This is a genomic window from Paraburkholderia bannensis (assembly GCF_014200455.1).
Classification (GTDB): Bacteria; Pseudomonadota; Gammaproteobacteria; order Burkholderiales; family Burkholderiaceae; genus Paraburkholderia; species Paraburkholderia bannensis_A.
Genome location: NZ_JACHBW010000001.1, coordinates 566,201 through 623,871, shown reverse-complemented (window position 1 = coordinate 623,871; position 57,671 = coordinate 566,201). Strand labels below are relative to the sequence as shown.

Here is a 57,671-nt window from a genome sequence, read left to right as displayed (position 1 = left end):
GCGCGGCGAGCGCCGCAGCCGGCTCATCCAGCCGCGCGAAATCGAAGTCGCTAAACACATCCCCGGCGACAGCAAGAAACACGCACGGCGCGCCAGCGCGCTCAAGTAACGGCAGCGCCTGCGCAATACCTCCAGCCGTCTCCAGCGCATCGCGCTCGGCAGAGTAAAGCAGCCGCACACCATATCGCTCGCCATCACCCAGCGCCGCCTCAATCCGATCCCCCAGCCACGCATGGTTAATGACAATGCGCCTATAGCCCGCCGCAGCCAGCCGCTCGATCTGCCAGACGATCAGGGGTTTGCCGCCCGCTTCGAGCATCGGCTTGGGACAGGTATCGGTGAGCGGGCGCATGCGCTCGCCGCGTCCGGCGGCGAAGATCATCGCCGTGCGGGCGTGCGTCATGGGTTCGTCCTCGTCATGAATTGAAAACGCTCAGAAGGTATAGCCGGTTTCGGTCTGCGTGCCACGCAGCTCGTCGAGAAAACGCGCAAACGGCGCAAGCGGACGATAACGGTGCGAAACCTTGCTCGCGTAATCCAGAAAGCGCGGCAGGTCCGCCATGTAGTGCGGCTTGTTATCGCGATAGTTGATGCGGCAAAACAGCCCCAGCACCTTGATGTGCCGCTGAAGCCCCATCCATTCGAGCTGGCGGTAGAACTCGCCGAAATCCGGATCGACCGGCAAGCCGGCCTTCTTCGCTCGCTCCCAGTAGCTTACGAAGCAGTCGAGCTCGAACTCCTCGTCCCAGCTCAGGAAGGCGTCGCGCATCAGCGAGGCGATGTCGTAGGTGATCGGTCCGTACACGGCGTCCTGGAAGTCGAGCACGCCCGGGTTGGGCGTCGCGATCATCAGGTTGCGCGGCATGTAATCGCGCAGCATGAACACCTGCGGCTGCGATCGCGCGCTGGCGATCAGCAGCGCGAAGGTGCGGTCGAGCATCGCACGGGTGGCGTCGTCGATCTTGCGGCCCAGATGCCGTTCCAGATACCACTCCGGCATCAGCTCCATCTCGCGGCGCAGGAAGGCTTCGTCGAAGGGCGGCAGCACGCCTTCGCGCGAGCTTGCCTGGAAGCGGATCAGCGCGTCGATGGCGTCGCGCATCAGCTCGCGCGAGCGCGGCCCGGGGCCGGCTTCGACGAGCGCCGGGAGATAGGGCGCGGTGCCCAGATCGGTCACCAGCATGAAACCGGCGTCCAGATCGACTTCGAGCACGCGCGGCACATGCACGCCCGCAGCGTCGAGCAGACCGGCGACTTCGACGAATTCGCGGCACTTTTCCGGCGGCGGGGCGTCCACGGCGATCAGCGTCGCGCCGTGCCCGCCTGCGCTTGCGAGGCGGAAGTAGCGCCGGAAGCTCGCGTCGGCGGAGGCCGGGGCGAGCGTGGCAAGGTCCAGGGCGTAGGTGGCGGCGTGGCCGGCAAGCCAGGCGGCGAGCTGGTCGCGGCGGGCGTCGGCAGGGGAGGACGGCACGGAGAAGGTCATGTAAACCAGAGGCAAAATCAGTGGATCAACGTCTTGCCATATAATACCCCACGACTTTTTTGACGCGACTCGCGCCAAAGCCTGCATGACGGTTCGCCTGCCGCACTTATCTTCAGTCCATCGTTCGATGAATTGTAAATAAATGCGCGCAACCTTGCCCTGATCGACGCGGCTCCGGTTTCTCGCCCGGAGCGCGCCGGACGCCGGCGGGGCAGGCCTCATGGGCAGCCGGCCGGGCCGATACGCCAAAACCATACATGCCGCCCAGACAGTTTTTCCAGACGATCTCCAACAGTGACGACGGCGTGCCGGGCAAGCGGCGGCTCATCGCGGCACTCGTGGCCGTGCCGGGCTTCATGCCCGCGTTCGCGCACGCCCAGCTCTCGGGCGCAGCCGCGCAGGCCGAGCGGCTGGATGACGCGTGGAGCCTGCGCTTGGCTCCCCAGTTAGTCGACACGCCCAACGCGCCGGGCCAGCATCCGGCAACCTTCGTACTCGGCGATTCGACCACCGGCACGTCGGGCACCGACGCCGCCGTCAAGGGCGCGGCCGAGCTGCGCCAGGGCACCAACATCGTCAAGGGCGATGCACTCCACTACGACGAAGACACCGACATGGCCGATGCTTACGGCCAGGTGGTGGTGGTGCAGAACGGCGCGAGTTTCGCCGGCCCCGAAGCGCACCTGAAAGTCGAAGCCAACGAAGGCTTCATGACCACGCCGAAGTATCACTTCGCGGTCACGGGCGGCTCGGGCAGCGCCGAGCGCGCGGACATGCTCGACAACGAGCGCTCGGTGCTCACCAACGGCACCTACACGGCCTGCCAGTGCTCGACCGACCCGGCGTGGTACATCAAAGGCACCGAGTTCGACTTCGATACCGGCGCCGACGAAGGCGTCGCACACAACAGCGTGCTGTTCTTCCAGGGCATGCCGATCTTCGCCAGCCCGTGGATTTCGTTCCCGCTGTCGGGCGACCGCCGCAGCGGCCTGTTGCCGCCGACGTTCTCGGTGAGCTCGACCAACGGCTACGAAATTTCGCTGCCGTATTACTTCAACATCGCGCCGAACCGCGACTTCACGTTCACGCCCGAGCTGATCTCGAAGCGCGGCGTGTTCCTGCAAGGCACCTACCGGTATCTGTCGACCAATTACTCGGGCTCGATCACCGGCACGTTCCTGCCCGACGACGCGATCACGAAGACCAACCGCTACGCGCTGTTCATCCAGCACAACCAGAACTTCGGCAACGGGTTCGGCGGTTACATCTACTACAACAAGGTCTCGGACAACACCTATCCGGAAGACCTCGCTTCGCCCGCCAACCAGTTCCTGAACGGCACGCAGATGCTGTATCAGCAGGAAGCGGGCGTCACGTACAACAACGGTCCGTGGTCCGTGCTCGGACGCTGGCAGCACTGGCAGACGCTTGCACCGTCGATCGCGCCGTATGGCCGCGAGCCCGAACTGAACGTGAAGTACGCGAAGTTCAACGTCGATGGCTTCGACTACGGCGCGGAAGCCGACTACTCGCGCTTTCGCATCACCACGGCCGACGCGACCGAAGGCGACCGCGTTGTCTTCAATCCGTATCTGTCGTACTCGCTCACGGGGCCGGGTTACTTCGTCACGCCAAAGGTGCAATGGCACTTCGCGTCGTACAACCTGAGCAACATCGGCGCGTCCGGCACGACCTTCGGTTCGCCCGCAGGCACGCCCAAGAGCTTCACTGAGTCGATTCCGACCTTCAGCTTCGATACGGGGCTGGTGTTCGACCGCTCGGTGCGCATTTTCGGCACGGATTACATCCAGACCCTGGAGCCGCGCCTGTACTACGTGTACACGCCGTATCGCAACCAGGTGGACGCACCGTTGTTCGATACAGCGGAAGCCGACTTCGGGCTCGCGGAAATCTTCACGCCGAATACCTTCGTCGGCGACGACCGTATCGCGGACGCGAACCGCATCACCGCCGCCCTGACGACGCGCTTTATCGACGCGGCCTCGGGCGACGAGCGCGCGCGCTTCGTGCTGGCGCAGCAGTACTACTTCCGCGACCAGCGCGTGACGCTGACGGGGGACCCGTCGACCACGGGCGCGGCGCATTCCGACCTGATCGCCGGCATGTCGCTGAAGATCGGGGGCGGTTTCGCGTCGGAAACTGCGTTCCAATATAATGCGGACGATAACCGGCTGGAGAAAGCGAGCGTCGGTTTCGGCTATAGCCCGGGGCCGAGCCGCGTGCTGAATGTCGCGTACCGCTACACGCGCGAGAACAGCAGTACGCTGGACAACCAGCCGATCAACCAGATTCTGATTTCGGCTCAATGGCCGTTCTCGCATCGGGTGTTCGCGGTGGGGCGTTTCAACTACGATCTGAACGGACACAAGATCGTCGACGGTCTGCTCGGCATGCAGTACGACGCCGATTGCTGGGCGCTGGGCATCGGTATCCAGCGCTACGCGAACGGGATCAATACGACAGGCGGCAACAACTCGGCAACGCGTTTCCTTGCGCAGCTCACGCTCAAGGGCCTGTCGAACGTGGACAACGGTCTGGTTGCAGCCTTCCGTGCCGGCGTGCCGGGTTACACGCAGCTGCCCGGCCAGCCGCCGGCGCCGTCGCGATTCACGGATTATCAATAACGCGTGATCCGGCTGATGCGGCTTTTCGACAGTTCGAATCGCCGCAAGCCGGTGCAGCGCGGGTCGGTGCTTAGAGACGGGCGAAGCTGCCCGCCAACTTTGGAGTATCTGTGGGAATCATGAAAAAGCTTCGCCTGGCAGCGTACGCTGCGAGTCTCTTCGCCGTCGCAGGCATGATGCCGGCAGCCCCGGCCTACGCGCAGCAGCTTTCGACGAGCGGCAGCGGCCAGACGGTCGATCTGATCGCCGCCGTCGTCAACGACGGCGTGATCACGCAGCGTGAGCTCGACGAGCGCGTTGCGCTCATCTCGCGCCGCCTGACGCAGCAAAACGCACCGATCCCGCCGTCGGACCAGTTGCGCGCCCAGGTGCTCAACCAGATGGTGCTCGAACGCATCCAGCTCCAGAAAGCCAGGGAAGACGGCATCACCGTCGACGACGCGGCGGTCAACCGCACGCTCGAGCGCCTCGCGCAATCCAACGGCATGGATCTGAATACCTACCGCACGCGCATCGAAGCTGCCGGTGTGCCGTGGGCGACCTTCACGAAGGACGCGCGCACGGAACTCACGCTCTCGAAGCTGCGCGAGAAGGAAGTGGACAGCAAGATCTCGGTGTCTGACGCCGAAGTCGCGAACTACATCGCCAGCCAGCGCGGCCCGAACGCCGGTCAGCAAAGCGACCTGCACTTCGAGCACATCTTCATCAAGGCGCCGCTGAACGCGTCGGAAACCGACATCGAAGCCGCGCAGAAGAAGGCCAATGCGCTGCTCAAGGAAGCGCAGTCGGGCAGCAAATTCTCTAGCCTCGCGAAGTCGAATTCGCAAGCCGCCGACGCGAGCAAGGGCGGCGACATGGGCTTCCTGTCGCCGTCGAAGCTGCCGCCCGAATGGGTGACGGCGGCTTCCACGCTGCGTCCGGGCGAAGTGAATCCGGCCGTGATTCGCACCAACGACGGCTTTGAAATCGTCCGTCTGGTTGAGCGCCGTCAGGGCCAGGGCACGAGCGCCGCTGCGCCGCAGCTCACGCAGACGCACGTGCGCCACATCCTGCTGCGCGTGGGCGACGGCATGTCGGAACCGCAGGCACGCCAGAAGCTGCTGGAAATCCGTCGCGAAGTGGCGGCGGGCGGCGACTTCGCCAAGTTCGCGCGGACCTACTCGCAGGACGGTTCGGCCTCGCAGGGCGGCGACCTCGGCTGGATCAGCCCGGGCGAAACGGTGCCTGAATTCGAGCGCGCCATGAACACGCTGCAGGACGGCCAGTTGAGCGAGCCGGTGCGCACCGAATACGGCTACCACCTGATCCAGGTGCTGGGCCGCCGCGAAGCGGAAGGCTCGGTTGCGCAGCAGATGGATCTCGCGCGCCAGGCCATCGGCCAGCGCAAGGCCGAACAGGCTTACGCCGACTGGCTGCGCCAGCTTCGCGACACGGCCTATGTCGACTACAAGATCAGCGGCATGACGCCGCCGCAGCAACACTGATCCGCCTGAAAGGAACCGCGCCGTGAATGTCCCCGCATCTTCGTCTTCAGCGCCGCGGGGACCGCGGCCGATCCGCATTGCCATCACCACTGGCGAGCCGGCCGGTGTCGGCCCCGAGCTGACGCTGGCGGCGCTGGCAGGTGCTTCGGCGCACTGGCCGGATGCCGAATTCGTCGTACTCGGCGACCGCGCGTTGCTTGAGGCGCGCGCTGGCGCAGTGGGCGTCGATCTGACCGCCTTGCAGACGCCCCAGAAGGTGAGCATCGAACATCTGGCGCTTGCCGCGCCCGCCAGGGCCGGTAAGCTCGACGCCGCCAACGGTCCTTACGTGCTCGCACTGCTCGACCGTGCGATCGACGGCGCCGTGGCTCAGGAATTCGACGCCATCGTCACCGCGCCGCTGCAAAAGAGCACGATCAACGACGCTGGCGTGCCCTTTACCGGCCACACCGAATATCTCGCCGAGCGCACCCACACGCCGCGCGTGGTGATGATGCTGGCGGGCACGGGTGCCCGGCCCTTGCGCGTCGCGCTGGCGACCACGCATCTGCCGCTCAAGGACGTCTGCGCCGCCATCACCGTCGACGGCCTGCTGGAGACGTTGCGCATCGTCAATCGCGATCTGCGTCAGCACTTCGGCGTGCCCACGCCGCGCATCCTGGTGACCGGCCTGAACCCGCACGCGGGCGAAAACGGTTATCTGGGCCGCGAGGAAATCGACACCATCTCGCCGGCGCTCGCCAAAGCCGCGGCAGAAGGCATCGATGCGCGCGGCCCGTATCCCGCCGACACGCTGTTCCAGCCGCGTTATCTCAACGAGGCCGACTGCGTGCTGGCGATGTTCCACGACCAGGGCCTGCCGGTCCTGAAATACGCGACGTTCGGCGAAGGCATCAACGTGACCTTGGGCCTGCCGATCGTGCGCACCTCGGTCGATCATGGCACCGCGCTCGACCTCGCCGGTACGGGCCGTGCGGACGCGGGCAGCCTGATCGCCGCCATCGACACCGCAGTTTCGATGGCGCGCCACCGTCGCGCCATTCAATAGAAGATCAAGATGTCCAATAGCAGCAAAGCAAGCAGCAAGCAGCACCAGGGCCACTTCGCGCGCAAGCGCTTTGGCCAGAACTTTCTCGTCGATACGCATATTATCGACTCGATTGTCGACATCATTCGCCCGCAACGCGGCGAACGCATGGTCGAGATCGGCCCGGGTCTGGGCGCGCTCACCGAGCCGCTGATCGGGCGCCTGTCGACGCCAGAAGCGCCGCTGCATGCGGTGGAACTGGACCGCGATCTGATCGGGCGACTCACGAAGAAGTTCGGGCCGCTGCTCGAACTGCATGCAGGCGACGCGCTCGCGTTCGATTTCGGTTCGCTGGCGGCTCCGGGCGACAAGCCGTCGCTGCGCATCGTCGGCAACCTGCCGTACAACATTTCCAGCCCGCTGCTGTTCCACCTCGCTTCCTTCGCGGAGCGCGTGATCGACCAGCATTTCATGCTGCAAAACGAAGTGGTCGAGCGCATGATCGCGGAGCCGGGCACCAAGGCATTCAGCCGTCTGACGGTGATGCTCCAGTACCGCTACGTGATGGACAAGGTGCTGGACGTGCCGCCCGAGTCGTTCCAGCCGCCGCCGAAGGTGGATTCGGCGATCGTGCGCATGATTCCGTTTGCGCCGCATGAACTGCCCAAGGTGGATGCCGCGATTCTGGGCGAGATGGTGACGGCGGCGTTCTCGCAGCGTCGCAAGATGCTGCGCAATACGCTCGCTGATTACCGCGAGCGCGTGGATTTCGACGCGCTGGGCTTCGATCTGCAGCGCCGCGCGGAAGACGTGCCGGTGGAAGAGTACGTGCGCGTGGCGCAAGCGCTGGAACAAGCGGCGCCGGAATAAAGCGCCGCTTTGCCTCAGGCAAGGTTTAAGCGCGCTGCGCCTCGTAAGCCTTGAGTTGGCTGTAGACGATGCGCAGCACCGACAGCTCGCCCGACGCGCGTTGCGCCGCGCCGCCGCGGCGGATCAGATCGCCGAGGATGTGGTCCGCCTCGATGCGCGAACCGTTCTGTACGTCGCGCAGCATGGAGGCAGTCAGCGTCGAACCGGTCGCGAACAGCATCGAGCGCGAGCGTTCGAGAAAACTGTCGCGCACCGCATGGCCGTGCTCAGCGGCCACCGCGCGGCATTCCGAGAAAAGGCGCTCGACCGTCGCTGCACCATCGGGCGTGGCGACGATGACGCCCACCGGCGCGCGAAACAGGCAGGTGCTGCCCGCAAGCGACGCCAGAAACACCCACTTCTCCCACATCTCCTGCAGGATGCGCTCGCTCGCCTTCAGGTTGAAACCCGCGTTGCTGAACGCCGCGCTGATGGCTTCCACGCGCGCCGAGATGCCGCCGCCGAGCTCGCCGAAGGTGATCGCATGGGCGTCGTTCAGATGGACGATCTCGCGCTTCTCATTGAGCGTCGAGGCGATCAGGCAGACGCCGCCGAGCACCGCCTGGGTGCCGAAGCGTGCCTGCAGGATATCCAGATGGCGCATGCCGTTGAGCAAGGGCAGGATCACCGTTTCAGGACCCACGGCGGCGGCGAAGGACTCGATCGCGTCGTCGAGGTCGTACGCCTTGCAGCTCAGCAGCACGAGATCGTAGGGCTGTGCGCCGGATGCGGCGAGCGTCTCGCGCGTGAGCGTCTGCGGATCGCGCAGCGTCAGATCGCCGCCGGCGGGACTGCGGATCACGAGACCGTTCGCGCGTAACTGCGCTGCGCGTGCCTCGCGTACCAGAAACGTCACATCGCGCCCGGCGGCAGCGAGTCGCCCGCCGAAGTAGCCGCCCGTCGCGCCTGCACCCACTACCAGAATCCGCATGTCCACTCCTATGTTTTCTGTCGTCGTTCGCGAAACCGGCCGCACGGCGTTCCTTGTTGCGTCGCGGCGCACACGGCCATTTCAGGATGGCGATCATCCTAGAGCAAATCGTGCAGGTTTGCCGGGCGAGGCCCAGACCGGGCGCCGGTCGGCTTCGGCAGGGCGGGAAAGATTTTGGTAGAGTCGCGGTTTTGACGATGGCAAAACACTGGAGTCCCCCATGCGCCTTTTGCACACGATGATCCGGGTCGGCGACCTGGACCGCTCGATCAAGTTCTATACCGAACTGCTCGGCATGAAACTGCTGCGCCGCGAAGACTATCCCGATGGCAAGTTCACGCTGGCGTTTGTGGGCTACACCGATGAGCGCGACGGCGCGGTGATCGAACTCACGCATAACTGGGATACGCCGTCGTACGACCTCGGCACGGGCTTCGGCCATCTGGCCGTGGAAGTGGAAGACGCCTATGCCGCCTGCGCGAAGATCAAGGAGCAGGGCGGCACGGTGGTGCGCGAAGCCGGCCCGATGAAGCACGGCACGACGGTGATCGCATTTGTGACCGACCCGGATGGGTACAAGATCGAGTTTATTCAGAAGAAGTAAGCGATTCTTCCAAGGCGATATTGGAATTTTCTGATGTCGCCCGGGAAATTATCGGAAGTCAACGAAGTACCGCAAATCGCCCGCGAATAGAATGATAATTAAAGCGCGATTTATACAAATTTAATAATTCGTATTTTAAATTTAATTGACGATTCGATGGCGATATCGAACTCGTTATATTGCGCTGCTTGAGCACGCGCATGTGCCACTCCAGAAGCAATCCGCTTATTTACGCTTTGAATCATTTTTTACAAATGATTTGGAATGCATAATTTTAGATTGATGGCTATTCGACGTCCCTTGATTGTTGGACATTGCGGCAATTTACAGGATAAGAGGGTGAGCACGTGCGACATAGGCGTTCATAGATTTCGGACTGCTCCTATATCGCCTCGCAGGCGTATCGCCCAGACTGCAGGTTCGCTCCATAGGTAGAAACTAGCTCGTCCTTGCGAATCGATTGACGAGCGGCGTTGCGCGAGCCGGTTACTGGAAGGGCAGAGCATGCCGGTCCGGCGGAGCCCGCACGAAACTTATCCCCGGTGAAGAAGAATCTATGCATTCGACCACACATGTTAATGCTTCGGTCCCGATTCGGAATGGCGGCATGCTCGCGCGCCTGTCCGATTCAGTGGCGATCGCAGGGGGGGCTCTTATAACGGCTCGCGCACCAGGTGTTACGGATGGCATGGGCTACAACAGTGCGCTGGTTGCATTCGCGATGCTGATGGTACTTATGCTTTTCCCGTCGTGGGGAATGTATCGCGTTACGCGCACGCATCTATTTTGGCGTTGCGTTTGTGCACCCGTTTTCGGGTGGTTGTTCGCTCTTACTGCTTCCTGTCTGCTGGTCTTCGCGCTGCATCGCACGTACCGGCCTTCCGGTGAATGGCTTCGCGAGTGGGCAGCATTTTCTGCGGCTGGAATCGTGTTTAGCCGGCTTGCTGCTCACGCTATCTGCCTGAGTCTCGCGCGTCACGATATCCGCGTGCGTGCAGTCGCCGTCGTGGGAACGGCCGCACATTGCCGCGAATTAATACGCAAGCTCGGAACGACTTCAGACTCCGTGTATCGTGTAACTGCGGTCTTTGATGCGGCAGATCAACCTCACGCCATACCGCTTGGCTTGCCAACTTTTAGCGATCGTGATGCGTTTGCCGCTTACGTCCGTCATTCGCGTATCGATGAGCTTTGGTTGGCCGTTCCGCTATCGGAAGGAAAGACGATTGTTCCCTTCGTCGAACTGTTTCGCAACGACCTGATCAACACTCGGTTCATTCCGGATGTAAGCGGTCTTTCGGTCTTCGGTGCGGGTATGGCGAATATCGAAGGCACATCGGCAATCAATCTGATCGCCTCGCCGATTGCATCCTATTCGCTCATCGGCAAGGAAATTTTTGACCGTGTATTCGCGCTATTCGCATTGCTGGTACTGGCGCCAGTCCTGATTGCCATCGCGGGTGCGGTCAAGTGTTCTTCGGCAGGTCCTGTATTTTTCAAGCAGCGGCGCAAGGGCGCGAACGGCAAGGTTTTCAGCATTTACAAATTTCGCAGTATGCGCGCGCATGCGGAACGCACTGGGCTGGTGAAACAGGCCACGCGCAATGATCCTCGCGTGACTCGCGTCGGCGCATTCTTACGGCGTACCAGTCTGGACGAGCTCCCGCAGTTTTTCAACGTCCTGCGTGGGGATATGTCTGTTGTCGGGCCGCGACCGCACGCCATCGAGCATGACGTGATTTATCAGGACATTGTTGATGGCTATATCCATCGCTATCGGATAAAGCCGGGCATTACCGGCTGGGCCCAAGTGAATGGGTTTCGTGGTGAGACCGATCATATCGAGAAGATGCAGGGCCGGGTCGCGCACGATCTGTATTACCTCAGTAACTGGTCGTTCTGGTTCGACATGCGCATCGTCGTAGCCACGATATTCAACGGGCTGGTTCATCGCAATGCATATTGAAGGTTGGAGATCGGAAGTGGCAGTGAGACTAACTGAAACGCGGCGCCGTGAGGGCTCGAAAAGGTGGGGGCGATGCGCGGCGCGCCTTTCTTGCGTGTGCATCGCAAGTGCGCTTTGCATGACGCTCGCGGCATGTATGGTTGCGCCCGGCATGCGCATGTCGACTACGGCCACGAGTGTATCGGGCAGCGCAAAAGACTCGACCTCCGCGCAGGCAGACGGCACAACTGCAGCTGACAATCCAACGGATGCAGAGGCTCCGAATACGACACGAAAAACCGATGCTACCCAGTCGACGCCGGAGGTGCCGGTCACCGAACTCGATATCGGCGTCGTCAAACAGCTCCGAGAAGAACGACTCGCCAGGCAGAATCAGCAGGCAAAGATGCTAAGTAGCGTGCCTTCGCCCTACGCGATCGGCGTCGGCGACGTGCTGCAGATTGTCGTTTGGGACCATCCTGAACTTGCGGCTGCATCGGGTGCCGCTCCCACGCAATCGCAATCACGCCCGGCTGACCCACCTTCGGGCTTCGTGGTCGACCAGGCGGGCGACATCACATTTCCTTATGCGGGATCAATTCACGTCGTCGGCTTGCGCCCGGAGGAGGTGCAAAAACGCCTGGCGTCTACGCTCGGGAAATACTTTGTCAAGCCTCAGATCACGGTGCGCATGGCGTCGTATCGTGCGCATGAAGTCTATGTGGACGGCGAAGTTCGCACGCCCGGAAGTGTGTCGCTGAACGACGTTCCGATGTCGCTTTATGAGGCGATTTCGCGTGCGGGCGGCTTTGCCGATACTGCCGACCAGAGCGACCTCGTACTGATACGCGGCGGTGAGACTTATCGCATCGATATGACGCAAATGCTGGCGAGCGGTCTGGCACCGTCGCGTCTTTATTTGAAGGCTGGCGACATGCTGCGTGTGAGCGCTCGCGATCAGAACGATGTTTATGTCATGGGAGAAGTCAACAAGCCAGTCTCGGCCATTCCGCAACGCAATGGCCGCATTACGCTTGCCGACGCGCTATCGCAGGCGGGTAGTGTCAACGCGTCAACAGCGGACGCCGCCCAGATGTTCGTGATTCGTGGTGCGCTAAACAGCACGCCTCAGGTGTTCCATCTCGATGGCCGTTCGCCGGTGGCTATGCTGGTCGCGAAGGAGTTTGACCTGCAGCCCAAAGATGTCGTCTATGTGGACGGGAACGGTCTTGTCCGGTTTAGCCGAGTGCTGAGCTTGCTGCTGCCGGCGATCAATGCGGGCATGACGGCGGGCATTCTGGCGAAGTAATGAGTTCTTTCGCCATATTGTCCGTATCTGAAAGGAAACGCTAGCCGTGAGCTTTATGGAACACGAAGACAAGCTGATCGAGAGCGCCGATAACCGCGCGCTCCAAATGAACCATGGCAGCAGCAAAGGTGCCGTTTCCCGGACTGCCATTATCCCCGTCATTCTGGCGGGCGGCGCTGGCTCGCGCCTGTGGCCGCTATCACGCGAGCAGTTTCCCAAACAGTTGATCGAAGTGCTTGGGGAGCACTCCTTGTTACAGAGCACAGTGAATCGACTAACTGGCTTTCATTGCGAATCGGGTATTTGCGCCGCGCCCATCGTCGTTTGTGGCGAAGAGCACAAATTCGCGATAAGCGAGCAGCTTGGAGCGCTGGGCGTGAAGTCCCGCATCCTTGTCGAGCCTGCTCGCCGCGATACTGCACCGGCATTCACGCTAGCGGCTCTGGATGCTTCTGCACTGGATGGTGACGCGATTATCGTCGGCATGCCGGCAGATCATGCGATCGCCAACCTAGGCGCGTTTCAGCGAGCTATTGGTGCCGCCGTGAAACATGCGCAAGCGGGCCAAATCGTGACACTTGGCATACCGCCAATGCGCCCTGAAACCGGGTTTGGCTATATCCGCTTAGGCAGCGGCGTTCAGGATGGCGCACATCAGGTGCTGGGCTTTATGGAAAAGCCGCCAATGGAATTGGCCGCGCAGTATGTGAAGTCCGGCGAGTACTGGTGGAACAGTGGAATCTTCGTCATGCGCGCGCAAGTCTGGCTTGACACGCTCCGGCGAGTACAACCGGAAATCTACGATGCCTGTACGACGGCGTACTCGCAGGGATCGAACGCGGGCGCTTACTTTGAACCTGGCGCCGAAGCATTTGCTCAGTCCCCTGCCGTATCGATCGACTATGCGGTGATGGAGCGGCTCGGTACTGTCGCCGACATTGCACGAGGCGTGGTTGTGCGGCTCGATGCAGGCTGGTCCGATCTAGGTGCGTGGGATTCGGTCTGGGACGCACTCGACAAGGACCAAAACGACAACGTCGTGCGTGGACGCGTCGTGCTTGAGGGCACGACATCGAGCATTGCGTATTCCGAGGGACGTTTGATCGCCTGCGTTGGCGTGGACGACCTTGTCGTGGTTGAAACGCCAGATGCGGTCCTTGTTGCCAATAAATCGCGCGTCCAGGAAGTGAAGCAGCTGGTTGGACGTATTCGCGATCTGCGTGCGCCCGAGGCGGACGTACACCGAAAGGTCCGTCGGCCATGGGGCTACTACGACTCAATTGATAAGGGAGAGCGATTTCAGGTCAAACGCATTGTCGTTCAGTCCGGTGGATGCCTCTCGCTCCAGGTTCACTATCATCGTGCCGAACACTGGATTGTGGTGAGCGGGACCGCACGCGTGACACGTGGAGACGAGCAGTTTTTGCTAAGCGAAAACGAGTCGACTTATATACCGCTTGGAGTGACGCATCGCTTGGAGAACCCAGGCCGCATGCCGCTCGAAATGATAGAGGTGCAGTCGGGCTCATATCTTGGCGAAGACGATATTGTGCGGTTTGCCGATACATACGGCAGAGATTGACGAAGGTCGCAAGATCGATCGTAAGCGGGGCAGTAGAAATTCAGGAATTGTCCTGGCGGGAGGTGCAGGTTGATTGAGCAGATTTTAGTCGTGTGTGAGGGAAATATCTGTAGGAGTCCTATGGCTAAAGGTGTTCTCTCAGACAATCTTTCCAATATTTCCGTCATCTCGGCAGGATGTGGTGCGCTTGCAGGAAAGGGCGCTGATCCAGTCGCGATTGAATTGATGGCGGAAAGAGGGATCGATATCAGTCTGCACATTGCAGCAGATCTGAATATCGAACATGCGATGCGATCGCAACTGATTCTTGCGATGACGCTGGAGCAAAAGAAGGAAATCGAAAGACGCTACCCGTTCTCGAAAGGACGGGTGTTTCTCTACTCCGCACAAGACGGCAACGATGTGATCGACCCCTATCGAAAGGGGCGGGACGTATTTGAAACCTCTCTCGCACAAATCGATCGCGGAGCGGGCTATTGGGTTTCCGCAATCAACCGCTTACGAAAGTGATGGAATGATGCAATCGAAGCAAAACAAGACAGTTGAGCTGTTTGACAGTGGTGAGATACATCTGTCGGAATACATCAACGTCGTTCGCGACGGTTGGCGTGTTGTCGCGGTCATTGCCGGCGCATTTCTGCTGATCGGCATCCTTTACGCATTTATCGCGGCCCCGATATACCGCGCCGACGCGATGATTCAGATTGAAGATGGCACGAGCACGGCGAATGACGCGCTCGGTCAGCTCGCGTCGTTGTTTGATACCAAGCAGACTGCGGCGGCTGAGATTGAGTTAATTCGCTCGCGGCTCGTGATCGGGCAGGTGGTGCAGAAGATGCACCTCGATATTAGCGTCAAACCGCGCTACTTTCCATTGATTGGCGCAACGCTTGCGCGCAGAGCTGATGCGTCGATTCCCGCTGCGCCATGGTTCGGGCTGAGCCAGTTCGCGTGGGGGGGGAGAAGATTGCAATTTCGCGATTCGATGTTCCGACGGAAAGCTACGGAGAGAACTTCACGCTGGTTGCGGCGCAAGATGGAACCTATCAGCTGAAAAACAGTGCTGGTGATATCGTGCTCAGCGGCCGCGTTGGCACAATTGCTAGTAGCGGGCTAAATGGACGTGCAATCATCGCGCAAGTCGATCGTCTGGTGGCTCGTCCCGGGACGCAATTCGTACTGCGACGTGCATCGACGTTTGACACGATCGGCGCTCTGCAGCAGAAACTGGTCATCGCAGAGAAATCAAAGCTGTCGGGGATCGTCGGTGTGACACTCGACGGGGCGGATAGTCAAACAACTACGGAAATCGTCAATGCGGTCGCTGCAGCTTATGTTGAACAAAACGTCAATCGAAAATCAGCTCAAGCTGAGCATACTCTGACATTTCTCGAACAGCAGTTGCCGGATCTGCGCAAGCAACTCGATGAAGCCGAGAATCGGTACAACGAATTCCGAAACAAGAATGGCACGGTCGATCTGACCGAAGAGAGCCGCTTGCTGCTGCAACAGATCGTTGACAGCAAGACCAAACTCGTCGATCTCCAGCAGCAGCGTATTGAGATGGCGCAGCGCTTTACCGGATCTCACCCAGCGCTTGTTGCTCTCGATTCGCAGATTGCGGCACTGGAGACGCAACAGGCGCAACTGAGCAGGCGCGTCGGCGCTTTGCCCGACACCGAGCAATCAGCACTGCGTCTTTTGCGAGATGTCCGCGTCAATACGCAGTTATATACAAATCTGTTGAATAACGCGCAGCAGCTGAGAATTCTAAAGGCCGGGCAGACCGGGTCTGTCCGTGTGGTCGATTACGCCGTTTCTGAAATTGAGCCAGTCAAGCCGAAGCGTCCGACCGTCATTTCACTCTCGCTTCTTCTCGGTCTGATTGTCGGTATAGCGACTATCTTTGCGCGTAATGCATTTTTTGGCGGCGTCGAGGACAGCGAAGAGATCGAGCGCGTCTTGGGTCTGCCGGTCTACGCGACGATTCCCCACAGCGATGCTCAGGAGCGTGCCGAAGCAGAAAATCGCCGTGCACCAAAAAATACCCAACACGTGCTTGCGGCCAGTATGCCGGGCGATGTCGCCATCGAGGGTATCCGCAGTCTGAGCACATCGCTGCAATTTGGTCTTCTTGAGACGACGAATAATATCATCGCCATCACGGGGCCAAGTCCTGGAGTCGGAAAATCTTTTACGTCTGTCAACTTGGCGGCCGTATTGGCTGCAAGTGGTCGTCAAGTTTTACTGATTGATGGTGACATGCGCCGTGGTGATATTCATCGGCAATTTGGAATTAAAAGAAACCCAGGACTTTCGAATGTCATTGCCGGATTTGATCTGGAAAAGGCTATCACCCGTGAGCTACTGCCGAACCTCGACATACTTCCTAAGGGATCTGTTGCCCCGAATCCGGCAGAACTATTGATGAGCAATCAATTCGAGAAGCTAATGGACGAGCTGTCTTCGCGGTACGACATCGTAGTTATCGACGCGCCACCGATTCTCGCTGTTACTGACGCTGCACTGATTGGCCGACATGCGGGCGCAACGCTGCTTGTTGCTCGCCATGGATATCACCCTATGCCAGAACTAGTAGAGGCCGCTGCTCGACTCAGGAATGCAGGGGCAACTCTCAAGGGCGCGCTTGTGACAGATGTGCCTAGAGGCAAGCGGGGCAGGGCTACGTATTACGGCTACGAGACGCGTGCCGAATAATAGCGGGCAGCACGTTTTGAACGAGTTTGATCAGGATCGGAGCAATATCGTGCTCCGTTCTATTTAGAGAGATACAGGTAATGAGTCAGAAGATCGCTTTGATAACCGGTGTGACGGGGCAGGATGGATCGTATCTAGCTGAACTGCTTTTGGATAAGGGCTATGAAGTTCACGGCATCAAGCGCCGTGCTTCGTTGTTCAATACCGATCGCATCGACCACTTGTATCAGGACCCCCATGCGGAAGATCGCCGCTTCGTTCTGCATCACGGTGATCTTACTGATTCGACCAGTCTCGTGCGCATTATGCAAAGTGTTCAGCCGGATGAGATCTACAACCTTGCGGCACAAAGCCACGTAGCAGTTTCGTTTGAGGAGCCGGAATATACGGCCAACGCAGATGGTATTGGTGCGCTGCGGATTCTCGAAGGCATGCGCATTCTCGGACTCGAAAAAAAGACGCGCTTTTACCAGGCTTCGACTTCCGAACTCTATGGTCTTGTTCAGGAAACACCGCAAAAAGAGACAACGCGGTTCTATCCGCGCAGTCCCTACGCAGTGGCGAAACTCTACGCCTACTGGATTACTGTGAACTACCGCGAAGCCTATGGAATGTACGCGTGCAACGGCATTCTTTTCAATCACGAGTCACCTGTTCGTGGCGAAACCTTTGTTACGCGAAAGATTACTCGTGCAATCGCGAGGATCGCGGCCGGTCTGCAGGATTGCCTCTATCTTGGCAATCTATCCGCGCTTCGTGATTGGGGGCATGCACGTGACTACGTGGAAATGCAATGGTTGATGCTGCAGCAGGAGCAGCCGGAGGATTTCGTCATTGCCACAGGAGTGCAGTACAGCGTACGCGAATTCGTGGAGCGTGCTGCGGCTGAGCTCGGTATAACCGTGCGCTTCGAAGGCGTAGGCGAAAAGGAGATTGGTATAGTCGAACGCGTGAGTGGTAGCGGCGCGAAGGTCGAGCCCGGTACGGTCATTGTTCGAGTCGACCCACGCTATTTCCGCCCTGCTGAGGTGGAGACGCTTCTCGGTGATCCGACTAAGGCGCACGAAAAGTTAGGCTGGAAACCAGCGACGTCGTTTGATGCGCTTGTGAAGGAAATGGTACTGGCAGACTATCAGGCCGCCAAGCGCGATTCGCTGGTGAATCTCGCTGGATTCAAGGCGTTCGAGTACAACGAGTGAATGCCATGACGAATGAATCCCGAATTTTTGTTGCGGGCCATCGCGGTATGGTTGGGTCTGCAATCGTGCGCCGTTTGAGTACGCTTGGCTATCGCAATGTTATTACGCGGACGCGTGCCGAACTGGATCTCACGAATCAATCAGACGTTGCAGAATTCTTCAAGTCAGAATCCATCAATGAGGTCTATCTGACGGCAGCTAAAGTTGGTGGGATTCATGCTAACGAAAGCTATCCTGCCGATTTCATTTATGAAAATCTCGCCATCGAATGCAATGTCATTCATGAGGCGTACCGAAGCGGCGTTAAGAAGCTCATGTTCTTCGGTTCGTCGTGCATTTATCCTAAGCTCGCCACTCAGCCCATGAGGGAAGACGCATTGCTCGACGGCAAGCTGGAGCCGACGAACGAACCATATGCTATCGCGAAGATTGCTGGATTGAAGATGTGCGAGAGCTATCGGCGCCAGTACGGGGTAGATTTCCGCAGCGTTATGCCGACCAATTTGTACGGTCCAGGCGATAACTATCACCCCGAAAACAGCCATGTGATACCGGGTCTGATTCGACGGTTTCATGATGCGAAGGAATGCTGTGCTCCGAAGGTCGCGATCTGGGGATCAGGAGAGCCGATGCGCGAATTTCTTCACGTAGACGATCTTGCGGCTGGTGCTGTCTCGATGATGCTGCTTCCGCGGGAGACGTTCGATGCAATCGTCTCCCCGCTAGCTCCGCACGTCAATCTGGGCAGTGGCGAAGAGATCAGCATTCGCGAACTGGCTCAACTCGTCGGTCAGGTCGTCGGCTATCGGGGGACGCTTGAGTTTGATACGTCAAAGCCTGATGGGACGCCGCGTAAGCTGCTGGATGTTTCAAAGCTCAAATCGATTGGCTTCGTACCACTCGTTCCTCTCGAAGACGGCTTGCGCCACGCTTACGATGACTTCATGCACGCGGCGCAACGGAAATGACATGCTGACGATCATCAAGAACCGGATCAGGACTGGCGTAATCACATCGAGATCGTCTTCAGTGCTGTCTGGAATCGTCGCGAACGTATTTAATCAAGGCGTCACGGTTATTGTTCAACTGGCGTCATTGCCGATCTTCCTACACTACTGGGGAGCAGCGCGCTACGGGGACTGGATCATCATCTCTGCTGTCCCCGCGTATTTTGCGGTGTCGGATATCGGCATCGTGTCCGTTGCGATCAATAAGATCTGTATGTTTCACGCGCGAGGTCAGGTGGAGCAGGCGAACGTCACACTGCAGAGTGCGTGCTCAGGAGTAACGGGAATACTTTTGCTGGGGACGTTGATTGGAGTGGTATTCGTGCTCCGATCTGACGGCAATGCCCAGTCGTGGACGTTGTTGCTTTTGGTCGTTACAGCGCTCTTGAACCTATATACGGGATTGTTCGACGCAGCGTTTCGGGTGGCAGACCGCTATGCCGCGGGCGTCGTTCTAATGTCGCTCGGCCGTCTTGGCGAGTGGCTTGCCTCCGTGGCGTGCGTGGCAGCTGGTGGCGGGATTGTTGCGGTGGCGGCCTGCGCCTGCGGCGCGAGAGCTGCATTTCAGCTTGTGATCTTGGTGGCATCGACACGCATCGGCAGTGGCCTACGTTGGGGATGGTCGAATAGTTCATTCGTAGAACTAAAATCTCTGGTACCGCACGGAGCGGCGTTTCTAGGATTTCCACTCGGTAACGCTTTGAGTATTCAGGGCATGACAATAGTCGTCGGGCATTTCATCGGCGTCCGAGAAGTGGTTGCATTCAACGCCTACCGAACGCTGTCCAGATCCATTACACAAGTCATCACGACTGTCAGTCGTGCGGTATGGCCTCGGTTTTCGAGTTTGTACGCGAAGGGGCAACATGGTGAAGCGAAGGAACTGCGACTGAAGGCCGAACGTGGGGTCGTGATTGCAGCTGGCGGCGCCCTTGTTCTTCTGGTCGCGGTCAGTCGCCCGCTGATCGATATATGGGGCAGAGGCAAGTTGCCCTATGAGCCCTTCGTTCTAGTCAGCTTTCTGTTGGTCGCGCTCATTACGTCCTTGTATCAGGTCAAGCTAGTAGCGCTGATGTCGACTAACAGACACACGACTGTGTCGGTTCAATTCTGTGCGATTTCGATTGCCGCTGTATGTGTCGGTTGGGCACTGTCCACGTTCGCGGGAATGATCGGACCAGTGATGGCAGTTGTGATTGCTGAATTGGTGATTTTCGCATCCGTTACGCGGGCATTCCGCAGGATGACGGTCGGGGGATTCTAAAGACATGAAGTATCTGTGGGTTCATCGGGAACGGCCGCGGATTGGCTCGCGGCGTTGGTGGGTGGTCTGGGCCAAACGTACGCTGATGTTGTGCAGGCTAGTGCATCTGGCGCTTATCCAGGCACGACTCCGCGCGAAGGGCATGCAAATCGGTGAGCTGTCGGTCGTGTATCGATTCAGGATAGAGGGCTCACCGGCTCGCATCAGCATCGGCTCCCACAGCTTCGTCGCGCAGGACGTAACGATGGCGGCGCACGACGGGATCATCGTCGGCTCTCGCGTAGTCATCAACGACGGCGTCCGGATCCTGACTGCATCGCACGGACTCGGCGATTCTCAGTGGCGGACGTATTCGCGTGAAATCAGGATCGACGATTACGCGTGGATCGCAACCAATGCCACGATCCTACCGGGCGTTCATGTGGGCGAAGGCGCGGTGGTTGGTGCGGGCGCCGTTGTGCGCTCAGATGTGGCGCCCTACACGATTGTCGTCGGCAACCCGGCGGTGGCACTCGCAAGAAAGCGGGTGCGGGAACTGGCGTACGATCCCGTGTTGTTCAGCGCGCCTTTTGAAGCCTGGGTTGGCGCTAACAATGCGACGAAGCTGGAACATTAGCATGGGAAAAGAGGTACTTGTGGTGCATCCGTACAAGCACCACGCGCTTGAACTTGCGGCGGCAATTGCGCAATCCGGCCGGCCTATCCAACTCCTGACGCCTTTTTACAGGAAGGGACTGACCGGCTTGCTGGCCTGGATTCCGCTGGACGCCGGCCGCCGGGCAGCTGGCTACGATCATGCGGCGCTGCGCGCCTCTGACGTCTACTGTCCGTTTGCGGCGACGATGTTGCGTTTCGCGCTTGGCGGGCGACCCGCGGCATTTCGGGACGCATTCGACCAGCTAGCCGCGCATCACGTGTCGGCGTCGGCCGGGCGGTTCGAATGGCTCGTCACGCTACAGGATTACATGCCGCGCACGGTCGACGCGGCTGTGCGCGCAGGCGTCCGGATTTGGTCCGATCAGATATCGAATCAGACGGATGAGGCTATCTCGCGAATCGGCGCGCATCATCGTGCTTTGGGACTTCCGGAGCCGCGCCACGATGAATCCAAGAATCGTGCGATCTTGGAACAAGCGCAATTGGTGACGGTGCCGTCGAGCTATTACGAGCGCGCGTTGTTGAGCAGAGGAGTATCGGCCCAAAAACTTTACAAGATTCCATATGGTGCGTTCTTCCCACCATCGTCGACGGCTGCGAACGTTGTTCTACGCAATCGGGATGTTTTCCGGATCGTTGCGCGGGCCAATAGCATCCGTAAGGGCGGTCACCTGTTGCTTTGCGCGATCAAGGAGTGGAGCGACAGATGGACCGCGGCGTTGAGGGGCAAACCCCTGCATATCTCGGTACTTGGTGAGTTCGCGCCGAGTCTCGCATCGATGTACAGCGGACTTGGGGCATTACGCAATATAGAGATCAGCCACGGCAACATTCCCCATGCACAAGTTGGAACGTTGTATGCAACGGCCGATCTGTTCGTGATGCCGGCACTATCGGAAGCGCTGTCGCTCGCCTGTCTCGAAGCCCTGAGTTTTGGTTTGCCGCTGGTCGTCACTCCGTACACTGGCGTCGACGATGTCGTCGGGGTGTGCGGGTTCGAGGTGCAGGACAACGCGATGAGTCTTGGCGCAGGCATTCTGGAGGCAATCGAATCTCGGCACCTGTTCCCCGCGATGAGTGCGCGCGGTCAGGAACTCGTGCGGGACGTTTATAACTGGTCGCGATACCGGGGGCTGGTGAAAGACGCGATGGAAGCGAGAATGTGATGCGAAAGAGCAATTATTTCGCATATATCGTTGCATTGCTGTTCGTCGTCGGAATGGCGCAATACGCGCCGGTCGTAATTGACTCGATCGTTAGAGGTAATGTGCAGATGTGGACGCTCGATTCGAGCGCACTGGATGGCGCAGGCCCGACCCGATACCTGAAGGACCTTTTTGTGTTCGGATTCGGTGCCTCTTGGCCAATCGCCATGATTCGGCGACGGCGTTCCGCCGAAATCGCTGCAATCTGTTCGTTTTACTTTCTATGGATAATGGCGGTCGTGTCGCTCGGGCTGATTGGCTTCATCGCCGAACTTAGTCCGGTGCTGTTTCTGCTCGCGGGTGTCCGCTGGGTGATGTTGTTGCACTGTTCATTCGGTCTGTTCCTGATGGCAAAGGGTTTTCCAGAGTCACCGATAGTACAGCGCCGGCTGATTTTGTTGCTGCTTGCATTCGGTATTCTGAACGTATACGTAGCCAATAAGCAGGCGTCGCTCGGTGTCGCGCTGTCGAGTGTTGCACTCGTGCAAAGCAGGGTGACGGGTCTCTTCAGCAATGCAGGGATTGCAGGGATGTTCGGTTTGGCTCTCGCGATCTTCAGCGTGATGCTAGACCGCGCACTTGCGTGGCAGCGCATTGGGCTGGTTGCGGCAGCGTTTGTCACCGCTTTGCTATCGGGCACTCGGTTCGCCGTATTGTCGATTACGTTGCTGGTTGGCGTACTTGGGTGGGAATTGATAGTGCACCACGCCGAGAAGCACAGGAAGATGCTGCTCACCGTGATGACGATTCCGTTGGCGCTAAGTGCCGCGGTTGTTGGCTATGTTTCGCTGATGGCAGCGGCGGGCCGAGGGGACATTGTTGGCACCCAGCTTGAGAAGGGAGGGCGTATTGCCAACGCAGTGTCGACGCTGACCGATCTTGGGAGTGCGGATCTAGGTGAGCTCTTTTTCGGCCGTGGGCTAGGTATCGGGACAAATACCGCTATCGGGTATCTGCAGGCGAACGGAATCGATCCGAATCAGTTTCGTTTCAACTGGCAGATCGACAACGGATTCATCACGTTGACGTTTCAGATCGGTGTAATCGGGCTTTTACTGTTTGTCACAGGGATGTTCGCGTTTCTCCGCAAGGTCAAGCCGCAGAGAAGCCGACGACTACGAATCCGATACTGGGCAATGCTGATTATCCTGATAATCACATTCAGCGGCGGAAATATCCTTGAGCATTATTTTTTGTTGACGTCGTTCTTCATCGGTTTTGGAACGATTTTCTGGCAGGACTTTCGCGAAACAACCACCGCGCCACAGATGACGGCTAGCTCGATCGACTTCGATCAGCGTGGCGAAAACGTCATGTCGCGTTGATCGCGTTGCGCGACTCAGGGAGAGAAAGATGATCGTATTCGTTGCCGCTTATAGTCCGCCAGACCGTGTTCAGCATGCAAGTCTTGGTGCCGCCAGGAAGATTGAATTCTTCCTTGAATTACTGACACGGATTTCGCGCGACGTGTTGCTCGTCAACACGGCACATAACGAAACTGGCTGGCAGGGTCGCAGCGTTCGCGAATGGACGCTGGCCGGATCACGAATCCGGGAATTGTCGCTGCGTACTTATCCGCTCCGGCCAGTTGGAAAACTTCTCAATCTGCTCGAAGTGAACAGCGTGGCGCAGGAAATCGGAGAACACGGCGTGCTTTCGCTTGTCTGGGTATACAACCCGTATGCGTTCGAGTCGCTTCTTGCGCGCTCGTTGGCGCGACGCTACGGGAAAGCCGTAGTTCTGGAGTTCGAGGACTGGGTGCTGGCGAGGCGGGGCGTGCACCCGAAATCCATGCTCGACTGGGCCGCATGGCGCTATGTGCTTCCGAAGCCCGAGTTGTGCCTGGCGGTAAATAGAACGCTGCAGGAGCGTGAGGTTGAGCGAAGCCAGTGCCGGACCTTGCTATGCCCGGGAGTGGTGTCGACGAAGCTGACATGGGCTTGTGCGAAGCGGCATCCGTTTACGGATGCTGCGAGCGGAAAGTTCATCGTCGGCTATTTCGGCAGCCTGAACGCCGAGAAAGGCGCAGACAAGGTACTTGCTCTCGCTGAACTCGCGGATTCCGCTTTCGAGATACACGTGTGCGGGTCGGGCACGTTATCAGGCGCCTTCGAAGCCGCGGCGCAACGCTTAAACGCGCTGATATTCCATGGTGTCGTACCGGAGGAGCAGTTGTTTGCGCGGATCGCCGCTTGCGACATTCTCCTGAATCTCCACAGCCCGATAGACAAGATGGGCGGCGGTGTGTTTCCGTTCAAGGTGATCGAATATGTCGCATCCGGCCGCCTTGTGTTGTCGACCGTTTTGCCGGATATCGGCCTTGGCGAGATCACGGATGCGTTGCATGTCGTTGGACGCGATACGTCGTCGATTCTCGAGGCATTGAAACGAGCGGCCGAAGTGTACCGGGATAGCCGGCTGGCTATTGATCGGGCGAAGCAGTGCGCCGAGGCAATGTTTGGTGAAACTGGAATGGAACAAGCGGTCAGGCGCTTGCTGGCGGCATGACGCACATTGCGCAAGTTCAGATACACGATATTGAATCAAGGTGAACAATTGAGGCTTCTTCACGTTATTTCGTCTATTGATGCGACCAACGGCGGCCCGATTGAAGGCGTCACCCGTTTGGCAGCTCAACTAAAGCTGCAAGGTCACAGCATCGATGTCGCCTGCCTGGATGACGATGTGCCGAACCCGCCAACCGACGGGGCATTCCAGCGTGTGATTCGGCTCGGCAGGGGGGCTGGAAAATACCGGTTCAATCTGAGGCTGATCCAGTGGCTCAAGGCGCACGCGGACGAATATGACGCGGTGGTGGTGAACGGCTTGTGGCAATTTCATGGCGCGGCGGTCATGTTGGTGCTGAGTCGTCAAAACATCCCGTATTTCGTCTATTCGCATGGGATGCTCGATCCATGGTTTAACCGGACGTACCCCGTCAAGTACCTGAAGAAGCTGCTGTATTGGCTAGCTATTGAGCGGCACGTGGTGAAACGGGCGAAATCGCTTGTATTCACGAGCGAGACTGAGCGCATTCTCGCGAAGACGTCGTTTCCGATGTATCGCGCAAGCGAGTCTGTCACGGTCTACGGTACCGCACCTGCGCCGGCCACGCCAATCACTGCAAAGATCGTGATTCCGTCAGACGCACGCGACCGGCGAAAGATCATCCTGTTTTTAGGACGTATCCACGAAAAGAAGGGTTGCGACCTGCTGGTCCGTGCGTTCGCGGCGATCGAGGGATTGCGCAATGACTATCGGTTAGTGATCGCTGGTCCGGACGATAGTGGGCTCGTTGCACAACTGCGCGAGGAAGCCACGCAACTCGGTATCGAGCGGGACATCACTTGGCCTGGCATGATTCAAGGAAGAGATAAGTGGCTCTTGATCCGCTCGGCAGATGTGTTTTGTCTGCCGTCACATCAGGAAAACTTCGGTATCGCGGTCGCCGAGGCGCTGGCGTGTGGCGTGCCCGTGCTGATCACAGATAAGGTCAATATCTGGCGCGAAATCGTTGATTACGGTGCGGGCTTCGCTTCAAGCGATACGCTCGATGGTGTGATCGAGGTACTCCAAGACTGGATTCGCACGTCGACGCCAGCTAAGGAAACGATGCGAGCCAGTGCATTGGCATGCTTCAACGAGAAGTTTCATATCGATAGGGTTGCATCAAGCTATCTGCGGATCGTCGCCGGGCGGCCGGACGCCGTACTTGAAGAAGCGGTCTCTTGATTCTTAAGGGCATCGAGATCGAATGAGATCATCCTGAATAAGATCCGCTGGAGTTGATTTGTGAATATTTCTGTAGTAATCCTGACAAAAAATGAGGAGGTCGATATTGAGGGCTGTCTCGCTAGCGTCGGGTGGAGTAATGATATCTGGGTCCTCGATTCGGAAAGCGAGGACAAGACCGTTGAAATCGCCACCAGGAACGGGGCGAGTGTACGCGTGCGGCGCTTTGACGGTTTCGCGTCACAGAGAAATTTTGGCTTGCGTGAACTTCCCTACCGGCACGAATGGCTATTGATACTCGACGCAGATGAGCGAGTCACAGTCGAATTGCGTCAGGCGCTGATGCGCTTCGTAGAAACGGCTTCTCCCGCTGTTGCTGCCGGCCGCATCCAGCGCCGTGATTTTTTCATGAATCGCTGGCTGAGGCATGCGCAGATTTCGCCGTAATTTGTGAGGATTGTTCGACATGCGCGCGTCCGGTACGAACGGGAAGTCAATGAAATAATGGCGGTCGATGGTGAGATCGCTCCTATATCCGGGTATCTGGATCACTTTCCATTTTCGAAGGGGATCTCGCATTGGGTGCAGAAACACAATGTCTATTCCACGATGGAGGCATCACATTTGGTCGAAGCAAGACTGGCGAATGCATCGATCAAGCGTGCGATATTTACTTCCGACTTTAATGAAAGAAGGCGATATCAAAAGATATTGTTCTATCGAATTCCGTGCCGCCCATTCATCAAATTTATCTACATGATGCTGGTCAGACGGGCTTTCTTCGACGGGATTGCGGGGGTTAATTATTCTTTCCTCCAATGCTTCTATGAATATCTCATCTCGCTAAAAGCAAATGAAATCGACTCGATGAATCTGGAGTGAGTGAGGCGCTGGGACGAGGGATCGGGCAATGAAGTGAGCGGTGGTGACTAACGCCGGAAAGCGCGAAGGTATCCGAGAGTGATTCGACAACGTATAGACGGCGCAAAAGAGCCGTCGTTTTCAAAATGCAACCGTTTGGCTCGCCTTGTTTGGCGTGTTTGCTATGTGACGCTCTTCAGAACAAGTCCGGTTCCGCTTCACGGCTGGCGTAGGGCGCTCCTGCGGCTCTTTGGAGCAAAAATAGGTCGAGGTGTCCACATTTACCCGCGAGTTGAGATTTGGGCGCCCTGGAACATCATTGCGGAGGATTTTGCGGGTGTTGCCAACGGTGTGACACTTTATTCGATGGCAGTGATCTATCTTGGGGAGCGAAGCGTAGTTTCGCAAGGTGCTCACCTCTGTACAGGCAGTCACGATTACAACGATCCGATGTTCCAGTTGTTTGCGAATCCCATCCGCGTAGAGCGTCGAGCATGGATTTGTACAGAGGCCTATGTGGCTCCAGGCGTCTTCGTTGCGGAAGGAGTTGTCGTCGGAGCGCGATCGGTTGTGACGCGTTCGCTGACCGAGGCATGGAAGGTCTACGCAGGCGTACCAGCAAAGCTCATTGGCGAACGAGCACGGCCTGCTTCGTCAAGCAGTTGATAACCGAGCGTATCAGCGAACCTATCGTTCGGAGCGCGTCGCAACGGCTTATTGAGCATTTTCTAGTCCAAAGTTGGTGCCTCGAAGGGTGTTCGCGCGTAAACGCGGTGTCCAATTTCTCTGCTGAAGCTGATCTCGGGAAGCGGACGCAATAAATGCAAATCGATGTGCCATTCAGGGGTAATTGCAAGTCAAAAAACATGAAGATTCTTATATATGGAATCAACTACGCACCGGAACTTACCGGAATCGGCAAATATACGGCGGAAATGTCGGAGGCGCTAAGCAGCGTTGGTCATGAGGTGCGCGTAATCTGTGCGCCCCCATACTATCCGCATTGGCGTATTGCACAGGGGTTCTCCGCTTGCTTTTACGAGCACACGAACAGCAACGGCGTCGAGATCTGCCGTGCGCCTCTCTGGGTCCCATCACGACCGAAAGGCGTGCGCCGTATCCTGCATCTGGCGAGCTTTGCGGTTTCAAGTTTTCCCATCATGCTGCGGCAGGCTTTTTGGCGGCCGAACGTGGTCATCTGCGTCGCTCCAAGCTTGATGAACGCGCCAGCCGCATGGCTGGTTGCGGCACTCTCACGTGCTCACGCATGGCTTCATGTGCAGGATTTCGAAGTCGATGCAGCGTTTAATCTCGGCATGTTGAATGGCTCTTTTCTCAAGCGATCGGCCTTGGCCGTTGAGCGCATCTTGTTCCGGCGCTTCGATACGATCTCAACGATATCGAGCAAGATGGCCGAGCGCGCACTTCGCAAGGGGGTTGTCCGTTCGAAGATTGTGCATTTTCCGAATTGGGCCGATGTCGACGCAATCCAGCCGTTGGCGACGAAAAGTCCGATGCGCGCTGAGCTCAATATCCCCGATGGTGCGATCGTTGTGCTCTATTCTGGCAATATGGGCGCAAAGCAGGGCCTTGAGGTTCTCGCGAATGTGGCCGTTCGATTTTCGGCGCGCGACGACATCTTCTTTGTGTTCTGTGGGAATGGCCCAGCGAGATCCTCGATTGCCACTGTTTGTGGTGGTGAGCGAAATTGCCGTTTTCTTGATTTACAGCCGGTCGAGCGCTTGAATGATCTCCTCAATCTGGCAGATATTCACGTGCTGCCTCAACGCGCTGACGCAGCTGATCTGGTGCTGCCTTCAAAGCTCACAGGTATGTTCTCGAGCGGCCGTGCCGTTATTGCGATGGCAAATCCCGGCACCGAAATCCATGACATCGTTTTGCATCGTGGGCTCGTGGTTGCGCCAGAGGACCCCGTTGGGCTCGCTGCTGCGATTGAACGCCTTTCGGAAGATGCCGTTGAGCGCGAGAAGTTGGGTAAGGCCGGCCGCGAATTCGCGAAATCGATGCTCTCGCGGGACGCCGTGCTCGCCGCATTCGAAAAGACACTGCGCGCGCGAAGCGCCAATACCATATAAATGGCCCACTTATGCTGCTGACGAGTGATCGTTTTCTCCAGACCATCGAGTCGACGCCATTGGTTGCCATCGATTTGATTGTGGCAAACGCGGAGGGTGAATTCCTGCTCGGCTACCGGTTAAACAGGCCAGCGCAAAATAGCTGGTTTGTGCCCGGTGGACGGATTCGCAAAGGGGAGACGCTGGATCATGCGTTTCGTCGAATCGTCCACGATGAGCTTGGATACTCTGATCTGAGCCGCGCTAATGCTGAGCTGTTCGGTGTCTACGAACATCTTTACGAAGACAATGTTTTCGGTGCCCCCGGCGTATCGACGCACTACGTCGTTCTTGGATACCGCTTGCGTTATGCAATCGACGCTCGCGCTTTCCCCAAGAAGCAGCACAGTGCTTACCGCTGGGCATCGGCGAGTCAAATCAAAGGGGATGCCAACGTGCATGTGAATACCCGCGCCTATTTCACGACCGATATGCCTGCAATTTGATAGACGGCTGACTGCTTGAGTCAGCCGGCCCGCAAGCGTTACCAAGGTGAACGGTAGACGTCTCGGCTGACGACTGGTGCTGCGAAACTGCTGCTCGCGCTATTTGTCATTTTGGACGTCGTAGCTTGAAGCGACTTGAGTGCGCCAGCCGGCCGGGAAGCCGATGGCGGGGGACTGCCGGTATCGGGGGTAGTCAAGCGACTCTCTAGCACCGAATCCGCCGAGGGCCCGTTGCGATCGTCGTAATCGCGAGGCGCGCCCAGGAGGGTGTTGGTATCGGGTGTGCCAAGACTGGCGCTGCCGCAGTCTGAAGGCACGGGTGCACCCGTAGGACGCCGTATGTTGCCTCCCCGGTTGGCTTCGGCCGCAGGTTGACCCGCCGACATGCCGACGGCCTGCGCACCGTAATGGGAGCAGGATGACAAGTTGCCTTGGTCCGTCGGCTCCGCCATTGCGGTGGACGCGACCAGGAGCAGCATGGCGTAGAGTGCCCATTCAACCGCCCGGGTCATACCTCAAGCACCCGCAGTTAGCACAACATCCCGCCCAATCGTGTAATACGTCCACCCATTCGAGCGCATCGTTGCCGGCTCGTACAGGTTGCGCCCGTCAAACACGACCAGTTGCTTGAGCACTGACTTCATGCTCACGAAATCTGGGCATCGGAATTCCTTCCACTCCGTGAGTATGACCAGCGCATCGGCGTTCTTGAGTGCGGCGTCGCGTTCGCACGTGAACCGCACGCATTCGAAATCATCCGGGCCAAGGTCTTCGGCAATACAATGCCGTGCCTCATTGAGCGCAACAGGGTCGTAGGCACTCACCGATGCACCGGCGCGCACCAGTGCGGCGATCAGCAGACGACTCGTAGCCGCGCGCATGTCATCCGTATTCGGCTTGAACGCAAGGCCCCAGATTGCGAAATGCCTGCCGTTAAGATTGCCGTTGAAATGCGCGCGAATCTTGTCCAGTAGCACGGTTTTCTGTCGAGCATTCACATCTTCCACGGCAGTCAGGACCTTCAACTGCATGCCAATATCATCTGCAGTACGTATCAAAGCCTGGACATCCTTGGGGAAACAGGAGCCACCGTACCCGCAGCCAGCATAGAGAAAGCTATAGCCAATTCGCGGATCCGAGCCAATGCCGCGCCGGACCTGTTCGATATCCGCTCCAACGCGGTCTGCGAGATTGGCGAGTTCGTTCATAAACGAAATGCGCGTAGCAAGCATGGCATTCGCCGCGTACTTCGTGAATTCAGCCGATCGCACGTCCATGTGCAGCGTGCGTTGATGATTTCGATTGAACGGTGAATAGAGTTCCTCCATCAGGCTCTTCGCGCGCAATCCCTCGACGTCGGATTCGTGGCCAATCACAATCCGGTCTGGTCGCATAAAGTCTTCAATCGCCGCGCCTTCCTTCAAGAACTCGGGATTCGAGACCACGGCGTATTGAGCTTCGACATTGCGCTTCTCCAGTTCTTGCGCGACGACGCTGCGCACCTTTTCAGCGGTGCCGACTGGGACCGTAGACTTGTCGACGATAACCTTGAATCCAGTCATATGGCGGCCGATGTTACGCGCTGATGCAAGCACATACTGGAGATCGGCGGAGCCGTCTTCACCGGGGGGCGTTCCAACAGCAATAAACTGGATGTCGCCATGCGCTACGGCCTGTTCAACATCAGTCGAGAACTCCAGGCGCCCAGCCGTTCGATTGCGCGCGATGACTTCGCTGAGGCCGGGTTCATAGATGGGAACGCCGCCATTGTTGAGCAGATCGATCTTGGATTGGTCGATGTCGAGGCAGAGCACGTGATTGCCTAATTCGGCGAGACATGCTCCGGTGACCAGGCCAACGTAACCGCTGCCGACGATAGTGACTTTCATGGTTCCAGCAATCTCCGAGAAATCGGGGGAATATTTGATCGGGCATCGCAATACCCGGCCCCAATTCTCGGACGGCAGTATGCCGTACCATGTACGTAGGCTTTCGCTACGTCGACGTTATGAACAGGGCAATATCCACCGTATCGCGGCCACAGATAGTGGCGCTATCGGAGACGTCTGAAAGAAGAGGAATGTTGTGCTTGAGCAGTTAGACGTGTGATGTTTTCACGCCCCCTCACATCTCCGGCTGCTGCTGCTTCAACTGCTTCCTGGCATCGCGATATTCCGGAAAAATCGACTCCACCGTCTGCCAGAATCTCGGGCTATGGTTCATCTCCCGCAGATGAGCCAGCTCATGCGCTACAACGTAGTCAACCACCGATAGCGGAAAGTGGATCAAACGCCAGTTCAACCGAATCCGTCCTTCGCTTGAGCAGCTGCCCCACCGGGTCATAGCCGAAGAAAGCGCATACGACCGAAACGTCACCCCAAGGCGCGCAGCGTATATCTGAAGCCGCTCCCCAAAAATCCGCGTAGCCTCACCCTGCAGCCACCCGGTCACGCGATCCTTGATCTGCTGCGCGTCCGCATGAGGCGGCAGTGGCAAAGAAAGCACGCGCGTCGCCTCATCGAAAGCCAAGGAACCAGCCCCCAGCCTCACCCGCAACGGCTTACCCAAATAAGGCAGCTCAGCCCCATCCCGCCACTCGACCTTCGGCAAGGCACGCTGCTCAACCCGCGTCTGCCACTCAATCAGCTTGGAAAAAATCCACCGCTGTTTCTCGACAATCGCGTTCTCGATATCCGCAATCGTCACCCAGCGTGGCGCGGTAATCGTGAGTCCGCTCGCATCGATAGCAAACCCAATCGACTTTCTCGACGACCGCTTCAAGCGATATTGCAAACTCCGCGCGCCCAGTTCCACCGTGCGCATGCGCGAGCCATCCGGCGCGAGCGGTGAAAGCGGCGCAGGCGGAGCCTTGCGCGCCTTACCGGGCGTCAACGAAGTGGGGGAAGGGGAGTCCGCGATAGGCGCCGATGGCGCGGAAGGTGTCGCAACCGGCAACGAATCCGCCCCGGCAAAGAGCGGCAAATCGAGTTGCTGATGATCAAGCGCCGCGGCATGGCGCGGCTTGGGGGACTTCTGCATCGTCGGGCCTGGTGCGGGAGGGCGTGTGCATCCCGCGCGGCGGATGGTCGACCAGACGGCCTGAAAAAGCCGGATCAAACCGGCGGGCCATCGGCCCCGGCCGTCAGATCTTCGCGGTGTTGGCCGAGGTGCCATCCGTTTCGCGGTACGCGTCCGGATCGATGCGGCGCATTTCGGCTTCGATCCAGGTTTCCACGCGCGTATTCACTTCGTCGGGCGTCAGCCCCGTGGTATCGATGGGCTTGCCGATCGACACCGTGACTATACCCGCATATTTGATGAACGAGTTACGGGGCCAGACGTGGCCGGCGTTGTGCGCGATCGGCACCACCGGCGCGCCGGTTTCGATGGCGAAGCGCGGACCGCCCGTCTTGTATTTACCCGTCTTGCCCACCGGAATGCGCGTGCCTTCGGGGAACATGATGACCCATGCGCCTTCGGCCATGCGCTGCTTGCCTTGGCGGATCACCGAGGTGAACGCGTTCTTGCCTTCCTTACGGTTGATGTGAACCATCTTCAGCATGCCCAGCGCCCAGCCGAAGAACGGCACGAACAGCAGTTCACGCTTGAAGACGTAGCACAGCGGCCGCGGCATCAGCGCGGGGAACGCCAGCGTTTCCCATGCCGATTGATGCTTGGATAGCAGCACGGCCGGACCATCGGGCAGGTTCTCAAAGCCCTCGATACGGTACCGGATGCCCACCAGCCAGCGCGACACGAACAGCGTCGAGCGGCACCAGCCCGCCGCCATCCAGTAACGCCGCGTGGGGTTCAGGAACGGGAACGCGATAAAGCAGGCGGTCGCGTACGGTATCGTGTACACGATCAGATAAATGAACAGCAGCAGGGAGCGGATGAAGCGCATCGGGTGGACCGTTCGGAGAAGCAGGGCGACTTGAGGTGAAGTGATTCGGCCTCAGGCCGGGTCGTTGGCGAGGAAGTCCAGCGCGAAGGCGCGCAGGTCATCGTGGATCCGCGTGCCTTCGGGCAGCCCGCCCGCCGCAAGCGTTTTCTGGCCTTTGCCGGTCAGCACCAGGTGAGGGCGGCAGCCCAGCGCCGCGCCCGCTTCGAGGTCGCGCAGTGAATCGCCCACCACGGGCGTTTCAGCGGGATCGATCTCGAACCGGTCGACGATCATCTTCAACATGCCGGGCTTGGGCTTGCGGCAGTCGCAATGATCCTGCGAGGTGTGCGGGCAGAAAAACACGGCGTCGATGCGCGCGCCCACGGCCGCGGCCTGGCGGTGCATCTTCGCGTGCATTTCGTTGAGCGCCGTGGTGTCGAACAGGCCGCGGCCGATGCCGGACTGGTTCGTCGCCACGGCGACGCGATAACCCGCCTGGTTCAGACGGGCAATCGCTTCGAGGCTGCCCGGCAGCGCGACCCATTCGTGCGGCGACTTGATGAAGGCGTCGGAATCGAGGTTGATCACGCCGTCGCGGTCGAGGATCACGAGCTTGCGGCTGGAGCTGGTCGGCATAGGTGTCGTGTCAGTGTTGTCGTGTCACGACGGCCATTAAGCCGCCAGGCGCGAGATGTCGGCCACGCTGTTCATCTGGCGATGCAGTGCCTTGAGCAGCGCGAGGCGGTTGGCCCGCAGCGCCGGATCTTCGGCATTGACCATCACGTCGTTGAAGAACGTGTCGACGGTTTCGCGCAGCGCCGCAAGCGCGGTGAGTGCGCCCGTGTATTCGCGTGCGGCCAGTTGCGATTCCACGCGCGGCGCGACCTGTTCGAGCTGGGCGTAGAGCGCCTTTTCGGCGTTTTCCGTCAGCAGGGCGATCTGCACGCCGCCGTCTTCGGCACCCTCGGACTTCTTGAGGATGTTCGAAATACGCTTGTTGGCTGCTGCGAGCGCTGCCGCTTCGCTGAGCGCCGCGAATTCGCGCACGGCGTCCAGACGCGCGACCACATCGTCGAAACGCGTGGGGTTCAGCGCCAGCACGGCGTCCACTTCCTGCGCCGCGTAGCCGCGCTCGCGCAGCTGGCCGCGCAGACGGTCCATGCAGAATTCGTAGATCGCCTGGGTCGATTCCGCGACCCCATCGTTGCCCGCAAATTGTGCGTACGTGGTGCGAAGCAGTTCGACGAGGTCGAGCGGCAGCTTCTTTTCGACGAGGATACGCAGCACGCCCAGCGAGTGGCGGCGCAGCGCGAACGGGTCTTTCTCGCCGGTGGGCGCAAGGCCAATGCCCCAGATGCCGACCAGCGTTTCCAGCTTGTCCGCGAGCGCGACGATGGTGCCCGTGGGCGTGCCCGGCAACTCATCCCCGGAGAAGCGCGGCTGGTAGTGCTCGGAGCAGGCGATGGCCACTTCTTCCGCTTCGCCGTCGTGGCGGGCGTAATAGGTGCCCATCGTGCCTTGCAGTTCCGGGAACTCGCCCACCATGTCGGTCAGCAGGTCGGCCTTTGCGAGGCGCGCGCCGCGCCTGGCCAGCGCGACATCCGCGCCGCACATTTCAGCGATCGCGCCGGCGATGGCTTCGAGGCGTTCCACCCGCTGCAGCGTCGAGCCGAGCTTGTTGTGATAGACCACGTTCGCGAGCAGCGGCACGCGCTCGGCCAGCGTCTTCTTCTTGTCCTGCTCGAAGAAGAACTTGGCGTCGGCCAGCCGCGGGCGCACGACGCGTTCGTTGCCTTCGACGATCTCGACGGGCGTGGCCGTTTCGATGTTCGAGACGATCAGGAAGCGCGAACGCAGGCGGCCTTGATCGTCGGTCAGCGCGAAATACTTCTGGTTCGTCTGCATCGTGAGGATCAGGCATTCCTGCGGCACTTGCAGGAATTCGTCCTCGAACTTGCAGGCGTACACAACTGGCCATTCGACCAGCGAATTCACTTCGTCGAGCAGCGATTCGGGCATCACGACACGGTCGTCGCCGGCCTGCTCGGTGAGTTGCGCCTGGATCGCCGCGCGGCGCTCAGCGTAGCTCGCGATCACGCGGCCCTTGTGCTGGAGCGTGTGGGCGTAGTCGTCGGCGTGCGTGATGGCGATCAGGCCTTCCGAAAGAAAGCGATGGCCGCGCGTGGTGTCGCCGGCATCGACGCCGAACGCGCTCACCGGCACGATCTGTTCGCCGTGCAGCGCGATCAGGCGATGCACCGGACGCACGAACTGCACGTCGCTGCCGTCCGGGCGCTGGTACTTCATGACCTTCGGAATCGGCAGCTTGGCGAGCGCTTCGTCGAGCACGGCTTGCAGGCCGTCGGCGAGCGTCGCGCCCGGCGCCGAGTAGCGCAGGAAGAGCGCTTCGTTCTTGCCGTCGCTGGCGCGTTCGAGGTCGGCAACCGGGAAGTCAGGGAAGCCCAGCGCCGCGAGTTTCTTCGCGAGCGGCGCGGTGGGCTGGCCATTGGCGTCGAGCGCCACCGACACCGGCAGCACTTTTTCGCGCACCTGTTTTTCGGGCGCGACGGTGCGCACGTTCTTGATCGTGACGGCCAGGCGGCGCGGCGTGGCGAAGCGTTCGAACGACAGGTCGCCTTCGATCAGGTCGCGCGCGGCGAGGCGCTGCGCGATGCCTTCGGCGAATGCGTCGCCCAGGCGCGCGAGGGCCTTGGGCGGCAGTTCCTCGGTCAGCAGTTCGACGAGGAGGGTGGCTTGATGAGCTTGGGTCATTGTTGTCGGAGATCCGGTCATTCCTCGCCGAACTTGCGTTCGACCTTCAGCGGCGGCGCCCAGGCGGGCATCGCAGCGTCCTGTTCGTCGGTGGTCAGGCCCGGCACGCCGTGCACGGGATTGCCGAGCATCGGGAAGCCAAGTTTTTCACGCGACTCGTAGTACGACTGCGCCACGCTGCGCGAGAGCGTGCGAATGCGGCCGATGTACGCCGCGCGTTCCGTCACGGAGATCGCGCCGCGCGCGTCGAGCAGGTTGAAGGTGTGACCGGCCTTGAGCACCAGCTCATAGGCGGGCAGCGCGAGCTGCTGTTCCATCATGCGCTTCGCTTCGCTCTCGTACGCGTTGAAGAACGTGAACAGCAGGTCGACGTTCGCGTGCTCGAAGTTGTAGGTCGATTGCTCGACTTCGTTCTGGTGATAGACGTCGCCGTAAGTGAGGCGGCGGATCTCAGGGCCGTTCGGGCCTTGCTCTTCCCACTCGGTCCAGACGAGGTCGTAGACGTTCTCGACCTTCTGCAGATACATCGCGAGACGTTCCAGGCCGTAGGTGATTTCGCCGAGCACCGGCTTGCAGTCGATGCCGCCCACTTGCTGGAAGTAGGTGAACTGCGTCACTTCCATGCCGTTGAGCCACACTTCCCAGCCCAGACCCCAGGCGCCGAGCGTGGGGTTTTCCCAGTCGTCTTCCACGAAGCGCACGTCGTTCTGCTTCAGGTCGAAGCCGAGTGCTTCGAGCGAGCCCAGGTACAGGTCGAGGATGTTTTCCGGCGCCGGCTTGAGCACGACCTGGTACTGGTAGTAGTGCTGCAGGCGGTTGGGGTTCTCGCCATAGCGGCCGTCCTTCGGGCGGCGCGACGGCTGCACGTAGGCGGCTCGCCACGGCTCGGGGCCGATTGCGCGAAGGAAGGTATGGACGTGCGAAGTGCCCGCGCCGACTTCCATGTCGATCGGCTGGAGCAGCGCGCAGCCCTGCTTGTCCCAGTAGGACTGGAGCGTCAGGATGATTTGCTGAAACGTGAGCATGTGTGCCTGCAGTGTCTGCGGTGTCTTTTAGGGCGGGAGACGCGGGTTGCGGCGGCAGGCGCGGCCCGCGCGGCGACCGGTGCGTGGCGGCCAGGTGCTGAAACGTTGAATTTTACCGGATTGGCGCGGCGTTGAGACCGGCGCGGGGTTGACGCGCCGGTTTTGCAGCTTGTTTGCAGCCGATCAGATCCTCTTCTGGCCAGAGTCGCGGCCGGCGCGCGCCGGGCCGAAGGCGAACCCGAACGCCAGCATCAGCAGCGAAATGGCGATCACCGTGTTGTTGCCGCTCGTCACATAAGGCGTGAAACCCTGCGTGCCCGCGATGCGCACGTCGAGCGAACCCACCGTGAAGGTGGGCAGACGCGCGATCACGTTGCCGTGCGCGTCGATGGCGGCGGTAGCGCCGGTATTGGTCGCGCGCAGCATCGGCCGGCCGGTTTCGAGCGAACGCATGCGGGCGATCTGCAGATGCTGGTCGAGCGCAATGGTGTCGCCGAACCACGCCAGATTGGTCGAATTCACCAGAATGCCCGGCGAAACCGGGTTCTCGCGCACGGTGCGCGCGATCTCTTCGCCGAAGATGTCCTCGTAGCAGATATCGACGGCGACCGGCTGGTTGTGCACGAGGAACGGCGGCTGCACCGGCCCGCCGCGCGCGAAGTCGCCCAGCGGAATGTTCATCAGGTTCACGAACCAGCGGAAGCCCCAGGGCACGAACTCGCCGAACGGCACGAGATGGTGCTTGTCGTAGCGGTACAGGCCGTTCGTGCCCGGCGTCACGCCAAACAGGCTGTTCGTGTAATCGACCACGCGGCCTTCGGGCGTGATCGTGCCGCCCACCGCGCCAAACAGGATGGCCGTGTGCGTGCCGTCGGCGAACGCGCGGATGTCGCGGCCGAACTTCTGCGGGATCTCCTGCACCAGCACCGGCACGGCGGTTTCCGGCGTGACCACCAGATCGGCGGCCTTTTCGGTGATGAGCTTCTGGAATTCGTTGAGCGCGTCCTGCGTGCCGGATTCCGAGAACTTCATGTCCTGCTTGACGTTGCCTTGCAGCAGGCGCACATCGAGCGTGGCGTTTTCCGGATGCGTCCAGTTCACGCGCGGCAGCAGCAGCCCGGCGACGATTGCCACCACCGCGATGCCGAGCGCCGTCAGCGTGCCGCCGCGCGCGGCATGGGCGGCTCGCAGGCTGATGAGCGCCTGCACCAGCAGCGCCGCGACCAGCGCCATCACCCAGCCCACGCCATACACGCCGACGATCGGCGCGAAACCGGCCAGCGGCCCGTCCACCTGCGCGTAGCCGCTGGCGAGCCACGGAAAGCCCGTGAAAACATAACCGCGCGCCCATTCGCCAAGCGCCCAGGCGCTGGCGAACGCGAAGGCGCCGTGCCAGGTGGGCGAGAACGGCAGGGCGTCTGCGCTGGTGTCGCGGTTCTTGCGCGCATGACCCGCGCAGAAAGACCAGATCAGCGCGGCCAGCGCCGGATAAATGCCGAGGTAAAGCGAGAACAGCCCAAGCGCCGCGCCCGCGAGCGGAGCAGGCATGCCGCCGTAGAAGTGCATGCTCACATACAACCACCAGACGCCGGTGACGAAGTTGCCGAAGCCGAACGCCCAGCCCGTGAACAGTGCGCTCTTCCAGCCCGTCGTGCGCGTGAGCCAGAAATAGAAACCGGCGAAGATTGCGATTTCGAGCCAGCCGCCATGCGGCGTCGGCGCAAACGAGAGTGTGTTGAGCGCGCCCAATGCGAGCGCGGCGAGGTAATGCCACACGGGCACGCTGCGGCTGGCGGGGAGGGCGGCGCGCGCGGTGTCGCGCGTGCGGGAATCGATGGGTTCGGCCATGAGTATGCTGTGGCTGCGGTGCGGCTGCAGGCGCGCTCGGGGCGCGGTTGTGTTGCGTTTCGAAAGGCTCGCTGCGCGCACGGCGCACAGCGAGCGCAACGATAGCATTTTCGCGCGACAGGATTTCGCGGTGTCGGAGGAATCGTGGTGGGGATCGATCAGTGGAAGAAAAAACGCCGGCGCTAAGGCCGGCGTTCGTTCATCGCAGGGCGCGGGCTCAGGTGCCCGGCGGCGCCAGCACGGCTTCGCGCTGGCCGGCCATCGGGTCGCGGCGCACCAGCAGCATGTGGACCTGGCGCGCGTCGGCGCGCAGCACTTCGAAGATCAGATCGTCGATGCGCACTTTCTCGCCGCGATGCGGCACGTGGCCGAAGTGATTCGTGACGAACCCGCCGATCGTATCGACTTCCTCGTCCGAATAATGGGTGCCGAACGACTCGTTGAACTGCTCGATTTCGGTCAGCGCGCGCACGCGAAAGCGCCCATCCGGCGAGGCGATGATGTTGCCGCTTTCCTCGTCGAAGTCGTACTCGTCCTCGATATCGCCGACGATCTGTTCCAGCACATCCTCGATCGTGATGAGGCCCGCCACGCCGCCGTACTCGTCCACGACGATGGCAATGTGATTGCGGTTCTGGCGAAAGTCGTGCAGCAGCACGTTCAGGCGCTTCGACTCGGGGATGAAGACGGCCGGACGCAGCATGCCGCGCACGTCGAATTCCTCTTCGGCGTAGTAGCGCAGCAGATCTTTCGCGAGCAGCACGCCGATTACGTTATCGCGGTTGCCCTCATAGACCGGATAGCGCGAGTGCGCTTTTTCCAGCACGAAGGGGATGAAATCGTCGGGGCTCTCGGCGATGTTGATCGCGTCCATCTGGGCGCGCGGCACCATCATGTCGCGCGCGCATAGCTCGGACACCTGGAAAACGCCTTCGATCATCGACAGCGAATCCGCGTCGATCAGATTGCGCGCGTGCGCATCCTGGAGGATTTCGAGAAGCTCGCTGCGCGAGTCCGGCTCGGGCGAGATGAAGTCGGTCAGCCGCTCAAGAAGGGAGCGCTTTTCCTGCGGTTTGTCGGTCAATCGTCGACTGGGATAGGAGTCGTTCATGGTGGTGCGCCCTTGGCCTGTCGTGGCCGGGCGCGCTGTTGCGGAAGGGAAAGGATACATCATGCGTGTGGCGCGGCCATGTATGGCACGTCACGCAGGCGATCGTATCAGTCAATCCTATCGCAGATGGGCGGGGATCGCGCGGTGCGTCAAAATTGGGCTCGGGTTGCCTGAAGGGCGGCTTTGTGCGCGGATCTCAGCCTTGTTCGCCCGCACACCGCACCAGCAACCGCTCAAGCGAGCGATCCGGCATGCCGCTCTCGCGCAGTGCCGTGACGGTGCGGCGCACGTAGTCGAGCGTGGTGCCGTAGCGCCCGCTCGCGCAGCCGAACACCGTGCGCACGGTGTTCTCGTCGAGCTTGCCGGTGTAGGTGGCCGCCTCCCGGCGCATGACGAAAGCGAGCGCCGAAACGCGCCGGCCGTCCGCGAGCACGCAGGGCAGCCAGGCAGGCCGGTACGAGCCCATCGGCATTTCGCGACGCCACAGCGCCTCCATATGCGGCATCACCCCTTCTGCAGCGAGGCGAAATGCCACGCCCGCACACGAGCCGCCGCGATCGAGCGCGAGCACGAGGCCCGGTTGCTCCGGCGTGCCGCGATTCACACGCGACCAGAGATAGAGGCCGCGATGGTAGCCGTGCACGCGCGAGCGCACGTTCTCGACGGTCGGCAAACCGGGGTTCCAGATCAGTGAGCCATAGCCGAAAAGCCAGATATCGCTCTTGCCGTCCCATTGCTGGAGCGTGCAATCGAGCGAGGCGCGCAGTTCGTCTTCGGTGAGGAGTTTCGGCTCGCCGAGAAATGGCGGATAGCCTGGACAAGGCGACGGTTCAGGCGCCGGATATTGCGCCGGATCAGGCACCGCGCTCTCCGCCGGCTCGTCGATCGGGGAGCCAGTCACTTCACCAGAAACGTTCGCGCGTTTGTCGTTCATATCGGGCTGGGCAGAAGAGCAGGGTGGATCGTGCGATCGTGCCCTTACTTGTACGGATCGGGAAAGCCGAGCGAGGCGAGGACTTCGGTTTCGATGCCTTCCATCTCTTGCGCTTCGGCGTCGTCCTCGTGGTCGTAGCCTTGCGCGTGCAGCGCGCCGTGCACCAGCAGGTGAGCATAGTGCGCCGACAGCGGCTTGCCCTGCTCGGCGGCTTCCTTCGCCACCACCGGGCAGCAGAGGATCAGGTCGCCGGTGACGGGGTCGTCCTCGCTCTCGGCATAGGCGAAGGTGAGGACGTTGGTGGCGTAGTCCTTGCCGCGATAGGTGCGGTTGAGCGTGCGGCCTTCTTCGGCGTCGACGAAGCGCACGGTCAGTTCCGCGTCGGCGAACAGCGCCGCCTTGATCCACGCGGCCACGGTTGCGCGGGGCAGCGCGGCCTTGTGCTCGGGGAAAGCCTTCGCGGCAGGGAACTGCACGTTCAGTTTGAGTTTCGGTGCGGGTGCCATGGTGTGCTTTCGGCTTCGTGGCGCGTTAGCGCGCGTCCGCCGCGTTGGCGTCCTTCTTCGCGTGCGCGTCGTAGGCTTCGACGATGCGTGCGACCAGCGGATGACGCACCACGTCCGCGCTCGTGAAGTGCGTGACGGCGATGCCGCGGACCTCATTGAGCACGTGTTGCGCCTCGATCAGGCCGCTCTTGTGGCCGCGCGGCAAGTCAATCTGCGTGGTGTCGCCGGTCACGACCGCCTTCGAGCCAAAGCCGATACGCGTGAGGAACATCTTCATCTGCTCGGGCGTGGTGTTCTGCGCCTCGTCCAGGATGATGAACGCGTGATTGAGCGTGCGACCGCGCATATAGGCGAGCGGTGCGATTTCGATCATCTGGCGCTCGAACATCTTCGCCGTCTTGTCGAAACCGAGCAGATCGTACAGCGCGTCATAGAGCGGACGCAGATACGGATCGACCTTCTGCGACAGATCGCCGGGCAGGAAGCCCAGCCGTTCGCCCGCCTCCACGGCCGGACGCGTCAGCACGATGCGCTTGACCTGATCGCGCTCCAGCGCGTCGACGGCGCAGGCCACCGCGAGATAGGTCTTGCCCGTGCCCGCCGGCCCGATGCCGAAAGTCACGTCATGCGAAATGATCTGCTTGAGGTACTCGCGCTGCGCGGGCGTGCGACCGCGCAGGTCGGCGCGACGCGTGTACAGCTTCGGGCCTTGTTCCTCGATGTCGATATCGAGGCCTGCGGGCTCGTCGAACGGATGATCGGGATCGCCGCGAAAACGCGGATCGACTTCCGTTTCACCGTTGCCATTGCCGTTCCCGCCGCGCGCGCTGCCGTTGCTGCCGTGGCTACCCATCGCAGCCGGATGGCGCGCCTCGACCAGCGCAAGCTGGATATCGTCCACGGATAGCGGATCGCGCGCGTTTTTGTAGACGTTTTCGAGCGCGGCGAGCGCGAGTTTCGCGCCGCGCCCGCGGATCGTGATGCGATGGCCGCGGCGCGCGAGCGTGACGTCGAGCGCCAGCTCGATCTGCCGCAGGTTCTCGTCGAGCGGACCGCAGAGGTTGGCCAGGCGCGCGTTGTCTTCGTGCGGCGCGGTGAATTCCAGATGCTGCTGATTCGGCTTCAAGGTGTCTCTGAACTCCCGTGTTCCGTGGATCTTGGGTTGCCTGATGCGTTGCTTAGTGCGAAACCGTCGCATTGCCCTCGTGCGCGAGCACGAGTTCGCCGCGCAGCGAGTGCGGGTAAGCGTGATTGATCTTCACGTCGATCATCTGGCCGATCAGGCGGGCGTGCGAGGCGAGCGGCGCCGGGAAGTTCACCACACGGTTGTTTTCCGTGCGGCCCGACAGTTCGCTCGGGTCCTTGCGCGACGGGCCTTCGACCAGAATGCGCTCGATCTTGCCGACCATCGACGCGCTGATGCGCTGCACGTTCTCTTCGATCGTGGCCTGCAGATGCTGCAGACGCTTGAGCTTCACTTCGCGCGGCGTGTCGTCTTCGAGATTCGCGGCGGGCGTGCCCGGGCGCGGGCTGTAGATGAACGAGAAGCTGGTGTCGTAGCTCATGTCTTCGACGAGCTTCATGGTCTTCTCGAAGTCTTCTTCCGTCTCGCCCGGGAAGCCGACGATGATGTCCGTCGACAGCGACAGGTCCGGACGGATCGCGCGCAGCTTGCGGATCACCGACTTGTATTCGAGCACCGTGTAGCCGCGCTTCATCGCCATCAGCACGCGGTCCGAACCGTGCTGCACCGGCAGGTGCAGATGGCTCACGAGCTTGGGCACCTTGGCGTAGGTGTCGATCAGGCGCTGCGTGAATTCCTTCGGATGCGAAGTGGTGTAGCGGATGCGCTCGATGCCGGGGATTTCCGCGACGTATTCGATCAGCGTGGCGAAGTCGGCGACATCGGTTGCGCCTTGCGTGAGCGCGCCCAGATAGGCGTTCACGTTCTGGCCGAGCAGCGTGACTTCACGCACGCCCTGGTCGGCGAGACCGGCGACTTCGGTCAGCACATCGTCCAGCGGACGCGAGACTTCTTCGCCGCGCGTGTAGGGCACCACGCAGTAGCTGCAGTACTTGGAGCAGCCTTCCATGATCGAAACGAAGGCGCTCGGGCCTTCCACGCGCGCGGGCGGCAGATGGTCGAATTTTTCGATTTCGGGGAAGGTGATGTCGACCTGGGCGCGGCCCGAGGCACGGCGCGCGTCGATCATCTGCGGCAGGCGGTGCAGGGTCTGCGGGCCGAACACCAGATCCACGTACGGAGCGCGCTGCACGATGGCCGCGCCTTCCTGGCTCGCCACGCAGCCGCCCACTCCGATCAGCAGGTCAGGGTTGGCTTCCTTCAGTTCGCGCACGCGGCCGAGGTCGGAGAACACCTTTTCCTGCGCCTTTTCGCGCACCGAGCAGGTGTTGAACAGGATCACGTCCGCATCTTCGGGCGTGTCGGTTTTCACGAGGCCTTCAGCCGCGCCGAGTACGTCGACCATCTTGTCGGAGTCGTACTCGTTCATCTGGCAGCCAAAGGTCTTTACATAAACTTTCTTGGTCATCGGGTTTCGCCGTTCGCAGTGGTTCACCTGGGGGCGTCGTCCGGTTGATGCACGAAATGCACGTCGGGACTACGGTGAAAAATGAGGGCTGAAGCAGGTGGCCTCGCCGCGAAGGCTTGGGGCGCACGGTGGGGCGGTTCGCTGGCGGCTTTTTGCTGATGCTGCTTTTGCGCTTGCGCACGATTTTGCACTGTCGCATTGACGCTTTTTTGCCGCCGGTTTGCTACGCGAACCATCGTTCAGCCGAATCCGACATTATAGCCTTATGCGTTCACGGCTTTGCGCCGCCGCACGCGGGCTGTGGCGTGCTGCGCCACAGCCTTTGAATCGTCCGCATCGCCCGATTTGGGTTCGCAACAGGGCACCAGCGAATCGAGTTCGTGAGCCGTCTGCTCGAAGCGCCCGGCCAGAAAATCCAGCAGCGCCCGCACGCGCGGCGCCAGATAGCGGTTGCGGTGATAGATCGCGTGCACGGGCTGTTCGGCATAGCGCCAGTGCGGCATGACGATCCGCAGGCGTCCCGCGCGCAGGTCGTCGGCCACATCCCAGATCGATTTCACCGATAGCCCATAACCGCACAACGTCCACTGCCGCACCACCTCGCCATCAGAGCTTTCCAGCGCGTTTTCCAGCGGGACGACGTAGGTTTGCGTTTCGGCGTGCGCCCCGCCGCCGCGCGTGAAGCGCCACTCGTTCACCGGCCCGGAAGGCGAGCCGATCACCATGCAATCGAATCGGGCCAGATCGGCGGGCTCGCGCGGCTCGCCGTGCTGCGCGATATAGCCGGGCGCGGCGCATAGCACGCGCGGGTTCGGCGCGAGCCGCCGGGCGATCAATGAACTGTCCGCCGGCGTGCCGAAGCGGATCGCCAGATCGATGTCTTCCTGCAGGAGATTCGAGATCGAATCCGTGAGCGTGAGCGCGAAGCGCACCTCGGGATAGCGCGCGCGGAATTCGTCGAGCCATTTCATCAGCAGATTGCGGCCGAAATCGGAAGTCGCCGAAATCCGCACCTTGCCGCGCACGGCATTCTGGCCCTCCTGAAGCGCGGCCTTGGCGTCGTCGAGCGAACGCAGCGCGTGCTCGCTGCAGGTGAGATAGCTGCGGCCCTCGTCGGTCAGGCGCAGCTGGCGGGTCGTGCGGTCAAACAGGCGCGCATGCAATTCGGTTTCGAGCCGCGCGAGGCGTGCGCTCGCCGCGGCGGGCGAGAGGCCCAGTTTGCGGCCCGCCGCCGAGAGGCTGCCGAGTCGCGCCGCTTCCACGAAAAGCCGCACGTCGCCGAGATTGTCCATAGCCGATGATTATTCGATAGCGATTGAAAATGCTTCAAATGCTACGCCAATTATCAAAAGGACGTGGAGCACCGACAATGCGCGTGTTTTCAGGGTTTCGCTTTATTTCCGGTCTTACCGGTGCGCTGGAGCCGCCATGCAACTCGATCACGTCACGCTCGTCACGCCCGATCTGGAAGGCGCGCGGCGCTTTTTCTGCGATATCGCCGGGCTGGAAAACGGCCCGCGTCCGCCGTTTTCGGTCGGCGGCTACTGGCTTTACGCCGAAGGTCGGCCCGTGATTCATCTGGTCGAGTCGACGATGCCCGGCGCGCGGCCCGCTCGCGTGACGCCGCGTTTCGATCACGTGGCGTTTCGCGTCGCGCCCGGCGACGAATGGCAGGCGCTGCTCGCGCGGCTCGCCAGGCACGACGCGCCGTATCAACTCGCGGACGTGCCGCTGAGCGGCGAGCGCCAGTTGTTCGTGGCGCTGGCGCCGGGCGTCGTCGTCGAGTTCGTGACCTCGGCTGCCTGACGACGCGCACCTCGTAGCCCCCGCTTTTATTGACATCTCAGGCCATCAGGAGAATATCGATGCCTATCCCCTTGCTTGCGCTGGCGATCAGCGCCTTTGCCATCGGCACCACCGAGTTCCTCATCATGGGCTTGCTGCCCGACGTCGCGCGCGATCTGGGCGTGACGATTCCCGCCGCCGGGCTGCTCGTGACCGGCTACGCGCTGGGCGTGGCCGTGGGCGCGCCGGTGCTCGCCGTGCTCACCAGCCGCATGCCGCGCAAGCTCGCGCTGCAACTGCTGATGGGCGTGTTCATCATCGGCAACGTGCTGTGCGCGCTCGCCGACAACTATTCGCTGCTGATGGTCGCGCGCGTCGTGGCCTCGTTCGCGCACGGCTCGTTTTTCGGGATCGGCGCGGTGGTCGCGGCGTCGCTCGTGCCGCAGGAGAAGCGCGCGTCGGCGATCGCGCTGATGTTTTCCGGCCTCACGCTCGCCACGGTGCTGGGCGTGCCGTTCGGCACGGCAATTGGCCAGCAGTTCGGCTGGCGCGTGGCGTTCTGGATCGTGAGCGCGCTCGGCGTGATTTCGCTCATCGGCGTGAGCGCGCTCGTACCGAACAAGCATGACAGCGGCCCGGTGAGCCTTGGCCACGAAGTACGCGTGCTGCGCGATCCGCAGGTGTGGATGGCGCTCGGCATGACGGTGCTGGGTTTTGGCGGCGTATTCGTGGTGTTCACCTACATCGCGCCGATCCTCGAACAGGTGAGCGGTTTCTCGCCGCGCGGCGTGACGTTGATGCTCGTGCTGTTCGGCGTGGGCCTGACGCTGGGCAACACGCTCGGCGGCAAGCTGGCGGACCGCGCGCTGATGCCTTCGCTGATGGGCATTCTCGTCGCGCTCGCCGTGGTCATGGCGATCTTCACGAAGACCAGTCATTCGAGCGTGGCCGCTGCCATCACGCTGTTCGTGTGGGGCGTCGCCGCGTTCGCCACCGTGCCGCCGCTGCAGATGCGCGTGGTGGCGAAGGCCGCCGCCGCGCCCAATCTCGCCTCCACGCTCAACATCGGCGCGTTCAACATGGGCAATGCGCTGGGCGCGTGGCTGGGGGGCCTGGCGATCGAGCGCGGCGTGGCGCTCGACGCGCTGCCGTGGGTGGCGGCAGTGGTGGCGATCGCGGCGCTCGTGCTGACGTGGCTGGCGGCGCGGCTGGATGCGCGCAATTCGTCTGTCGCCGGTACGGTCAACGTGGCCGTGCAGCAGGACGCCTGCTAAAGCGCCCACGCATATCTTCAGGATGCGAAAGCTTTCCCGAAATCGCGCTCTGCAATGCTGATATCAGTGTGAAGATAACTTCGTTGGGCGCGGCAGGGCGCGATGCTAGTCTTGCCTCCATTCAAGCTCTAGCGCCAATAACGGCGCGCCTGGGAGGCAGCCATGCATTCACCGCTCGCGCTCGTGAGAGACGCACAAACCGATCGCTCGACTGTGCATCGCAGTACTACGCATCGGAGTGCGGATTCGCAGTATTCGCAACAGGATCTGACTGACGATGCTTCGTTGCAGACGTCATCTCAGGGCGTCGAAACGTCGGGCGTCGAAACGTCGGGCGTCGAAACGTCGGGCGCAGCGCGTGGCGAAGGCCCGTTCGACGCACTCGAATATCTGGTCGGCGTGAATCTCGCCCGCCTGCGCGCCGAGCGGCAACTGTCGCTCGACGCCCTGGCGCGTGCCTCGGGCGTGTCGCGCGCCATGCTGGCGCAGGTCGAATCGGCGCGCAGCGTGCCGTCGATCAAGGTGCTGTGCAAGGTGGCGGCGGCGCTCAAGGTCTCGGTGTCGGCGTTCCTGCGCCGCCATGCCGTGAGCGGCTTCGAGCATCTGCCCGCCGATCGCGCCGCGCGCCGCGTGAGCGCCGATGGCCGTTACTCGGCGCGCGCGCTCTATCCCGAAGACGGCCCGGCCAGCGCCGAATTCCACGAACTGCGCATCGCGCCGCTGCACACGGAGCCGGGCACGCGCCGCGCGCCGGGCACGACGGTCAATCTGGTGGTGAGCGAAGGCACGCTGGAAGTGAGCGTGCACGACCGCCGCCAGTTGCTGGCGACCGGCGACGCCATCGTGTTCGACGCCGATCAGCCGCACAGCCTGCGCAATCCCGGCGACACCGAAGCGCGCGTGTTCCGCGTCACGCTCAACGCCGAAACGCCGCCGCGCTGGGATGTCCCGTAAGGCGTGGGCGCGCCGGGCAGCAGCGAAGCGCTGGCCGCGCGGTAGCCTGCGCGAGGCCGGTTCAAGCCGGCTTGGTGCAGTGCACAAGTCATTTGTCTACGGGTTTTTTACCGCGCTGCACGATTGCGCGGCCTGTTGTATCCTTTGCCCGCCGGTTAATCGAGATATCGAGCCGGTAATCAGTGCGTCTTCAGGGCGGGGTGAAATTCCCCACCGGCGGTAAGCCGGCCGCGCCGCAAGGCAGAGCCAGCAAGCCCGCGAGCGCCTGCGTGTCGTTTTGCGCGGGGTCAGCAGATCTGGTGCGATGCCAGAGCCGACGGTCATAGTCCGGATGGAAGAAGATGTGCAGATGGTCATGTTTGCCCATCCGCCGCGGCTTGCCGGCCTGCGCGCGTGTTTTCGTCGATCGGCGTGGTGGAGCCGGTTTTCGGGATGCGCGGCGTGCGCCGGACGACGTGCGACGGGGATTCCTGTCTGTTTGCAATGCCCTGAAACGTTTTTCGCCCAACTCTTGCGAGGAGCGTTTCACATGTCCTTTATCAGCAATGCCGTTTCCGCCGATGCGCCGTTCGACGCCATCGACGATCTTCCCCTGCTCGAAACCGAAGCCATTCCGCCGCGCATCGCCGCAGCGCTGCAAGCCATGCGCGAAGGCCGCCCCGTGGTGCTGCAGGACGACCACGACCGCGAAGACGAAGCGGATCTCGTCTGCGCCGCTCAAAACCTGACCAACGAGACGATGGCGCTGTTCATCCGCGAATGCAGCGGCATCGTCTGCCTGTGCCTGTCCGACGAAAAAGTGCGCGCGCTCGAACTGCCGCCGATGGTCTCGCACAACGAGAGCCGCAACCGCACCGCCTTCACGGTCTCGATCGAGGCGCGCGACGGCGTGAGCACGGGCGTGTCGGCGGCCGACCGCGTGACGACGATCCGCGCGGCCATCGCCGCCGATGCGAAGCCCGAACACATCGTGCGGCCCGGCCACGTGTTCCCGCTGCGCGCGCAGCCGGGCGGGGTGCTCACGCGTCGCGGCCACACCGAAGGCACGGTCGATCTGGCTGCGCTCGCGGGTCTGGAGCCGGCTGGCGTGCTGTGCGAACTGATGAACCCGGACGGCACGATGGCGCGCGGCCAGCAGGTCGACGACTTCGCCAGGCTGCACAACCTGCCGATGCTCACGATCGCCGAGCTGGTCGAATTCCGCGAATCGCTGGCGCTGGCGCGCGAGCGCAACGCCGAGCTGGTTTGAGGTGAGCGGTTGCGCGGGCGCTGCAAGGCGTCCGTGGGAAGGAAAACGGCGCGTGCGGCCTGAGTGGCCCACGCGCCGTTTTGCCGTTGTGCTTCTCAGAGGCGGTCTTGCGCAGTTACGACTGCACGTCGCCGAACTCGCCGCGCACGCCGGCTTCCACCAGCGCGGGCAATTCGTCCATGTGTTCCATGATCCGCGTGATGCCCATCTCGCGCAGCACGTCGGCATAGCCCGACGGGATATGGCTCGCGCCCACGAAGGCGATCGTCTTCATGCCCGCCGCGCGCGCGGCGTTCAGCCCCGAGATGCTGTCTTCGACCACCAGACAGCGCGACGGCTCGACGCCGAGCGTGCGCGCCGCATGCAGATAGACATCCGGATAAGGCTTGGGACGCGCGACCATTTCGGCGCTAAAGACGCGCTCGCCGAAGATGGTATCGAGCCCGGCGCGCCGCACCGAGGCGTGCACGCGCGTCAGGCGGCTATTCGACACCACGGCGGCGGGCAGCGTCACGCGGCGCAGCGCGTCGCGCACGCCGTTGATCGGGCTCACCGATTCGGCGATGGCGACTTCGCAGTTGTGGTCGATGATGTCGAGAAAATTCTCGGGCATCGTCAGATCGAAGCGCGAGGCGAGATCGGCAAGAAAACGCGAGGTCTGCTGGCCGAAAGCGCCGGCTACGGCGGCGCGGAAATCGACGCCGGGAAACGTGCGGCTGAGCGTTTCGAAGATGACGTGGTCGGCAATGACTTCGCTGTCGACGAGCACGCCGTCACAGTCGCAGATGAGATGGTCGATCATGCGCAAGACGAAAAAAGCGGGGAAACACGCGGCCGGAACCCGGCGGCGCGCCCGCGTGGGCCGGCAAGGCGGAACGTTTGAAAGCCTAATGATACGTGCTTTTGCGGGCGTGGCGGCGGGCGGGGGAGCGGTGGTCGCGCGGGCACGCTGTTCGGGCTGCCATGCACGCCGGGCGATGCGACAATGAGCGATCCATTGAACAACGGGGATTGCGATGCGTGGACTTGCGATGATCGGCGCGGCGATGCTGGCGGCTGGCGTGACGGCTGGATGCGCGAATACGTCGGGGCTGGTCGGTGGATGGCGCGCGCCGGCTTTCGCCGATCTGCAGCAGCTGTGCGGCGCACAGCAGCCCGACTACGGCCCTGACACCCACGCCGTCTATTCGGCGGTCTATGACGCTTATGTCGCGAACCGCCACGGCAAGCTGGCGCAGGATCAATTCTGCGCTTTCCAGGCGGGGCTTGCGCAGCGTTATTCCGCGCAGGGCGGCGATGCGCAGGCGCGCAATGCGTGGATCGGCTATCTCAATGCACAGCGCGCGCAGGCTTTGACGTGGCGCGCGTCGGCAGACCCGACTTTGCGCGGTGGTTGATCGAGCGTTAATCCGACGTTGATCCGCCGCGAGGGCGCGCGCTGCGGAAAAAAATGGTCACGCGGGCATGAAGCGCGCGGGTCCGCGTGACCATGCACTGCAGGCGCGAACGTCTACAGCCGTGCGCCTGCATCGGGGATGGGCTCGACACGGCGTTCTGGCGGACGATCCCAGCGTCCGCTCAGGTCGAGAAAATCCAGTAAGAAGCAATCGTTGGTGAGTGGCGGACAAATGCGGCAACTTGCCCGACTCAGGAGCACCGTTTAATCGCGCGCAACGCAGAGTCGCCGATTTCGGTCAGTCGCCATTGCTGGAGGCCGGAAGCGAGGCGTTCCAGTTGGACGAGCTGGCGTTCGAGGAGGGCGTCCAGTTCTTCGCGTTCCATGTCGATCTGGTTGGGCGCGTCCTTCACTAGCAGCAGGGTGGCGAATTCATGCGGACTCAGCATCTTTCTCTCCGTGTTTCCGCATCAGAGGTCAACGAACGCGGCCGGGCTGGGGCGGCGTGCTGACAATCATGCGGTGGGCGTGCGCGAAAGCCTGCGACGGCGCGATGCGCGTGCCGGATGGGCGGATCGTTTGCAGTTGTTTACGGTCGTTTGCTGTCGTGCGTCATCTCCATTGCGAGGCGAAGTGACGAAGAAGCAACGAATCAACCGAAACAACAAAACGGCATCCAGCCTGGATCGGCGCCGGGGAACTGCAGTGTAGGCAAACGCGCTGCGTTGTACAAACCACACCCCAAAAATATTCCATTTGACAATCGTCGCCTCCAGCGGCGGTCGAGGCGTGCGCGCAGATCCTTGATTTCACTTGAAGTTCGTGCCGCGGCGCAAGAATGCGCAATGATTCGCGCCGTCTCGTGCGAGCCGGTGCGATGCAGTGCGCAATGCGTCGCTGGGGCGCGTTGTCACGTCCTGCGCCATGCTGCGCGAGCAGCGCATGCGTGGGACGCACATCGTCAAGGCGTCAATGTGGAAGGATTCCTCAGTTACGCGTTTTAGCCTTATATAGGCTTATGGTTAGCTTTCAGGCGCGTGAATTGCGCAGGATTGCAAACTGACGCGCGCCCGCAGCAGTCGGGCGTGGCGCGAAATCGTGACCCCGAAGCGATTGCAAGGGCGCTCGAAATCCGCTGTCCGAAGCAGGTTGCGTAAGTCTGCCTACCCGCTCACGAGGGGCTTACAGGTCGAACCTTCCTGGAACTGTGGGGATCGGGATCGGTCTGTGCTCTCAGACTGCAGCTTTGCGAAACAGCAGCTAAGATGAAGTAAAAAGGGCTGGTACCTTTCGCTACGCGGCCTGGGCGCAAGACCGGGTGGCGAGGACCGGTGCAGCATGGGCCGATACCGCTTTGGGAGTACGACACAATGCGCAATGAAAACGAGCCAGGTCATGTCATGCCCTGGCGCATCGAAGACATCGACCTCACGCGGATCGACCGCAAGCGTGCCGCCGCCAACGAAGACCTGATGGTGCTGTTGTGCGCCTCATCGTTCATCGAAAGCGGTTCTGATCTGTACACGAGCAATCTGAGCGTGTTCTTCAACGGCGATCCAGAAGTCTCCGACTGGCTCAACAACGAGTGGGAACACGAGGAGATGCAGCACGGCCGCGCGCTGAAGACCTACATCAACTACGTGTGGCCGGAATTCGACTGGGACACCGCGTTTCACAACTTCTTTGAGGAATACTCGAAGACCTGTTCGTTCGAAGAGTTCGAGAAAACGCGTGCGCTGGAGATGGTTGCGCGTTGCGTGGTGGAGACGGGCACGGCCACGCTCTATCGCGCGATTGGCGAATGCTCGGACGAGCCGGTGCTCAAGGAAATCACCGACCACATCCGCAGCGACGAAGTGCGCCACTACAAGCACTTTTTCAAGTACTTCAAAAAGTACAACAAGGTCGAAGGGCAGGGACGCCTGGCCGTGCTCGGTGCGCTGATGCGTCGCGTGATGGAAATCAAGAACGAGGATTCGGAAATCGCGCTGCGTCATGTGTTCGCGGTGCGATACCCCGATCGCGTGAAGGATGCCGCCTATAACCGCGAGCTCACCTCGCGCGTGAACAAGCTGGTGCGTCACAACCTGTCCGCGGACATGTGCGTGAAGATGCTGCTCAAGCCGCTCGATCTGCCCGCGCGCATCCAGCCGAGCGTGCATTACCCGCTCACGAAGATCACGCAGCACGTGTTCTTCCGTTGATCGTCAGCTGATTTTTCTGCGCCGATCAAGTAAAAAGGCCCGCTATCTGGCGGGCCTTTGTTCATCTGGCTGACGTGCGTCCTAGCGGTCGCGCTGACCGTTGCCGTCGCGGCGCGAGCCGCCCGGATGGCCGCCGAGCAGGGCGCCGGGGTTCGACTGCGGCTTGCGCTGCGGACGGCCCAGCGCGCTTTCGTGCGACACGCCGCGCTGGCTTTCGCGGCGCGTGTTTTCGCCGCGATTGCCCTGGTTGGCGCCTGGGTTGGCGCCGTGGCTCGCCGCGCCTTGCTGCTTCACCGGCTTGGCGGTGCGGATGGCGTTCGAAGCGGGCTTGGCCGCGCGCTGGCCACCGTTGCCACTATTGCCTGCGGAAGCGCGATTGCCTTCACGGCCACCTTCGCGACCTTCACGGCCGCCTTCACGATTGCCTCCACGCGACTCGCCGCGGCTCTGCGTGGGTTTCGCGCTACCGCCGTTGCCACCTTGCGACGCACCGCGTCCCTGGCCCTGCTGCTGGCCGCGACCCTGACCTTGCTGCTGGCCACGGCCTTGCGGCTGACCGCGACGCTGGATCGGCTCGGGCTTGGCGTTCGGGTCCGGCTCGAAGCCCGCAATGACTTCCTGCGGCACCGCACGCTTGATGAGGCGCTCGATATCCTTGAGCAACTGGTGTTCGTCGACGCAGACGAGCGAAACCGCCTCGCCCGTCGCGCCCGCGCGGCCCGTGCGGCCGATGCGGTGCACGTAGTCTTCCGGCACGTTCGGCAGGTCGAAGTTGACCACGTGCGGCAGTTGATCGATGTCGATGCCGCGCGCGGCGATGTCGGTCGCCACCAGCACCTGCAGCGTGCCGTCCTTGAACTCGCTCAAAGCACGCGTACGGGCCGACTGGCTCTTGTTGCCGTGGATCGCCAGTGCGCTGATGCCGTCCTTCGTGAGCTGCTCGGCGAGGCGGTTAGCGCCGTGCTTGGTGCGCGTGAACACCAGCACCTGGAACCAGTTGTGCTGGCGGATCAGATGCGTGAGCAGTTCGCGCTTGCGGTCGCGATCGACCGGATACACCTTTTGCTCCACGCTTTCCGCGGTGGTATTGCGACGCGCGACTTCGATCAACGCGGGTGAGTCGAGCAGGTTGTCGGCGAGCGCCTTGATCTCATCGGCGAAGGTGGCCGAGAAGAGCAGGTTCTGGCGCTTGGGCGGCAGCTTCGCAAGCACGCGCTTGATGTCGTGGATGAAGCCCATGTCGAGCATGCGGTCGGCTTCGTCGAGCACGAGGATTTCGAGCTGCGAGAGATCGATCGTCTTCTGCTGCATGTGATCGAGCAGACGGCCGGGCGTGGCCACCACGATGTCCACGCCGCGCCTGAGCGCGTCGATCTGCGGATTGATGCCGACGCCGCCGAACATCACCGTCGACTTGATCTTCAGGTACTTGCCGTAGGCACGCACGCTTTCTTCCACCTGGGCGGCGAGCTCGCGCGTGGGCGTGAGGATCAGCGCGCGCACGACGCGCTTGCCGCTGGCATGGGGCGCCATGTCGGTCAGGCGTTGCAGGATGGGCAGCGTGAAGCCGGCGGTCTTGCCGGTGCCGGTCTGTGCGCCGGCGAGCAGGTCGCCGCCGCCGAGCACGGCCGGGATAGCTTGCGTCTGGATGGGCGTGGGCGTGGTGTAGCCCAGTTCGTTGACAGCGCGGACCAGCGGTTCGGACAAGCCGAGAGAATCAAAAGACATAAACACCTGTTGTATTGCAGCAGTATCGCGAGCGGCGGGCGCAGCCGTCATCCGGCGCACTGCGCGGCGCGGCTTGCCATCTACGCAAATCCGGCGCGCGCATCCGCTCGCGTTTATTCGGACGGCGCGCCAGTGCGCGCGCCGCTTGTCGACGCTCCAGGGGAGCATCGGCTGGCATAGGGTTGCATCGCACGGCCGCGGACACTGCGGCCGCCGCGCGATGGGTTTCGTGTGGATTCCCCGGGGACGTTTCCGGGGCGACGCGTCAGGCGACGTAGCCCGCGACGCTCACGAATTGACAGACGCTCCCGGCGAGCACGAACAGATGCCAGATTCCATGTCCGTGCCGGATGCGTTCGTCATTGACGAAAAAATAAATGCCGACGCTGTAGATGATGCCGCCGGCCAGCAACCACGCGGTCCCGGCGGGAGGCAGCGTACTGATGAGCGGCTTGACCGCGACCAGCGCGAGCCAGCCCATCACCACGTACAGCACCATCGACAACAACCGCGTGCGGCGCCCGATCGTGAGCTCCTGCGCAATGCCAAGCGCGGCAAGCCCCCAGCTCACGCCGAAGAGCGACCAGCCCCACGGCCCGCGCAGCGTAACGAGCGAGAACGGAGTATAGCTGCCCGCGATCAGCAGATAGATCGCGGCATGATCGCACTTTTGCAGCACGGCCTTGATGCGCGGACCGCGCACACCGTGATACAGCGTGGAAATCGTGTACAGCGCGCACAGCATCGCGCCGTAGACGGCGAAGCTCACGACCTTGTACGCGTCGTGATCGAGCGCGCCGAGCGTCACGAGCGATACCAGCCCCGCGATCGACAACATTGCGCCCACGAGGTGAGTAATGCTGTTCAGACGCTCACCAGCGTGCATGACGACAACTCCTTGTTCTTCTTGCCCCGTGGCGTCGGCATGTCGATCCCGGTCGTCATGCCGATCCGGCACCGGAAACGCAGCAAATCCGTTTTGCCATGGCTTCCGTGCGCCTGTCGCGCCGTGCTTAAAAAACTGTTCGTTCAACTGTTCTGGGCGCTTTATAGCTGAAAACCGCCCGAAAACTGCCTGAAAACACACCCGGACCGCTAAATAGCGAAGGGCGCAGCCGACAGCGTTTTGCCGGCTGCGCCCTTATCAGGCAGACGTCACTATAGCAAACAGGACCCTAGTCGAGCGGCGCGGAGCGCAGATCGGCCACCTGCTGCGGGGACACCGGCGTGCCCTTGTTGCCCCACGACATGCGAATAAAGGTCACGACCGCGGCCACTTCCTGATTCGACAGCGCCTGCGCGAACGGCGGCATGCCATACGGGCGCGGATTGCCCTGCGAGCTGGGCGGATAGCCGCCGTTGAGCACCATGCGGATCGGATTCACAGCCGAATGCATCTGGATCGACTGGTTGTTCGCGAGCGGCGGGAAATTCGGCGGCATGCCGAGGCCGTTCTCCGCATGACACTTTGCACACTGGTCATGGTAGATCTTCTGACCTTGCTGTAAGAGTTCGCCGCCGAACGTATCCGATGTTTCCATCTGCATGTTCTCGGGCGCTTCCTTCTTCTGCGGGATGGTCTTCAGATAGGTCGCCATCGCGTGGATGTCGTCGTCCGAGACATATTGCAGACTGTTATGGATCACGTCCGCCATCGGGCCGAACACCGCGCCGCGCTCGGACACACCGGTCTTGAGCAGGCTCGAAATATCCTTCATTTCCCAGTCGCCCAGACCGCCTTCGCTCGACGTGAGCGACGGCGCATACCAGTTTTGCAGCGGAATCAGCCCGCCCGCAAAAGCCGAGGAATTGACCGGCGCGCCCATCATGTTGATCGACGTATGGCACATGCCGCAGTGGCCCAGGCCTTCGACCAGATACGCGCCGCGATTCCACTCGACCGACTTGGTCGGATCGGGCTTGTACTCGCCTTCGCGGAAGAACAGCGTGCGCCAGCCGATCAGCAGATTGCGGTTGTTGAACGGGAATTTCAGCTCGTGCGGACGGCTCGGCACGTTCACCGGCGGCACCGAGCGCAGGTAGGCGTAGATGGCGTCAGAATCCGCGCGCGAGACCTTCGTGTAGCTCGTGAACGGGAAGGCCGGATAGAGCAGGCTGCCGTCCTTCGAGCGGCCCGTGTGCATGGCGCGGTAGAAGTCGTCGGCGCTCCATTTGCCGATGCCGTCCTTGTCGTCGGGTGTGATGTTCGGCGTGTAGAGCGTGCCGAACGGCGTCGCCATCGGCAGGCCGCCCGCGAAGATCTTGCCGCCGCGTACCGTGTGGCAGGCGATACAGTCGCCGGCGCGGGCGAGATACTCGCCCTTCTTGATGAGGTCGGCCTGATCGGCGGGCATGGCCGCTTGCGCCGAGCTGTTATGCAGATAGGTGTTGCCGGTCCACAGCACGGGCACGAGCGCCGCGGCAGCAGCGAACACGACTGCGGACAGGGCGAACAGGGACTTGCGGTTCATATTGCTGACTCCCCCCGCGCGTTATTGCGGTTCGCTGCCGCAGGCAAGCGGCGTCTTCAACGAGCCAGCCGCTGCCGGCACGGGATTTTGCGGCGCGGTTTGCGTCGAGAGCCAGGCCGCCACCGCATTCACGTCGTCGTCGGTAAGCCGCGTCGCGATCTCGTGCATGCAGTCGGGCGCCTTGGCGTGACGCGAGCCCGAACGCCATGCGCCGATCTGCGCGCTCATGTAGTCCGAATGCAGGCCGACCAGCCCCGGAATCGCCGGCTCCATGCCGGTGAGCTTGCCGCCGTGGCAGGCGACGCACGCGGGCACCTGTCTGGCCGCGTCGCCATGCAGCACGATGGCCTCGCCGCGCGCGAGCACGCTGTCGCCCACGTTCGGTTTCGCAGGCGGCGGATAGGGCGGCCGCTGCTGCGAGAAGTACGTGGCGATCTCGTGCAGATATTCGTCGGAGAGATAGGTGACCAGATAATTCATCGGAGGGTACTTGCGGCGCCCGTCACGAAAATTCATCAACTGGTTGTAGAGATACTCGGCGGGCTTGCCGGCCAGGCGCGGGAAGTAGTCGTTGGCCGTTCCCTGGCCGTGCGAGCCGTGACAGGCCGTGCAGCCCTGCACGCGCGCTTCGATCGTGTCGGGGGCTTTCGGTTGCGGGGTCTGTGCGTTAGCTGCGCTGAAGATGCCGGTCGTGCCGAACAGCAGTGCGGCTCCCAGCGGCGCGGCGAGCGCAATGAGCGGTCGGAGGATACGTCTTGGGGACACGCGTGACTCCATTCTTTATCGTTGACCTGACCAGGCTTCGTGCGGCCCGGCTTGAGGCTGCGCGCGATGAA

50 protein-coding genes and 1 riboswitch (1 of these 51 cut by a window edge) are annotated in these 57,671 nt (G+C 61.3%); of the genes, 28 read left to right on the top strand and 22 right to left on the bottom strand.

The window, feature by feature from the left end; all coding sequences use genetic code 11:
* Together murU and F4827_RS02875 are read right to left on the bottom strand one after the other, a co-directional pair.
* Positions 1-403 carry the 5' portion of an N-acetylmuramate alpha-1-phosphate uridylyltransferase MurU gene (gene murU / locus F4827_RS02880; protein ID WP_183719861.1) on the bottom strand. The gene continues 308 nt to the left of window position 1, outside the view, so the window shows 403 of its 711 coding nt (coding positions 1-403); the start codon lies at positions 401-403; its stop codon lies off the left edge, out of view.
* A gap of 30 nt (positions 404-433) precedes the next feature.
* Positions 434-1,483 (bottom strand): aminoglycoside phosphotransferase family protein, encoded by a 1,050-nt coding sequence (locus F4827_RS02875; RefSeq protein WP_183719864.1) that lies wholly within the window; start codon positions 1,481-1,483, stop codon positions 434-436.
* A gap of 257 nt (positions 1,484-1,740) precedes the next feature.
* On the opposite strand from F4827_RS02875, the gene F4827_RS02870 reads away from it, so the two are divergent.
* The 4 genes from F4827_RS02870 to rsmA all read left to right on the top strand — a co-directional run bounded on the left by F4827_RS02870 (position 1,741) and on the right by rsmA (position 7,509).
* Positions 1,741-4,128, top strand: coding sequence for an LPS-assembly protein LptD (locus F4827_RS02870; RefSeq protein ID WP_183719867.1), 2,388 nt, complete (start codon positions 1,741-1,743; stop codon positions 4,126-4,128).
* Between the two features lie 110 nt (positions 4,129-4,238).
* Positions 4,239-5,612 carry a peptidylprolyl isomerase gene (locus tag F4827_RS02865; protein ID WP_311671859.1) on the top strand — a complete coding sequence of 458 codons (1,374 nt, stop codon included), beginning with the start codon at positions 4,239-4,241 and terminating at the stop codon, positions 5,610-5,612.
* A 22-nt stretch (positions 5,613-5,634) separates the two neighbouring features.
* Positions 5,635-6,660 (top strand): 4-hydroxythreonine-4-phosphate dehydrogenase PdxA, encoded by a 1,026-nt coding sequence (gene pdxA / locus F4827_RS02860; protein ID WP_183719873.1) that lies wholly within the window; start codon positions 5,635-5,637, stop codon positions 6,658-6,660.
* Positions 6,661-6,669: 9 nt separating this feature from the next.
* The gene (rsmA, locus tag F4827_RS02855; RefSeq protein ID WP_183719877.1) at positions 6,670-7,509 is read left to right on the top strand and encodes a 16S rRNA (adenine(1518)-N(6)/adenine(1519)-N(6))-dimethyltransferase RsmA; all 840 of its coding nucleotides are present in this window, start codon (positions 6,670-6,672) and stop codon (positions 7,507-7,509) included.
* 25 nt (positions 7,510-7,534) lie between these two features.
* Here rsmA and panE read toward each other — a convergent pair whose 3' ends face one another.
* Positions 7,535-8,479 carry a 2-dehydropantoate 2-reductase gene (panE, locus tag F4827_RS02850; RefSeq protein ID WP_183719880.1) on the bottom strand — a complete coding sequence of 315 codons (945 nt, stop codon included), beginning with the start codon at positions 8,477-8,479 and terminating at the stop codon, positions 7,535-7,537.
* Positions 8,480-8,699: 220 nt separating this feature from the next.
* Between panE and gloA the strand changes: the two genes are divergently transcribed.
* The 18 genes from gloA (at position 8,700) to F4827_RS02765 (ending at position 29,143) form a co-directional block, all read left to right on the top strand.
* Positions 8,700-9,083, top strand: coding sequence for a lactoylglutathione lyase (gene gloA, locus F4827_RS02845; RefSeq protein ID WP_167064931.1), 384 nt, complete (start codon positions 8,700-8,702; stop codon positions 9,081-9,083).
* Positions 9,084-9,690: 607 nt separating this feature from the next.
* On the top strand, positions 9,691-11,049 hold the full coding sequence (locus F4827_RS02840; protein ID WP_260174710.1) for an undecaprenyl-phosphate glucose phosphotransferase: 1,359 nt from the start codon (positions 9,691-9,693) through the stop codon (positions 11,047-11,049).
* Between the two features lie 151 nt (positions 11,050-11,200).
* Entirely contained in the window at positions 11,201-12,337 is a 1,137-nt protein-coding gene (locus F4827_RS02835; protein ID WP_260174711.1) for a polysaccharide biosynthesis/export family protein, read from the top strand.
* A 55-nt stretch (positions 12,338-12,392) separates the two neighbouring features.
* Positions 12,393-13,919 (top strand): mannose-1-phosphate guanylyltransferase/mannose-6-phosphate isomerase, encoded by a 1,527-nt coding sequence (locus F4827_RS02830; protein ID WP_409258756.1) that lies wholly within the window; start codon positions 12,393-12,395, stop codon positions 13,917-13,919.
* Between the two features lie 90 nt (positions 13,920-14,009).
* Positions 14,010-14,429, top strand: a complete 420-nt coding sequence (locus F4827_RS02825; protein WP_311672135.1) for a low molecular weight protein-tyrosine-phosphatase — start codon at positions 14,010-14,012, stop codon at positions 14,427-14,429.
* Positions 14,430-14,433: 4 nt separating this feature from the next.
* Positions 14,434-14,973 carry a Wzz/FepE/Etk N-terminal domain-containing protein gene (locus F4827_RS35090; RefSeq protein WP_260174713.1) on the top strand — a complete coding sequence of 180 codons (540 nt, stop codon included), beginning with the start codon at positions 14,434-14,436 and terminating at the stop codon, positions 14,971-14,973.
* On the top strand, positions 14,871-16,637 hold the full coding sequence (locus tag F4827_RS35085) for a polysaccharide biosynthesis tyrosine autokinase (protein ID WP_311671866.1): 1,767 nt from the start codon (positions 14,871-14,873) through the stop codon (positions 16,635-16,637). The genes F4827_RS35090 and F4827_RS35085 overlap by 103 nt, the downstream gene beginning before the upstream one ends.
* Before the next feature lie 80 nt (positions 16,638-16,717).
* Positions 16,718-17,836 carry a GDP-mannose 4,6-dehydratase gene (gene gmd / locus F4827_RS02815; protein ID WP_183719892.1) on the top strand — a complete coding sequence of 373 codons (1,119 nt, stop codon included), beginning with the start codon at positions 16,718-16,720 and terminating at the stop codon, positions 17,834-17,836.
* A 5-nt stretch (positions 17,837-17,841) separates the two neighbouring features.
* A complete protein-coding gene (locus F4827_RS02810; protein ID WP_183719895.1) occupies positions 17,842-18,804 on the top strand; it encodes a GDP-L-fucose synthase in 963 nt (320 codons plus the stop codon).
* Between the two features lies 1 nt (position 18,805).
* The gene (locus tag F4827_RS02805; RefSeq protein WP_183719898.1) at positions 18,806-20,107 is read left to right on the top strand and encodes a lipopolysaccharide biosynthesis protein; all 1,302 of its coding nucleotides are present in this window, start codon (positions 18,806-18,808) and stop codon (positions 20,105-20,107) included.
* A gap of 4 nt (positions 20,108-20,111) precedes the next feature.
* Positions 20,112-20,723, top strand: a complete 612-nt coding sequence (locus F4827_RS35775) for an acyltransferase (protein ID WP_184123770.1) — start codon at positions 20,112-20,114, stop codon at positions 20,721-20,723.
* A gap of 1 nt (position 20,724) precedes the next feature.
* On the top strand, positions 20,725-21,930 hold the full coding sequence (locus tag F4827_RS02795) for a glycosyltransferase family 4 protein (protein ID WP_183719901.1): 1,206 nt from the start codon (positions 20,725-20,727) through the stop codon (positions 21,928-21,930).
* Positions 21,930-23,294, top strand: a complete 1,365-nt coding sequence (locus F4827_RS02790; RefSeq protein ID WP_183719904.1) for a hypothetical protein — start codon at positions 21,930-21,932, stop codon at positions 23,292-23,294. Before F4827_RS02795 ends, F4827_RS02790 begins: the two co-directional genes overlap by 1 nt.
* Positions 23,295-23,322: 28 nt before the next feature.
* The gene (locus F4827_RS02785) at positions 23,323-24,477 is read left to right on the top strand and encodes a glycosyltransferase (RefSeq protein ID WP_183719907.1); all 1,155 of its coding nucleotides are present in this window, start codon (positions 23,323-23,325) and stop codon (positions 24,475-24,477) included.
* 30 nt (positions 24,478-24,507) lie between these two features.
* Complete coding sequence (locus tag F4827_RS02780; protein ID WP_260174718.1) at positions 24,508-25,701, top strand: glycosyltransferase; 1,194 nt, start codon at positions 24,508-24,510, stop codon at positions 25,699-25,701.
* 60 nt (positions 25,702-25,761) lie between these two features.
* Complete coding sequence (locus tag F4827_RS34900; protein ID WP_221303549.1) at positions 25,762-26,148, top strand: glycosyltransferase family 2 protein; 387 nt, start codon at positions 25,762-25,764, stop codon at positions 26,146-26,148.
* A gap of 1,235 nt (positions 26,149-27,383) precedes the next feature.
* Positions 27,384-28,658: a glycosyltransferase WbuB gene (locus tag F4827_RS02770; RefSeq protein WP_260174720.1), complete on the top strand. Its 1,275-nt coding sequence runs from the start codon at positions 27,384-27,386 to the stop codon at positions 28,656-28,658.
* A 14-nt stretch (positions 28,659-28,672) separates the two neighbouring features.
* Positions 28,673-29,143 carry a GDP-mannose mannosyl hydrolase gene (locus F4827_RS02765; RefSeq protein WP_409258754.1) on the top strand — a complete coding sequence of 157 codons (471 nt, stop codon included), beginning with the start codon at positions 28,673-28,675 and terminating at the stop codon, positions 29,141-29,143.
* Between the two features lie 515 nt (positions 29,144-29,658).
* On the opposite strand, the gene F4827_RS02760 is transcribed toward F4827_RS02765, so the two are convergent.
* From F4827_RS02760 to F4827_RS02700, 13 genes are all read right to left on the bottom strand, one after another.
* Positions 29,659-31,032: a UDP-glucose/GDP-mannose dehydrogenase family protein gene (locus F4827_RS02760; protein ID WP_183719913.1), complete on the bottom strand. Its 1,374-nt coding sequence runs from the start codon at positions 31,030-31,032 to the stop codon at positions 29,659-29,661.
* Between the two features lie 235 nt (positions 31,033-31,267).
* Positions 31,268-32,182 (bottom strand): M48 family metallopeptidase, encoded by a 915-nt coding sequence (locus tag F4827_RS02755; protein ID WP_183719916.1) that lies wholly within the window; start codon positions 32,180-32,182, stop codon positions 31,268-31,270.
* A gap of 103 nt (positions 32,183-32,285) precedes the next feature.
* Positions 32,286-33,047 carry a 1-acyl-sn-glycerol-3-phosphate acyltransferase gene (locus tag F4827_RS02750; protein WP_183719919.1) on the bottom strand — a complete coding sequence of 254 codons (762 nt, stop codon included), beginning with the start codon at positions 33,045-33,047 and terminating at the stop codon, positions 32,286-32,288.
* A gap of 51 nt (positions 33,048-33,098) precedes the next feature.
* Complete coding sequence (gene gmhB, locus F4827_RS02745; protein WP_183719923.1) at positions 33,099-33,662, bottom strand: D-glycero-beta-D-manno-heptose 1,7-bisphosphate 7-phosphatase; 564 nt, start codon at positions 33,660-33,662, stop codon at positions 33,099-33,101.
* A 36-nt stretch (positions 33,663-33,698) separates the two neighbouring features.
* The gene (gene glyS / locus F4827_RS02740) at positions 33,699-35,798 is read right to left on the bottom strand and encodes a glycine--tRNA ligase subunit beta (protein WP_183719926.1); all 2,100 of its coding nucleotides are present in this window, start codon (positions 35,796-35,798) and stop codon (positions 33,699-33,701) included.
* A 17-nt stretch (positions 35,799-35,815) separates the two neighbouring features.
* On the bottom strand, positions 35,816-36,823 hold the full coding sequence (gene glyQ, locus F4827_RS02735; RefSeq protein WP_167064970.1) for a glycine--tRNA ligase subunit alpha: 1,008 nt from the start codon (positions 36,821-36,823) through the stop codon (positions 35,816-35,818).
* A 183-nt stretch (positions 36,824-37,006) separates the two neighbouring features.
* Positions 37,007-38,671 (bottom strand): apolipoprotein N-acyltransferase, encoded by a 1,665-nt coding sequence (gene lnt, locus F4827_RS02730; RefSeq protein WP_183719929.1) that lies wholly within the window; start codon positions 38,669-38,671, stop codon positions 37,007-37,009.
* Between the two features lie 217 nt (positions 38,672-38,888).
* Positions 38,889-39,782, bottom strand: coding sequence for an HlyC/CorC family transporter (locus tag F4827_RS02725; RefSeq protein WP_183719933.1), 894 nt, complete (start codon positions 39,780-39,782; stop codon positions 38,889-38,891).
* Between the two features lie 196 nt (positions 39,783-39,978).
* Complete coding sequence (locus F4827_RS02720; protein WP_183719936.1) at positions 39,979-40,716, bottom strand: gamma-glutamylcyclotransferase; 738 nt, start codon at positions 40,714-40,716, stop codon at positions 39,979-39,981.
* A 44-nt stretch (positions 40,717-40,760) separates the two neighbouring features.
* Positions 40,761-41,222, bottom strand: a complete 462-nt coding sequence (gene ybeY, locus F4827_RS02715) for an rRNA maturation RNase YbeY (protein ID WP_183719940.1) — start codon at positions 41,220-41,222, stop codon at positions 40,761-40,763.
* A gap of 25 nt (positions 41,223-41,247) precedes the next feature.
* Positions 41,248-42,348 carry a PhoH family protein gene (locus F4827_RS02710; RefSeq protein ID WP_183719942.1) on the bottom strand — a complete coding sequence of 367 codons (1,101 nt, stop codon included), beginning with the start codon at positions 42,346-42,348 and terminating at the stop codon, positions 41,248-41,250.
* A 52-nt stretch (positions 42,349-42,400) separates the two neighbouring features.
* The gene (gene miaB / locus F4827_RS02705; protein ID WP_183719944.1) at positions 42,401-43,774 is read right to left on the bottom strand and encodes a tRNA (N6-isopentenyl adenosine(37)-C2)-methylthiotransferase MiaB; all 1,374 of its coding nucleotides are present in this window, start codon (positions 43,772-43,774) and stop codon (positions 42,401-42,403) included.
* Positions 43,775-44,037: 263 nt separating this feature from the next.
* Positions 44,038-45,066 carry a LysR family transcriptional regulator gene (locus F4827_RS02700; RefSeq protein ID WP_183719947.1) on the bottom strand — a complete coding sequence of 343 codons (1,029 nt, stop codon included), beginning with the start codon at positions 45,064-45,066 and terminating at the stop codon, positions 44,038-44,040.
* A 136-nt stretch (positions 45,067-45,202) separates the two neighbouring features.
* On the opposite strand from F4827_RS02700, the gene F4827_RS02695 reads away from it, so the two are divergent.
* The 4 genes from F4827_RS02695 to ribB all read left to right on the top strand — a co-directional run bounded on the left by F4827_RS02695 (position 45,203) and on the right by ribB (position 49,036).
* Positions 45,203-45,580: a VOC family protein gene (locus F4827_RS02695; protein WP_183719950.1), complete on the top strand. Its 378-nt coding sequence runs from the start codon at positions 45,203-45,205 to the stop codon at positions 45,578-45,580.
* Positions 45,581-45,639: 59 nt separating this feature from the next.
* Positions 45,640-46,833, top strand: a complete 1,194-nt coding sequence (locus F4827_RS02690) for an MFS transporter (RefSeq protein WP_183719953.1) — start codon at positions 45,640-45,642, stop codon at positions 46,831-46,833.
* Positions 46,834-46,995: 162 nt separating this feature from the next.
* The gene (locus F4827_RS02685) at positions 46,996-47,787 is read left to right on the top strand and encodes a helix-turn-helix domain-containing protein (RefSeq protein WP_409258750.1); all 792 of its coding nucleotides are present in this window, start codon (positions 46,996-46,998) and stop codon (positions 47,785-47,787) included.
* Between the two features lie 182 nt (positions 47,788-47,969).
* A riboswitch (FMN riboswitch) is annotated at positions 47,970-48,134 on the top strand.
* A gap of 182 nt (positions 48,135-48,316) precedes the next feature.
* Positions 48,317-49,036: a 3,4-dihydroxy-2-butanone-4-phosphate synthase gene (gene ribB, locus F4827_RS02680; protein ID WP_183719956.1), complete on the top strand. Its 720-nt coding sequence runs from the start codon at positions 48,317-48,319 to the stop codon at positions 49,034-49,036.
* Positions 49,037-49,151: 115 nt separating this feature from the next.
* Here ribB and F4827_RS02675 read toward each other — a convergent pair whose 3' ends face one another.
* Positions 49,152-49,838 carry an HAD family phosphatase gene (locus F4827_RS02675; protein WP_183719959.1) on the bottom strand — a complete coding sequence of 229 codons (687 nt, stop codon included), beginning with the start codon at positions 49,836-49,838 and terminating at the stop codon, positions 49,152-49,154.
* A gap of 214 nt (positions 49,839-50,052) precedes the next feature.
* Between F4827_RS02675 and F4827_RS02670 the strand changes: the two genes are divergently transcribed.
* Complete coding sequence (locus tag F4827_RS02670; RefSeq protein ID WP_183719963.1) at positions 50,053-50,433, top strand: hypothetical protein; 381 nt, start codon at positions 50,053-50,055, stop codon at positions 50,431-50,433.
* Between the two features lie 250 nt (positions 50,434-50,683).
* On the opposite strand, the gene F4827_RS02665 is transcribed toward F4827_RS02670, so the two are convergent.
* Entirely contained in the window at positions 50,684-50,881 is a 198-nt protein-coding gene (locus F4827_RS02665) for a hypothetical protein (RefSeq protein ID WP_027817889.1), read from the bottom strand.
* A gap of 921 nt (positions 50,882-51,802) precedes the next feature.
* Here F4827_RS02665 and F4827_RS02660 point away from each other — a divergent pair.
* Positions 51,803-52,636 (top strand): ferritin-like domain-containing protein, encoded by an 834-nt coding sequence (locus tag F4827_RS02660; RefSeq protein ID WP_183719966.1) that lies wholly within the window; start codon positions 51,803-51,805, stop codon positions 52,634-52,636.
* Positions 52,637-52,717: 81 nt separating this feature from the next.
* Here the strand turns inward: F4827_RS02660 and F4827_RS02655 are convergent, their stop codons facing one another.
* The 4 genes from F4827_RS02655 to F4827_RS02640 all read right to left on the bottom strand — a co-directional run bounded on the left by F4827_RS02655 (position 52,718) and on the right by F4827_RS02640 (position 57,612).
* Entirely contained in the window at positions 52,718-54,364 is a 1,647-nt protein-coding gene (locus F4827_RS02655) for a DEAD/DEAH box helicase (protein WP_183719969.1), read from the bottom strand.
* A gap of 265 nt (positions 54,365-54,629) precedes the next feature.
* Positions 54,630-55,250, bottom strand: coding sequence for a PAQR family membrane homeostasis protein TrhA (trhA, locus tag F4827_RS02650; protein WP_183719972.1), 621 nt, complete (start codon positions 55,248-55,250; stop codon positions 54,630-54,632).
* A 289-nt stretch (positions 55,251-55,539) separates the two neighbouring features.
* A complete protein-coding gene (locus tag F4827_RS02645; RefSeq protein ID WP_183719975.1) occupies positions 55,540-56,835 on the bottom strand; it encodes a cytochrome c in 1,296 nt (431 codons plus the stop codon).
* Between the two features lie 21 nt (positions 56,836-56,856).
* Positions 56,857-57,612 carry a c-type cytochrome gene (locus F4827_RS02640; RefSeq protein WP_183719978.1) on the bottom strand — a complete coding sequence of 252 codons (756 nt, stop codon included), beginning with the start codon at positions 57,610-57,612 and terminating at the stop codon, positions 56,857-56,859.
* Positions 57,613-57,671: the final 59 nt, after the last annotated feature.

What these genes read in the sequence shown, in the direction of transcription:
- F4827_RS02875 (WP_183719864.1), bottom strand. Translation starts at nt 1,483, where the DNA reads ATGACCTTCTCCGTGCCGTCCTCCCCTGCCGACGCCCGCCGCGACCAG.
- F4827_RS02870 (WP_183719867.1), top strand. Translation starts at nt 1,741, where the DNA reads ATGCCGCCCAGACAGTTTTTCCAGACGATCTCCAACAGTGACGACGGC.
- rsmA (WP_183719877.1), top strand. Translation starts at nt 6,670, where the DNA reads ATGTCCAATAGCAGCAAAGCAAGCAGCAAGCAGCACCAGGGCCACTTC.
- panE (WP_183719880.1), bottom strand. Translation starts at nt 8,479, where the DNA reads ATGCGGATTCTGGTAGTGGGTGCAGGCGCGACGGGCGGCTACTTCGGC.
- gloA (WP_167064931.1), top strand. Translation starts at nt 8,700, where the DNA reads ATGCGCCTTTTGCACACGATGATCCGGGTCGGCGACCTGGACCGCTCG.
- F4827_RS02840 (WP_260174710.1), top strand. Translation starts at nt 9,691, where the DNA reads ATGCTCGCGCGCCTGTCCGATTCAGTGGCGATCGCAGGGGGGGCTCTT.
- F4827_RS02835 (WP_260174711.1), top strand. Translation starts at nt 11,201, where the DNA reads ATGCGCATGTCGACTACGGCCACGAGTGTATCGGGCAGCGCAAAAGAC.
- F4827_RS02830 (WP_409258756.1), top strand. Translation starts at nt 12,393, where the DNA reads ATGGAACACGAAGACAAGCTGATCGAGAGCGCCGATAACCGCGCGCTC.
- F4827_RS35090 (WP_260174713.1), top strand. Translation starts at nt 14,434, where the DNA reads ATGATGCAATCGAAGCAAAACAAGACAGTTGAGCTGTTTGACAGTGGT.
- gmd (WP_183719892.1), top strand. Translation starts at nt 16,718, where the DNA reads ATGAGTCAGAAGATCGCTTTGATAACCGGTGTGACGGGGCAGGATGGA.
- F4827_RS02810 (WP_183719895.1), top strand. Translation starts at nt 17,842, where the DNA reads ATGACGAATGAATCCCGAATTTTTGTTGCGGGCCATCGCGGTATGGTT.
- F4827_RS02805 (WP_183719898.1), top strand. Translation starts at nt 18,806, where the DNA reads ATGCTGACGATCATCAAGAACCGGATCAGGACTGGCGTAATCACATCG.
- F4827_RS35775 (WP_184123770.1), top strand. Translation starts at nt 20,112, where the DNA reads ATGAAGTATCTGTGGGTTCATCGGGAACGGCCGCGGATTGGCTCGCGG.
- F4827_RS02795 (WP_183719901.1), top strand. Translation starts at nt 20,725, where the DNA reads ATGGGAAAAGAGGTACTTGTGGTGCATCCGTACAAGCACCACGCGCTT.
- F4827_RS02790 (WP_183719904.1), top strand. Translation starts at nt 21,930, where the DNA reads ATGCGAAAGAGCAATTATTTCGCATATATCGTTGCATTGCTGTTCGTC.
- F4827_RS02785 (WP_183719907.1), top strand. Translation starts at nt 23,323, where the DNA reads ATGATCGTATTCGTTGCCGCTTATAGTCCGCCAGACCGTGTTCAGCAT.
- F4827_RS02770 (WP_260174720.1), top strand. Translation starts at nt 27,384, where the DNA reads ATGCAAATCGATGTGCCATTCAGGGGTAATTGCAAGTCAAAAAACATG.
- F4827_RS02760 (WP_183719913.1), bottom strand. Translation starts at nt 31,032, where the DNA reads ATGAAAGTCACTATCGTCGGCAGCGGTTACGTTGGCCTGGTCACCGGA.
- F4827_RS02755 (WP_183719916.1), bottom strand. Translation starts at nt 32,182, where the DNA reads ATGCAGAAGTCCCCCAAGCCGCGCCATGCCGCGGCGCTTGATCATCAG.
- F4827_RS02750 (WP_183719919.1), bottom strand. Translation starts at nt 33,047, where the DNA reads ATGCGCTTCATCCGCTCCCTGCTGCTGTTCATTTATCTGATCGTGTAC.
- gmhB (WP_183719923.1), bottom strand. Translation starts at nt 33,662, where the DNA reads ATGCCGACCAGCTCCAGCCGCAAGCTCGTGATCCTCGACCGCGACGGC.
- glyS (WP_183719926.1), bottom strand. Translation starts at nt 35,798, where the DNA reads ATGACCCAAGCTCATCAAGCCACCCTCCTCGTCGAACTGCTGACCGAG.
- glyQ (WP_167064970.1), bottom strand. Translation starts at nt 36,823, where the DNA reads ATGCTCACGTTTCAGCAAATCATCCTGACGCTCCAGTCCTACTGGGAC.
- lnt (WP_183719929.1), bottom strand. Translation starts at nt 38,671, where the DNA reads ATGGCCGAACCCATCGATTCCCGCACGCGCGACACCGCGCGCGCCGCC.
- F4827_RS02725 (WP_183719933.1), bottom strand. Translation starts at nt 39,782, where the DNA reads ATGAACGACTCCTATCCCAGTCGACGATTGACCGACAAACCGCAGGAA.
- F4827_RS02720 (WP_183719936.1), bottom strand. Translation starts at nt 40,716, where the DNA reads ATGAACGACAAACGCGCGAACGTTTCTGGTGAAGTGACTGGCTCCCCG.
- ybeY (WP_183719940.1), bottom strand. Translation starts at nt 41,222, where the DNA reads ATGGCACCCGCACCGAAACTCAAACTGAACGTGCAGTTCCCTGCCGCG.
- miaB (WP_183719944.1), bottom strand. Translation starts at nt 43,774, where the DNA reads ATGACCAAGAAAGTTTATGTAAAGACCTTTGGCTGCCAGATGAACGAG.
- F4827_RS02700 (WP_183719947.1), bottom strand. Translation starts at nt 45,066, where the DNA reads ATGGACAATCTCGGCGACGTGCGGCTTTTCGTGGAAGCGGCGCGACTC.
- F4827_RS02695 (WP_183719950.1), top strand. Translation starts at nt 45,203, where the DNA reads ATGCAACTCGATCACGTCACGCTCGTCACGCCCGATCTGGAAGGCGCG.
- F4827_RS02690 (WP_183719953.1), top strand. Translation starts at nt 45,640, where the DNA reads ATGCCTATCCCCTTGCTTGCGCTGGCGATCAGCGCCTTTGCCATCGGC.
- F4827_RS02685 (WP_409258750.1), top strand. Translation starts at nt 46,996, where the DNA reads ATGCATTCACCGCTCGCGCTCGTGAGAGACGCACAAACCGATCGCTCG.
- ribB (WP_183719956.1), top strand. Translation starts at nt 48,317, where the DNA reads ATGTCCTTTATCAGCAATGCCGTTTCCGCCGATGCGCCGTTCGACGCC.
- F4827_RS02675 (WP_183719959.1), bottom strand. Translation starts at nt 49,838, where the DNA reads ATGATCGACCATCTCATCTGCGACTGTGACGGCGTGCTCGTCGACAGC.
- F4827_RS02670 (WP_183719963.1), top strand. Translation starts at nt 50,053, where the DNA reads ATGCGTGGACTTGCGATGATCGGCGCGGCGATGCTGGCGGCTGGCGTG.
- F4827_RS02665 (WP_027817889.1), bottom strand. Translation starts at nt 50,881, where the DNA reads ATGCTGAGTCCGCATGAATTCGCCACCCTGCTGCTAGTGAAGGACGCG.
- F4827_RS02660 (WP_183719966.1), top strand. Translation starts at nt 51,803, where the DNA reads ATGCGCAATGAAAACGAGCCAGGTCATGTCATGCCCTGGCGCATCGAA.
- F4827_RS02655 (WP_183719969.1), bottom strand. Translation starts at nt 54,364, where the DNA reads ATGTCTTTTGATTCTCTCGGCTTGTCCGAACCGCTGGTCCGCGCTGTC.
- trhA (WP_183719972.1), bottom strand. Translation starts at nt 55,250, where the DNA reads ATGCACGCTGGTGAGCGTCTGAACAGCATTACTCACCTCGTGGGCGCA.
- F4827_RS02645 (WP_183719975.1), bottom strand. Translation starts at nt 56,835, where the DNA reads ATGAACCGCAAGTCCCTGTTCGCCCTGTCCGCAGTCGTGTTCGCTGCT.
- F4827_RS02640 (WP_183719978.1), bottom strand. Translation starts at nt 57,612, where the DNA reads ATGGAGTCACGCGTGTCCCCAAGACGTATCCTCCGACCGCTCATTGCG.